The organism is Succiniclasticum ruminis DSM 9236, from assembly GCF_900112895.1.
GTDB classification, from domain to species: domain Bacteria; phylum Bacillota; class Negativicutes; order Acidaminococcales; family Acidaminococcaceae; genus Succiniclasticum; species Succiniclasticum ruminis.
The window spans coordinates 1-57,671 of sequence record NZ_FONL01000010.1 but is presented as its reverse complement, the minus strand read 5'-3'; the positions used below and the strand labels follow the sequence as shown (position 1 = coordinate 57,671).

At 51.3% G+C, this 57,671-nt stretch carries 55 protein-coding genes and 1 pseudogene (1 of these 56 running past the window's edge); 54 read left to right on the top strand and 2 right to left on the bottom strand.

Annotated elements, in window-relative coordinates; all coding sequences use genetic code 11:
• From BM159_RS07950 to BM159_RS07690, 53 genes and pseudogenes are all read left to right on the top strand, one after another.
• Positions 1–415: the end of a helix-turn-helix domain-containing protein gene (locus tag BM159_RS07950; RefSeq protein WP_093913717.1), read on the top strand. 1,469 nt of this gene lie to the left of the window's left edge; only the last 415 of its 1,884 coding nucleotides appear in the window; the start codon falls outside the window, past its left edge; the stop codon is at positions 413–415.
• 480 nt (positions 416–895) lie between these two features.
• Positions 896–1,381: a sigma-70 RNA polymerase sigma factor region 4 domain-containing protein gene (locus tag BM159_RS07945; protein WP_093913716.1), complete on the top strand. Its 486-nt coding sequence runs from the start codon at positions 896–898 to the stop codon at positions 1,379–1,381.
• 81 nt (positions 1,382–1,462) lie between these two features.
• Positions 1,463–1,657 carry a hypothetical protein gene (locus BM159_RS07940; RefSeq protein WP_093913715.1) on the top strand — a complete coding sequence of 65 codons (195 nt, stop codon included), beginning with the start codon at positions 1,463–1,465 and terminating at the stop codon, positions 1,655–1,657.
• Positions 1,647–1,925: a hypothetical protein gene (locus tag BM159_RS07935; RefSeq protein WP_093913714.1), complete on the top strand. Its 279-nt coding sequence runs from the start codon at positions 1,647–1,649 to the stop codon at positions 1,923–1,925. The genes BM159_RS07940 and BM159_RS07935 overlap by 11 nt, the downstream gene beginning before the upstream one ends.
• The gene (locus BM159_RS07930) at positions 1,922–3,052 is read left to right on the top strand and encodes a DUF2800 domain-containing protein (protein ID WP_093913713.1); all 1,131 of its coding nucleotides are present in this window, start codon (positions 1,922–1,924) and stop codon (positions 3,050–3,052) included. Before BM159_RS07935 ends, BM159_RS07930 begins: the two co-directional genes overlap by 4 nt.
• A complete protein-coding gene (locus tag BM159_RS07925) occupies positions 3,053–3,592 on the top strand; it encodes a DUF2815 family protein (protein ID WP_093913712.1) in 540 nt (179 codons plus the stop codon). It abuts the gene before it with no gap.
• A 53-nt stretch (positions 3,593–3,645) separates the two neighbouring features.
• Positions 3,646–5,583, top strand: coding sequence for a DNA polymerase (locus tag BM159_RS07920; protein WP_093913711.1), 1,938 nt, complete (start codon positions 3,646–3,648; stop codon positions 5,581–5,583).
• A gap of 103 nt (positions 5,584–5,686) precedes the next feature.
• The gene (locus tag BM159_RS07915) at positions 5,687–7,927 is read left to right on the top strand and encodes a phage/plasmid primase, P4 family (protein ID WP_093913710.1); all 2,241 of its coding nucleotides are present in this window, start codon (positions 5,687–5,689) and stop codon (positions 7,925–7,927) included.
• Positions 7,908–8,192 (top strand): VRR-NUC domain-containing protein, encoded by a 285-nt coding sequence (locus BM159_RS07910; RefSeq protein ID WP_093913709.1) that lies wholly within the window; start codon positions 7,908–7,910, stop codon positions 8,190–8,192. The genes BM159_RS07915 and BM159_RS07910 overlap by 20 nt, the downstream gene beginning before the upstream one ends.
• A pseudogene (locus BM159_RS07905) lies at positions 8,192–9,544 on the top strand (SNF2-related protein). Before BM159_RS07910 ends, BM159_RS07905 begins: the two are co-directional and overlap by 1 nt.
• A 1-nt stretch (position 9,545) precedes the next feature.
• A complete protein-coding gene (locus BM159_RS07900) occupies positions 9,546–9,758 on the top strand; it encodes a hypothetical protein (RefSeq protein ID WP_093913708.1) in 213 nt (70 codons plus the stop codon).
• Positions 9,746–10,156 (top strand): DUF1492 domain-containing protein, encoded by a 411-nt coding sequence (locus BM159_RS07895; protein ID WP_093913707.1) that lies wholly within the window; start codon positions 9,746–9,748, stop codon positions 10,154–10,156. The genes BM159_RS07900 and BM159_RS07895 overlap by 13 nt, the downstream gene beginning before the upstream one ends.
• Before the next feature lie 97 nt (positions 10,157–10,253).
• Positions 10,254–10,520: a hypothetical protein gene (locus tag BM159_RS07890; RefSeq protein WP_093913706.1), complete on the top strand. Its 267-nt coding sequence runs from the start codon at positions 10,254–10,256 to the stop codon at positions 10,518–10,520.
• A 125-nt stretch (positions 10,521–10,645) separates the two neighbouring features.
• Positions 10,646–12,268, top strand: a complete 1,623-nt coding sequence (locus tag BM159_RS07885; RefSeq protein ID WP_093913705.1) for a competence protein CoiA family protein — start codon at positions 10,646–10,648, stop codon at positions 12,266–12,268.
• Positions 12,269–12,316: 48 nt separating this feature from the next.
• A complete protein-coding gene (locus BM159_RS07880) occupies positions 12,317–15,469 on the top strand; it encodes a hypothetical protein (RefSeq protein WP_093913704.1) in 3,153 nt (1,050 codons plus the stop codon).
• 13 nt (positions 15,470–15,482) lie between these two features.
• A complete protein-coding gene (locus BM159_RS07875; RefSeq protein ID WP_093913703.1) occupies positions 15,483–16,091 on the top strand; it encodes a hypothetical protein in 609 nt (202 codons plus the stop codon).
• 760 nt (positions 16,092–16,851) lie between these two features.
• Positions 16,852–17,232 (top strand): HNH endonuclease, encoded by a 381-nt coding sequence (locus tag BM159_RS07870; RefSeq protein WP_093913702.1) that lies wholly within the window; start codon positions 16,852–16,854, stop codon positions 17,230–17,232.
• A gap of 123 nt (positions 17,233–17,355) precedes the next feature.
• On the top strand, positions 17,356–17,913 hold the full coding sequence (locus tag BM159_RS07865) for a P27 family phage terminase small subunit (protein ID WP_093913701.1): 558 nt from the start codon (positions 17,356–17,358) through the stop codon (positions 17,911–17,913).
• A 157-nt stretch (positions 17,914–18,070) separates the two neighbouring features.
• Positions 18,071–18,964: a ParB N-terminal domain-containing protein gene (locus BM159_RS07855; protein WP_218149548.1), complete on the top strand. Its 894-nt coding sequence runs from the start codon at positions 18,071–18,073 to the stop codon at positions 18,962–18,964.
• 85 nt (positions 18,965–19,049) lie between these two features.
• On the top strand, positions 19,050–19,442 hold the full coding sequence (locus tag BM159_RS07850; RefSeq protein ID WP_093913699.1) for a DUF2493 domain-containing protein: 393 nt from the start codon (positions 19,050–19,052) through the stop codon (positions 19,440–19,442).
• Positions 19,443–19,478: 36 nt separating this feature from the next.
• Positions 19,479–20,738, top strand: coding sequence for a site-specific DNA-methyltransferase (locus tag BM159_RS07845; RefSeq protein WP_093913698.1), 1,260 nt, complete (start codon positions 19,479–19,481; stop codon positions 20,736–20,738).
• Positions 20,707–22,452, top strand: a complete 1,746-nt coding sequence (locus BM159_RS07840) for a DNA cytosine methyltransferase (RefSeq protein WP_093913697.1) — start codon at positions 20,707–20,709, stop codon at positions 22,450–22,452. The genes BM159_RS07845 and BM159_RS07840 overlap by 32 nt, the downstream gene beginning before the upstream one ends.
• A gap of 120 nt (positions 22,453–22,572) precedes the next feature.
• Entirely contained in the window at positions 22,573–22,821 is a 249-nt protein-coding gene (locus BM159_RS07835) for a GIY-YIG nuclease family protein (protein WP_245763677.1), read from the top strand.
• Positions 22,822–22,889: 68 nt separating this feature from the next.
• The gene (locus tag BM159_RS07830; RefSeq protein ID WP_177205968.1) at positions 22,890–23,183 is read left to right on the top strand and encodes an Nmad4 family putative nucleotide modification protein; all 294 of its coding nucleotides are present in this window, start codon (positions 22,890–22,892) and stop codon (positions 23,181–23,183) included.
• A 296-nt stretch (positions 23,184–23,479) separates the two neighbouring features.
• Positions 23,480–24,184: a hypothetical protein gene (locus BM159_RS07825; protein ID WP_093913695.1), complete on the top strand. Its 705-nt coding sequence runs from the start codon at positions 23,480–23,482 to the stop codon at positions 24,182–24,184.
• Position 24,185: 1 nt separating this feature from the next.
• On the top strand, positions 24,186–24,575 hold the full coding sequence (locus BM159_RS07820) for a DUF4314 domain-containing protein (protein WP_093913694.1): 390 nt from the start codon (positions 24,186–24,188) through the stop codon (positions 24,573–24,575).
• Entirely contained in the window at positions 24,565–24,960 is a 396-nt protein-coding gene (locus BM159_RS07815; protein WP_093913693.1) for a DUF5049 domain-containing protein, read from the top strand. The genes BM159_RS07820 and BM159_RS07815 overlap by 11 nt, the downstream gene beginning before the upstream one ends.
• Positions 24,961–25,017: 57 nt before the next feature.
• Entirely contained in the window at positions 25,018–26,619 is a 1,602-nt protein-coding gene (locus BM159_RS07810; RefSeq protein WP_093913740.1) for a terminase large subunit, read from the top strand.
• Between the two features lie 34 nt (positions 26,620–26,653).
• A complete protein-coding gene (locus BM159_RS07805) occupies positions 26,654–27,100 on the top strand; it encodes a phospholipase D-like domain-containing protein (protein ID WP_093913692.1) in 447 nt (148 codons plus the stop codon).
• A gap of 16 nt (positions 27,101–27,116) precedes the next feature.
• Positions 27,117–28,385 (top strand): phage portal protein, encoded by a 1,269-nt coding sequence (locus tag BM159_RS07800; protein WP_093913691.1) that lies wholly within the window; start codon positions 27,117–27,119, stop codon positions 28,383–28,385.
• The gene (locus tag BM159_RS07795; RefSeq protein WP_093913690.1) at positions 28,382–29,083 is read left to right on the top strand and encodes a head maturation protease, ClpP-related; all 702 of its coding nucleotides are present in this window, start codon (positions 28,382–28,384) and stop codon (positions 29,081–29,083) included. Before BM159_RS07800 ends, BM159_RS07795 begins: the two co-directional genes overlap by 4 nt.
• A 19-nt stretch (positions 29,084–29,102) precedes the next feature.
• The gene (locus BM159_RS07790) at positions 29,103–30,269 is read left to right on the top strand and encodes a phage major capsid protein (RefSeq protein WP_093913739.1); all 1,167 of its coding nucleotides are present in this window, start codon (positions 29,103–29,105) and stop codon (positions 30,267–30,269) included.
• Positions 30,270–30,286: 17 nt separating this feature from the next.
• Positions 30,287–30,565 carry a head-tail connector protein gene (locus tag BM159_RS07785; RefSeq protein WP_093913738.1) on the top strand — a complete coding sequence of 93 codons (279 nt, stop codon included), beginning with the start codon at positions 30,287–30,289 and terminating at the stop codon, positions 30,563–30,565.
• Positions 30,566–30,568: 3 nt separating this feature from the next.
• Positions 30,569–30,883, top strand: coding sequence for a phage head completion protein (locus tag BM159_RS07780; protein ID WP_093913689.1), 315 nt, complete (start codon positions 30,569–30,571; stop codon positions 30,881–30,883).
• Complete coding sequence (locus BM159_RS07775) at positions 30,880–31,332, top strand: HK97 gp10 family phage protein (protein WP_093913688.1); 453 nt, start codon at positions 30,880–30,882, stop codon at positions 31,330–31,332. Before BM159_RS07780 ends, BM159_RS07775 begins: the two co-directional genes overlap by 4 nt.
• Positions 31,329–31,742 (top strand): DUF3168 domain-containing protein, encoded by a 414-nt coding sequence (locus BM159_RS07770; RefSeq protein ID WP_093913687.1) that lies wholly within the window; start codon positions 31,329–31,331, stop codon positions 31,740–31,742. The genes BM159_RS07775 and BM159_RS07770 overlap by 4 nt, the downstream gene beginning before the upstream one ends.
• Positions 31,739–32,221, top strand: a complete 483-nt coding sequence (locus BM159_RS07765) for a phage tail tube protein (RefSeq protein WP_093913686.1) — start codon at positions 31,739–31,741, stop codon at positions 32,219–32,221. Before BM159_RS07770 ends, BM159_RS07765 begins: the two co-directional genes overlap by 4 nt.
• Positions 32,222–32,224: 3 nt before the next feature.
• The gene (locus BM159_RS07760) at positions 32,225–32,590 is read left to right on the top strand and encodes a hypothetical protein (RefSeq protein ID WP_093913685.1); all 366 of its coding nucleotides are present in this window, start codon (positions 32,225–32,227) and stop codon (positions 32,588–32,590) included.
• 23 nt (positions 32,591–32,613) lie between these two features.
• A complete protein-coding gene (locus tag BM159_RS07755) occupies positions 32,614–32,934 on the top strand; it encodes a hypothetical protein (RefSeq protein WP_093913684.1) in 321 nt (106 codons plus the stop codon).
• A gap of 1 nt (position 32,935) precedes the next feature.
• On the top strand, positions 32,936–35,848 hold the full coding sequence (locus tag BM159_RS07750; RefSeq protein ID WP_093913683.1) for a hypothetical protein: 2,913 nt from the start codon (positions 32,936–32,938) through the stop codon (positions 35,846–35,848).
• Complete coding sequence (locus tag BM159_RS07745) at positions 35,848–36,213, top strand: hypothetical protein (protein WP_093913682.1); 366 nt, start codon at positions 35,848–35,850, stop codon at positions 36,211–36,213. The genes BM159_RS07750 and BM159_RS07745 overlap by 1 nt, the downstream gene beginning before the upstream one ends.
• A 3-nt stretch (positions 36,214–36,216) precedes the next feature.
• Positions 36,217–36,816: a DUF1833 family protein gene (locus BM159_RS07740; protein WP_093913681.1), complete on the top strand. Its 600-nt coding sequence runs from the start codon at positions 36,217–36,219 to the stop codon at positions 36,814–36,816.
• Positions 36,813–37,238, top strand: coding sequence for a C40 family peptidase (locus BM159_RS07735; RefSeq protein ID WP_093913680.1), 426 nt, complete (start codon positions 36,813–36,815; stop codon positions 37,236–37,238). The genes BM159_RS07740 and BM159_RS07735 overlap by 4 nt, the downstream gene beginning before the upstream one ends.
• Positions 37,216–42,471 carry a host specificity factor TipJ family phage tail protein gene (locus tag BM159_RS07730; protein WP_177205967.1) on the top strand — a complete coding sequence of 1,752 codons (5,256 nt, stop codon included), beginning with the start codon at positions 37,216–37,218 and terminating at the stop codon, positions 42,469–42,471. Before BM159_RS07735 ends, BM159_RS07730 begins: the two co-directional genes overlap by 23 nt.
• A gap of 42 nt (positions 42,472–42,513) precedes the next feature.
• Complete coding sequence (locus BM159_RS07725) at positions 42,514–43,437, top strand: hypothetical protein (RefSeq protein ID WP_093913678.1); 924 nt, start codon at positions 42,514–42,516, stop codon at positions 43,435–43,437.
• Between the two features lie 11 nt (positions 43,438–43,448).
• Positions 43,449–44,774: a hypothetical protein gene (locus BM159_RS07720; protein ID WP_093913677.1), complete on the top strand. Its 1,326-nt coding sequence runs from the start codon at positions 43,449–43,451 to the stop codon at positions 44,772–44,774.
• Positions 44,722–45,891 carry a radical SAM protein gene (locus BM159_RS07715; RefSeq protein ID WP_177205966.1) on the top strand — a complete coding sequence of 390 codons (1,170 nt, stop codon included), beginning with the start codon at positions 44,722–44,724 and terminating at the stop codon, positions 45,889–45,891. The genes BM159_RS07720 and BM159_RS07715 overlap by 53 nt, the downstream gene beginning before the upstream one ends.
• A 1-nt stretch (position 45,892) precedes the next feature.
• Positions 45,893–46,393: a phage holin family protein gene (locus BM159_RS07710; RefSeq protein ID WP_093913675.1), complete on the top strand. Its 501-nt coding sequence runs from the start codon at positions 45,893–45,895 to the stop codon at positions 46,391–46,393.
• Positions 46,393–46,983 carry a GH25 family lysozyme gene (locus BM159_RS07705; RefSeq protein WP_218149547.1) on the top strand — a complete coding sequence of 197 codons (591 nt, stop codon included), beginning with the start codon at positions 46,393–46,395 and terminating at the stop codon, positions 46,981–46,983. Before BM159_RS07710 ends, BM159_RS07705 begins: the two co-directional genes overlap by 1 nt.
• Positions 46,984–47,181: 198 nt before the next feature.
• A complete protein-coding gene (locus BM159_RS11830; protein WP_177205965.1) occupies positions 47,182–47,433 on the top strand; it encodes a hypothetical protein in 252 nt (83 codons plus the stop codon).
• 203 nt (positions 47,434–47,636) lie between these two features.
• Positions 47,637–47,786 carry an SHOCT domain-containing protein gene (locus BM159_RS11975; protein ID WP_177205964.1) on the top strand — a complete coding sequence of 50 codons (150 nt, stop codon included), beginning with the start codon at positions 47,637–47,639 and terminating at the stop codon, positions 47,784–47,786.
• Between the two features lie 44 nt (positions 47,787–47,830).
• Entirely contained in the window at positions 47,831–49,129 is a 1,299-nt protein-coding gene (locus BM159_RS07695; RefSeq protein WP_177205963.1) for a recombinase family protein, read from the top strand.
• Positions 49,126–50,757: a recombinase family protein gene (locus tag BM159_RS07690; RefSeq protein WP_093913672.1), complete on the top strand. Its 1,632-nt coding sequence runs from the start codon at positions 49,126–49,128 to the stop codon at positions 50,755–50,757. Before BM159_RS07695 ends, BM159_RS07690 begins: the two co-directional genes overlap by 4 nt.
• A gap of 496 nt (positions 50,758–51,253) precedes the next feature.
• Here the strand turns inward: BM159_RS07690 and BM159_RS07685 are convergent, their stop codons facing one another.
• Both BM159_RS07685 and BM159_RS07680 read right to left on the bottom strand, forming a co-directional pair.
• Positions 51,254–56,260 carry an autotransporter outer membrane beta-barrel domain-containing protein gene (locus BM159_RS07685; RefSeq protein ID WP_093913671.1) on the bottom strand — a complete coding sequence of 1,669 codons (5,007 nt, stop codon included), beginning with the start codon at positions 56,258–56,260 and terminating at the stop codon, positions 51,254–51,256.
• 349 nt (positions 56,261–56,609) lie between these two features.
• Positions 56,610–56,939 carry a tetratricopeptide repeat protein gene (locus BM159_RS07680; RefSeq protein WP_093913670.1) on the bottom strand — a complete coding sequence of 110 codons (330 nt, stop codon included), beginning with the start codon at positions 56,937–56,939 and terminating at the stop codon, positions 56,610–56,612.
• Positions 56,940–57,361: 422 nt separating this feature from the next.
• On the opposite strand from BM159_RS07680, the gene BM159_RS07675 reads away from it, so the two are divergent.
• On the top strand, positions 57,362–57,622 hold the full coding sequence (locus BM159_RS07675; RefSeq protein WP_093913669.1) for a Nif11 family protein: 261 nt from the start codon (positions 57,362–57,364) through the stop codon (positions 57,620–57,622).
• Positions 57,623–57,671 lie beyond the last annotated feature (49 nt).

The window sequence follows — 57,671 nt, the reverse complement described above, 5'->3', positions numbered from 1 at the left end:
ACTGCAGTTTTCACCACCGGAACGTCAGAAGAAAATCCTGGAAGAGCAGGTGTATCGGTATGCCAATCTGTATAAATCTTTTTCAACTGATTATGTAGATTGCCTTCAGAAAGCATATAAGGACAGCGGGTTGAGTTATAAAGAGCTGGCAATAAATATTGGAATGCACCCTGACGTAGTCAGCCGCATTATCAACGGCAAAAACGACCCTGCGGTTGAATCCCTGGCGCTTATCTGTTTGGGAATGAAACTACCATATAAATTGAGTAGCCATATCTTTCAATATTCACCCTGTGAGCTGTTGTATAGAAATAAAGACCATATCTGGATAGACGTGGCATTGCAGACTATGTCAGGACAATCAATGGCTTCCATTAAAAAATTTCTCAATAACCATAATGTTTTTATAATTTAATATTGACCAATCCTACCCAGCGAGTCGGATTTTTTACCGTATCGAGGCTAAAAACCTCGGTACGGTTATTTTTTTGCCTGTTTTCAGCCGTTTTTGACCCGACTCCAAGAGTAGGATGGCAATACTAATTTATGTCGTATTCTATGAGTGAAGAAGGTTAATCCTTCGGATAAAGCATACCGCCCTGTGAAAGTTCCCGGGTTAAGCAGGACGGCAGATATTACTAAAGACCCAATGATTTAAGCTGAACAGCAAAACACATCCCTACGCAGGGAACCCGCTACAAGGTGCATCACCTGATCAACGATGGCTCACACCTGGTAGCGGTCACAAAAACATATCGTAACAGCGATTCGTTGAGCAGAAACGCTGCATTTCTGGAACGGGGGGTTCCCCGACAGGACTGCGGTTAGGTTACTAATGCCATTTATCGCTGTACAGACGAGAGTCCTCCGTTCCAAACGAACGGAGGACGTTTTAATGAGATTAAAAGTTGTGTACGAAAACAAGGCGCAGTATCTGGAAATCAACGAAGAAGAAATGGCGCAGCTGACGGTAAGTCTCGGTATTAGTGTAATCGGCGCGATGCAGGAAGAAAAGGAAAAGAAGGTGCAGGAAGCCTTCGACGTACAGTTCAACAGACCGGACTACAACAGCTGGCACAAGCACCATCGCCATTGGGGCAATCCGGAAACCAGGGACGATCCGGGGGAGAAGGATTACAACAACGGACTGGGCATCAACGACGGCTATGACCATTTCGCCGAGGAAGAAAAGCGCTGGGAAGAGGAAGAAGTCAGGGAGAAGGTAAGGACAATGCTTCCCCCGTTACAGGCGGATGCGGTGATTGCCGTCTACCTGGACGGTGTCAGCGTAACCGAATACGCAGCTGCCCAGGGCGTTACCAAGAGCGCAATCAGCCAGCGGTTGGAAACGGCAAAGAAAAAAATAAAAAATATTTTCTGAGAACCTAAACTTTTGACCCTTCTAAAGGCTACCTAGTAGGAGACTGAAACATAATGGTTTCCGGAAAGTGAGGTAGCCACGATGAATGGAAATTTGAAGATTACCATCGCCAAGACCCCGCCGGCAGACAGCATCATCAACATGAAGCCGGTCTGCCTGCGGGAGAAGGTACTCCGGTGGCTGTTCGGGGTAGAGCAGAAGATCCTGGTTCTGGCCCCAGCGGACGAGGTTGAACAGGTTGAGATTGTGAAAGGGGGAACGCAGGATGGAGGCTGATATGAAAGAACTGGCGGCAGAACTGGCCAGGTGCGGAAACGCACTGCTCGCCTTATCCAAAGCGGTATCCGGCGGAAAACCGGAAACGACGGTACCGGCTGAAGCGGTTCCGTTGGAAAAGGTTCGGGCGGTACTGGCAGACAAATCTCGTCTGGGGCACACGGCAGAGGTGAAAGCGCTGTTGCAGAAACATGGTGCGGCAAAGCTGTCAGAAGTTGACCCGACGGAATATGCGGCCCTGCTGGCGGAAGCCGAGGTGCTGAAATGAGCAGACACGCTTTATTGACGGCATCCGGATCCAAACGCTGGCTGTCATGTCCGCCGTCCGCACGGCTGGAAGCGACCTTTGCCGATAAGGAGACTACGGCAGCGGCAGAGGGAACGGCGGCGCATGCGTTGGCTGAATACAAGATCAAACGGGCGCTCCGGTACTTCTGCAAACGCCCTGTGTCCGAGTTTGAAGATGAGGTCATGAATCAGGCGACCGATGACTACGCCGCATTCATCCTGGAGCAGATGTCGGAGATGAGGAAAGCCGGGGCAGAGCCGACGGTGATGGTGGAGACCAGGCTGGACTTTTCCAACTGGGTGCCTGATGGCTTCGGCACCGGTGACTGCATCATCATCGGCGGCGACACCTTGCATATCATGGATCTGAAATATGGGGCAGGGGTGCTGGTGGAAGCCGAAGGAAATAGCCAGATGCGCCTCTACGCATTGGGTGCAATCCAGCAGTTCGGCTGTCTGTATGATGTAAAAACCGTCCATATGACAATCTTTCAGCCCAGGCGGGACAACGTTTCCACGGCGACCATGACGGTGGAGGAGCTTATGGCCTGGGCGGAGACGGAACTCCGGCCCAAAGCGGAATTGGCCTTTGCCGGGGAAGGCAAGTACCATCCCGGTTCCTGGTGCTTGTTCTGCAAAGCCGCAGACCGTTGCCGTGCCAGGGCGGAAGAGAACCTTAAGCTGGCACGTGAAGAGTTCGGCCTGCCTCCGCTGTTGACGGACGAGGAGATTGAAACCCTGCTGCCACGGCTGTCGGACTTGGTTAAGTGGGCGAACGACCTTCAGGCCTATGCTCTGGACGCGGCGGTCAACCACGGGAAACATTGGGACGGTTTTAAGCTGGTAGAAGGCAGGTCTATCCGAAGGTATGCGGACGAAGAAGCAGTGGCAAAGGCCGCTGAAGAAAACGGCTACCGCGACATCTATCGCAAGGCCCTGATCAATCTGGGCGAAATGGAACGCCTGATGGGCAAAAAGAAATTTAGTGAGATTCTGGGCGCATACATTGTAAAACCGCCCGGCAAACCGACGCTGGTACCGGTCGGGGACAAGCGTCCGGCGATTACTGTAAATAACGTTAAAGCTGATTTTAAGGAGGAAAAATAAATGGCAAATACTACCAAAGTTGTAACCGGTAAAGTTCGTTTAAGCTACGCACATGTGTGGGATTCTGTTTCCATCAATGATTCGAAACCGAAATACTCTGTCTCCCTGATTATCCCGAAGAGTGATAAGGAAACTGTTAAGAAAATCAATGCAGCTGTGGACGCAGCCATCGAGGAAGGCATCGCCAAGTTCGGCGGGAAGAAGCCCAACAAGGCCGCTCTGAAACTGCCCTTGCGTGACGGCGATACCGAACGAGATGACGAAGTGTACAAAAACGCTTACTTCGTCAACGCCAACAGCACAACCGCACCGCAAATCGTTGACCGTGCAGTGAACCCCATCCTGGACCGGGAAGAAGTTTATTCCGGTTGCTATGCCCGCGTCAGCATCAATTTCTACGCATACAACACGAACGGCAACAAGGGCATCGCCTGTGGGTTGGGCAATATCCAGAAGATTGCAGATGGTGAGCCGCTGGGCGGCCGTTCCAATGCGAAAGACGACTTCAGTTCCCTGGACGATGATGACTTCCTGAATTAACACATAAACGGGGCGGCGGCAATGGCCGTCGCCCTTTTGTATTCGGAGGAATGATGAAATCAATCAGTATTGATATTGAAACGTACAGCGGCACGGACCTTGCCGACTGTGGCGTTTACCGCTACACGGAGGACCCGGATTTCACCATCCTGCTCTTCGGCTATTCCGTGGATGGGGAAGAGCCGCAAGTGGTTGATCTGGCCACCGGTGAAACAATCCCAAAGGAAGTCATTACCGCCCTGTCAGACCCAGATGTCATCAAATGGGCGTTCAATGCTGCCTTTGAGCGTGTCTGCCTGTCCCGGTACCTGGGTATCTACCTGTCACCGGTAGGCTGGTGCTGCTCCATGGTGTGGGCGGCGACCCTAGGGCTGCCGCTGTCTTTGGAAGGTGTTGGTGCCGTACTGGGGCTGGAGAAGCAGAAACTGCAGGAAGGCAAGGAACTGATTAAATATTTCTGCAGGCCGTGCGCTCCGACACAGGCGAACGGTCTCCGTACCCGTAATCTCCCCATTAATGCACCTGATAAGTGGGAGAGGTTTAAGTCATATAATCTGCGCGATGTGGAGGTGGAACTCGCAATCAAGAAGCGGATGTCTGCTTTCCTGGTTTCTGCAGATGAATGGCGGAACTACTGGCTGGATCAGCGGATTAACGATACCGGCATCGAACTGGATATGGTGCTGGTTAAGAACGCTATCCTGTGCAACGAACAGTTCAAAAAATATGCCCTGCAGCGGGCACAGGCCATCACCGGCCTGGAAAACCCAAACTCGCCGATACAGATGAAGGAATGGCTGGCTTCGCAGGGCGTAGAGATGGAGTCGCTGGCCAAGGAAGAGGTAGCGGTAAAGATAAAGGAAACGGCCGGGGGTGTTCGTGAAGCTTTGTGCCTGCGGTTGGAACTGGCGCGGTCAAGCGTGAAGAAATATGAAGCTATGGAAAAAGTTGTCGGCAAGGATAACAGGGCAAGGGGGTTGATCCAGTTTTATGGGGCCAACCGGACAGGGCGGTTTGCAGGCCGGCTGATACAGGTGCAGAACCTGCCCCAGAACCATCTGTCAGATTTGGCGGAGGCAAGGGGACTGGTACGTACTGGTAATTTTGAGGCCCTGGAAGTTTTGTACGATTCACCGTCGGATGTGTTGAAACAGTTGATCCGTACCGCATTTGTACCTAAACCGGGATGCCGTTTCATTGTTGCTGACTTTTCCGCTATCGAGGCAAGGGTCATCGCCTGGCTGGCAGGGGAAACCTGGCGGCAGAAAGTGTTTGCCAATAATGGCGACATTTACTGCGCCAGCGCGTCTGCCATGTTCCATGTACCCGTGGAAAAGCACGGGGTCAACAGCCATCTCCGGCAGAAGGGAAAGATTGCCGAACTGGCGCTTGGCTATGGTGGGTCGGTCGGAGCCCTGACCAATATGGGGGCGCTGAACATGGGACTGACCGAAGAAGAACTGCCCGTCATCGTAGAAAAATGGCGGAAGGCCAGTCCCCACATCTACCGGTTCTGGTGGGAAGTAGACCGGGCGGTGAAACAGTGTGTCATCACCCGTGAACCACAACAGTGCGGCAGGGTGAAGATTACCTATGAGAAAGGGATACTCTTTATCCGGCTGCCGTCCGGCCGCAGGCTGGCATACGTGAAACCCCGTATCGGTGTAAACAAATTCGGTGGGGATTCCATCACCTATGAAGGCATCGGTGAACAAAGGAAATGGATGCGCCTGGAATCATATGGCCCGAAGTTCGTGGAGAACATCGTGCAGGCCACGGCACGCGATCTGCTGGTGGAAGCGATGCGGCGGCTGTCCCATAAAGGGTACAAGATTGTTATGCATATTCACGACGAGGTGGTGCTGGAAGTGCCGGACGAAGTTTCTTCCGTGGCAGAGGTCTGCGCCATTATGGCAGAGACGCCGGTATGGGCGGAAGGCCTGATTCTGAATGCTGACGGTTACGAATGCAACTTCTATAAAAAAGATTAGACACCCTTAATTATTAAGCCCTTTCGTGGTTGTTAAGTAGGGGATGATTTCATTCCCATCACAGCCACGAAACGGTTACCGGTTATATGAAACGGAGGAAGTTATGAAGTTAACGATTTATTCAGCGGACTGCACAGGCAGGGAGAAGAACTGCCTGTACCCGCACAGGCACGAAATCACGGATGCTGACGGTTTCCGGCAGGCCGTGCAGAAAGACCATGTCTGCGCCGCCTTTAAGAACAGCTACCGCAGCAACGACAATTTCCTGGTTGCGGACTGCCTCGTCATGGACTGCGATAACGACCATACCGAGGAACCCACGGAATGGGTGACGCCTGCCAAAGTGAAGAAGGCATTCCCGGATGTGCAGATGGCGTTCTTCTTTTCCAGGAACCATGGGAAACCGAAGGAAGGCAAATCAGCCCGGCCCAGGTTCCATGTGTATTTCCCGATAACGGAATGCACCGATCCGGAAGAGTATGTACGCATCAAGCAGGAGATACTGTTCCAGTACCCCTTCTTTGACGATAATGCCATGGATGCCGCACGGTTCATCTATGGTTCAGACCAGACGGAAGTGGTCTGGGTCGATGGGGAAAAGACCATCGACCAGCTGATGCAACCTGTGGAGTCAGGCATCCCGGAAGGCAGGCGTAATGCCACCATGTCACATTTTGCCGGACGCATCATCAAACGGCTGGGTGACACACCGGAGGCGTATCAGGCCTTTATGGAGCAGGCATCAAAATGCAACCCTCCGTTGGACGATGAGGAACTGAACAAGATATGGAAGAGCGCCGTGAAGTTCGGCAGGAAGGTGACAAGCCAGCCGGGGTACATCCCGCCGGAAGTGTTCAACGCGGAGTTCACGCTGAAACCCGCTGATTACTCCGATGTGGGGCAGGCGCGTGTGCTGGCAAGGGAGTTCCGGGATGAACTGCGATATTCCCCGGCGACCGGTTTCATCCGCTATAACGGTAAGAACTGGGACGAATCCAGGGAACTTGCATTGGGCGCCTGCCAGGAACTGACGGACAGGCAGATGAAGGAAGCGGAGGACATGATGGCAAAGGCGTGGACGGTCATCGCCGACCAGGGTGCCGCCACCATCCTCCTGACCAACAGCAAGACGAAGGCCATGCAGCTGATGGACGATAACCAGCGCAAGGCCTATGACGCATACAGGAATGCCGTCCAGTATCATCAGTTCGTCATCACCCGCAGGGACACGAAGTATCTCAAGTCCTGCCTGGTCGCCGCGACGCCGATGCTCACTATCAGTGAGAGAGAACTGGACAGGGACGGCTTCCTTCTGAATACACCGGAAGGCACCTATTATCTGCCGGACGGGCTGGACGGCATCCGGGAACACCAGGCGGGGGACTATATCACCAAGATTACCAATGTATCACCCGGTTATGATGGGATGGATACCTGGATGGAAGCCTTGGACATCTTCTTCCGTGGGGACCGGGAACTGGTAGATTACGTCCAGCGCATCGCAGGACTTGCGGCTATCGGAAAGGTGTATGTGGAGGCCTTCATCATCGCCTACGGCGACGGGAGGAACGGGAAGTCAACCTTTTGGAACACCATCGCCTATGTCCTTGGCACCTATGCCGGGAAGATGTCGGCGGATACGCTGACGGTCGGCTGCAAGCGGAACGTGAAACCGGAGCTTGCGGAGGCAAAGGGGAAGCGGTTGCTGATTGCAGCCGAGCTGGAAGAAGGGCAGAGGCTCAATACCAGCAACATCAAACAGCTTTGCAGTACCGATGACATCTACGCAGAGAAGAAATACAAGGATCCGTTTTACTTCACACCGACCCATACGCTGGTGCTGTACAGTAACTACCTTCCCAGGGTGGGTGCGAACGACCCCGGCACATGGCGGCGGCTTATAGTGATACCGTTCCTGGCAAAGATAGAGGGCAGGGATGACATCAAGAACTACGGGGACTACCTGGTTGAAAAGGCCGGTCCCGCCATCCTTGCATGGATCATCGAAGGCGCGCAGGCCATCATAAAGGACAAGTTCCACATAGCCCGACCCCGGATTGTTGAGGATGCTATCCACGAGTACCGCGACAGCAACAACTGGCTGGGACATTTCATTGAAGACTGCTGTGATGTGGACAAGAGGTACCAGGAACGGTCCGGTAACCTGTATACGCAGTACCGGAATTACTGTATGCGCATGGGTGAATACGCCCGAAGCACTTCCGATTTCTATGCGGCGCTGCAGAACGCCGGGTTCGAGAAGTACCGGAACATGAAAGGGCGGTTCATCCTGGGACTACGCCTGCGTGTGGAGGAGTTCCTTGATGGAAGAGAAGCGGATTGAACAGAAGTTAGTCAGAATGACGTCACGATTGGGAGGGGTGGCGCTGAAGTTCATCTCTCCCGGCTGTGCCGGTGTACCCGACCGCCTGGTACTGATGCCTGGGGGCAAGGCTGCGTTTGTGGAAGTAAAGGCGCCCGGAAGGAAGCCAAGGCCGCTGCAGATAAGGCGTATCAGCCAGCTCCGGCGGCTGGGTTTCCAGGTGTTTGTGGTGGACGGAACAGATCAGATAGAAGAAGTGTTACAGAAGATTGGAGGTGATGCCTGATGAAGTTCGTACCACATGGTTACCAGCAGTATGCGATTGATTATATTGTGAACCGCGCTATTGCGGCGGTATTTCTGGATATGGGCTTGGGTTGAGGCAAGACTGTTATCACCCTGACAGCCATTAAGGAACTTATATATGAACGTTTTGAAGTGGGCAGGGTTCTTGTCATAGCCCCGTTGCGTGTCGGCAGGGACACCTGGCCTGCGGAGATAGAGAAGTGGGATCATCTGGAAGGGCTGACGTATGCTGTGGCTATTGGTTCTAAGGATGAGAGGCTGGCCGCATTACGGGCAAAGGCTGATATTTACATCATCAACCGGGAGAACGTGCAGTGGCTGGTGGAGGAAAGCGGGATACCCTTTGACTTTGACATGGTTGTAATCGATGAACTGTCATCGTTCAAGAACCATCAGGCAAAACGCTTCCGCAGCCTTATGTCGGTAAGGAGCCTGGTGTCAAGGATTGTCGGCCTTACCGGTACCCCGTCTAGCAACGGCCTCATGGATTTGTTTGCAGAATTTAAGATACTGGACTACGGAGCCCGGCTGGGAAGATATATCAGCCGTTACCGTGACCGGTATTTTTTGCCGGATAAGCGGAATGCCCAGGTGGTGTTCACTTACAAACTCCGCCCGGGCGCAGAGGAACAGATCTATAACGCCATCTCGGACATCACCATCTCCATGAAAGCGGAGGATTACCTGGACCTCCCTGCCTGCATCCATAACGAGGTGAAGGTGAAACTGTCCGACAGGGAACGGGGGATGTATGAAGAGTTCCGCAAACAGATGGTGCTTTCCCTGGGCGATGAAGAGATTGATGCCATGAACGCAGCAGCGCTGACCAACAAGCTGCTGCAGATGGCAAACGGTGCAATCTATGACGCAGAGCATAATGAGCATCACATACATGACCGGAAACTGGATGCGTTGGAAGATCTGATAGAAGCCGCAAACGGAAAACCCATCCTGGTGTGTTACTGGTTCCGGCATGACCTGGCTCGGATCCGTAAGCGGTTCGATGTCCGTGAACTGAAGACCGCGCGGGATATTACTGACTGGAACGGAGGGAAGATTCCCGTGGCAGTCATCCATCCTGCATCTGCCGGGCATGGGTTGAACCTTCAGTATGGTGGCTGCACGCTTATCTGGTTTGGGCTGACCTGGAGCCTGGAACTCTACCAGCAGACCAACGCACGCCTGTGGCGGCAGGGGCAGAAGGAACCGGTGGTCATCCACCATATCCTGACGGAAGATACCATGGATGAACAAGTGATGGCTGCATTGAACCGGAAGGATGAGACGCAGGCCGCACTGATTGACGCCGTGAAAGCGGTGCTGGAGGTATGATATGTTAGACCCCTATGAAAGACTGGCGAATGCCATCATCATACAAGCTGTGCAGGATTACCGGAAGGAAACGGGGACGGCTAAAACAAACCCGGAAAAGGCAAAGATCATAGCCTGGATACTGTCCGGTGACTTTTCCGCCATCACAGACTTGAAGCCGGAGGTGTTGGCAGCGGCATTGCAGAAGGAGGATGAGAGAATATGGGAGCAGTAGAATTATTGAAGCAGGCCTATTACATAGATGTGCGCATTGATAACAAACTGGAACAGATGGAAGCCCTGAACGCATTGGCCACAAAGGCTACCACGACGTTCGGGAACGAGCCTGTCAGCGGTACCCGTGATGTCCATAAAAGGGAAGAAACCATCTGCAAAATAGTGGACCTGCAAAACGAGATCAATGCAGACATCGACAGCTTGGTCGATCTGAAGCGGGAATTGAGGAAAACGATAGAATCCATTCCTAATGTTGATTACCGCACAGTACTTGAACTACGGTACCTGAATTTCCGCAAATGGGAAGAAATCGCTGTCACCATGGGGTACAGGCTCCGGAACGTGCATTACATCCATGACAAGGCGATAGAGTATTTGGACGGGGAAAAGGAATAAAAGTATTGAGTCATGCCCGGGTTATTGCCCCGGGCATTTTTCTTTTTTGTGATAGCGTTTTTTGGTATAATAGCAATATAAGGACAGGAGATTCATCATGTTTCGTAAATTGCGTTATTGCAAGACAGGATTGGTTGCCGGCCTGATAGGCATGATAACAGGTATGGCGGGACAAGTGTATATCTACGAATTCTCGGACAGGAGCAATGTACTGATGCAGGCCGCCGTCGTGTTCAAGGAACTGGATGAGCTGGCATTCCTGGTGGCGATGGTGTCCATCATTGCGTTTTTGTATTTCTGCGTAATGTTGGAATACCGGCGTTGGAGCCGACGGAAGAAGAGAGATACAGCTGTTAAAGATTAGATAAATACTTGCGAATAGAAAAAGTCATGTTTAAGCAAAAATGTCGGAACCAATTTGATAAAATGTTATAACGCTTTATATTCAAATATAAGCATAAAGATAATCCAATACCGGAGGATCGGAACGTGAGATACGCAGTTGACAGGTATGCGATTGGGACAGAAATAGAGGTTTGTGCTGATGATTTTTATGGAAAGTACATTCCTAATAAATTGTCACGTTTTCGCTGTCCTGAATGCGGCGAGATTGTTTATTTTAGATCAAAAGGTGGTAACCAACCTAATCACTTTTATCATAAAGTCAAAACAGATCAAACGCCTGAATGTGACAAAAGGGTAGACGGTCATGCTAAATTAAGCCTGTACCAACGGGTTGGACTGTCGTTATATTTAACTGGTGTTGTCAGCGGTAACCTGCAATTAAATATAGGGTTCCCTGCCATAGGCAGACATCTTCTCATGCAAGCGGAAACGCAAAAGTTGATAGTTAATATTATTGGTGATAACAATACTAAAATCGCCAAAAGAATAGATTCGAGCAACTTTTTTGAAGACCGGCTCACACTGATACCTGTAAATTTTGTTCCTAAAAATACTAGAAACTATAGTATTGAAATTAGCGGTACTTCTTCAATGCGATTGTTTTCAAAACAATGGGCAGGTTTTGCGGATGGTTTTGGCGTTGGTGGCGCTATATTTTCTTTTGAAGAAACCGGCGGGAAAAAAATCCGCAGAGGGGACTGTATTTCGACACAACGCACCTACTATCTTGTGACAAAGATTGGCATTCCGCCTCATAAAGAAATAAAATGTACAGAGATAGGAAAACTGTACTTAAAAAATAACGCTTACAAGGTGTATGTATTTGAAATCAACGTAGATTTAGATAACAAAGCTCGTTTTTTGGCCGTTAGCGACTATTTTAACAGGTTTTTTGGGGTAGTGTTATTAGAAAAACAACCTGAGTTAATTCCGTTATGGCCACCGGTAGTGGTTCAAGAATTTTTTATTCCTGTTAAAAATAATTCTTCTGTTGTTTGTTCTGTTTCAAGCGGCAATAGCAGCCCAAATGTGTATCTGTATAAAGAATTTGCGACAGCACCTGTTGACTTGCATAGAAACCGTTCAGGTGGTTATACTACTGAGATTTATGTTGGGAAAACGCCATCAATTCTTTCTGTTGACAGGAAATATGTTGGAAGGGAAGCCGTTTTTCAGGATAGGTTTATTATTAGGCCAAACTTTTCATACGAAATACAAATTGAACGGCCAAATCATGTAATAACCCCATGGGATAAAGTAACAGAGGATATCTTTAAGTCCGATTTTTCAGTAATTGCGAACAGCAAAATGGAGTTATATATTGGGAGTTTAAACCGGACGTTTCGTTATGAACCGATTAGAAGTGCGTTAACCGCAATTCCTTACAAAACTAACACAAATGAGATGTATTTAATCATTGAATCGGGAATTGCTTTTCATATCAAAGCACACGTTAAGGGGCAAAGAATTGAAATTGAAGATAAAGAGTTAGCAAAGTCGTTAACGAATTGTATTTGTGGGCAGATGGTTCCTATTCCTATGTGGGCGTATTACGGCATAAGACTGTTAAAGAGGAACGGTTACCTTCAAACATATCATAAAATTATGGCTTTGATTAACAATCAAGAAATCAGTATTGCATTGTTAAAACAAATGCGAAAACCAGAATTCATGAGAATTACTAATTTAAATAAGTTGATAAAATGAGTTTTACTTTTTTTCTTTTCTAAAAATGAATCGAAAGGGGTTTAATAAATGATAGTACTTACTAGTTTAACAAAAGAGGAAATCAAATATTTATGCAAGCAAATAGATCTTTCTGAGATACGTAAATGTTTTGAACAAAACTCTAAAGAGTTTGCTCATATACGACCAGGATTCCGTGCTGCAAAGTTATCGGATAAGGATACGATTACACTAGTAATAAATAACATAGAAAAACCTTTCATCAATCGTTTTATGACAGAGGTGGTTCGGAAATGGTTAAGAGAGATTAATGTATATAGTAAAAAACTTGAAGATGAAGGGTTGTCAAAAAACGAAGCCCTTTTAAAAACAATTCCGATAAGTGTTTTTAACGAGAATGTAGATTTGTATTTTAAACTTACCAATGATACTAGGAGCAAGGATTATATTAAACTTTTTAAAGACGTGCTTTTGATACAGCCAAAAGTGAAGTTTTCGAATACAACTAACGCTATTAGTGAAATTAAGGAGGAATTAGTTAAGGCAAATAATAGAATAAATGAATTAGAAGAAGTCATTAGAGAAAAAGAACAAACCTTGACTGCTGTAGAAACAAAATATAATGCAACTAATGATGAGATTGTTCAATTACAAGCAGAATTAGAAAGTAAAGACAAAAACATTACAGCAATACAGTCCGAGTTAGACCACTATAGAGATTTGGCGAATTACGCTGACGATGAAGAAAATATTGTCGAAAACAAATTTCAGCATATATCTATTGGGCAGGTGAAACAAGACCATTTTGCTGAAAAAAGATGGATTAATCGCATTGCTGATATAGTTAATGGGGAAATCAGGATTTTTATGTTTGACCCTAATAAACCTAAATACTTCGAAAACCGTAAAAGCTTGTTCTGGAAGAACGGTCCAGATGTTGATTCTGCGATTGGGGTTTGGAACTGGAATGCGTTACCAAATATTTCTAACCAGGATACAGACTTCGTGGTCACGGATTACAATAAGGATATTCATCTTACGGAAGTTGTTGAGTTTGAAAATTGTAAAAATCTGACTGAGGTTGCTGAAGTAATAAAAGAAAAATTTCCGCACACGTTTACGTGTGAGAAAATTTTATTTGTGTGCGCAGGAACAGATAGATTTAAGGCAAGATGTTATTCCATGAACTTTAAAGAGATGCTGTTTCAAGATCCTTTGGATCTATTTGAAGGCGAATACACAGATTTGAAGGTAATTACATTTTCGTTTGATTTTAACTTTGCAGCCAGATTGAGCAGTAAATTTAAAACTGTGGATATCGTGGTCGGTGCCGAATTTTTGAGTGAAAAGATTAATAAATCCCTTACAGAACAAATGGCATATATATTGGCGTCCGCTCATAACGTGAAACGACTGGCTTGTAATAATCAGGAATTTGCGAAACGTGTTATCGAAGGCGAGGTAAACATTAAATGTCCTAAATTTCTGTGTGACCACAGGAAGATTTATTTATTGAAAGCAGATGATGGTCGCACCCGCGTTATTTTTCCTTCTGCTAATTTGTCCGGCTCGGCATGGAATGTGAACCATCATATTGAAGATTATCCGTTCTGTGACGATAACGAATTTTATGAGATGGTTTTACAGGATTTTAAGACAATACAGAGCTTATCTTCTTCTGTGGTTTTAGATGCCAACGTACAGGAAGATACTGCGGTTATGAATGAAAATGATCCAGTTTCTCTTAAAGAGAATCCCATTATTGAAGAGGCAACGAAATATGTGGATACTGCGATTGTTGTTCAAAAAGTTGATAATCCAGAAACAAAGTTAACTATTGTAAATTACAATAAGGATATGGAAGAGTTTGAACCGCTGTACAAGGAATGTTTAAAGAACACCAGGCTAAAGGAAAATAAAGACGGCTATGTAGTAATTACGGCTAAAACGATAAACAAAATTCTTGTAAATGAAGAAACGTGCCGTTTGAAAAAAGTTACAGTGGAACAGATATCTGAAGGTTATCCCCGAATGAATATAGATTACGGCGCTCATAAAGTTTTCATTGGTAATGAGGAATTAGACTTGTCCCCTTCTGATGACGAAGTGAAAACGGATATATCGCTTTTGCTGGGGGCATTTGAAAACTATAAGAGTTTTGTTCCGGTTAGAAATATCTTGCCGGCACAGCACAATCATTTTAAACTATTGAACGCCATGTTTTCTTCTGTTTTTAATGCCATATTCCGTTGCAGGGCTAAAGTCAAGAAAATTGAAGGATTATCAGCCCTTCCGCTGTACATGCTTTTAAATTCAAAAGCTGACGGCGGGAAAACATTTATGGTAAGACTGGGATTAAAGATGATGACGGGAAAAGAAGTTAACGGATATAAATATGAGCAATTGGGTACTAAAACGGTATCAAAAGGAGACCATTTAGCTGCTTACCAGGAGTCTCATCAATGTATTCCTATTTTTGTTGACGAAGTAGATAAATATTTTGTCAGTTCATTTGGTAAAATGATTAAGTCCCCGCAAAGTTGCGAAGAACATATGCGCGAAAACCAGCCGTTGGTTATCTTTGCCAGTAATGATAATCCGTCTCCTAAAAAAGAACTCCGTAAACGGATGATTTTCCTGACTTATAATATTAAGTTCCCCAGTAAACAGATTCGCAGGGAATATGAGACATTAGGCGGTCATATCATTCATAGGATGGGAAACGCGTTTTATCGGAAATATCTGTCTATGATGCTTCCTTATGTGATTGACGAACTAGATAAGATTGACACAAGCAAAGATTTGTCTGATACATATTCTCCGGAACTGATGAAACGGTCTTCGGAAATTATTTTGGATATTATTCGTCAGTATGGGTATGAAGTTCCAAAATATATGAAGGTGTTATCATGGGATGAGGATTATGGTGATAATTCGCGTCCTACTTATGAAGAGGCATTGGACGAAATAAAGGATCTTTATCGGTCTAATAGAAAGATGTTTAAGGTTGAGGAAAAATTTGTTATAATTTGTCTGGATAAAAACATAGGTGAAAAACTGTGCACGAAGTGGGCAAATTCCCTTCCCAACGAGCTTTGTGCGACCATAATACCGGATACGAATTGTGCAAAGATACGGTTTGACCGTATGGAACTGGAGTATTTTTTAGGCTTTAAGTTTGATACGGGCTTGCGTGCCAAAATCAAGAACCTGCTTTCATAAAGGTGGTGATTTGATGAACAGGATAGGAAATATATATCTTTACGCGAAACAGGAAGACAGGATAGAAGAACTGCAGTATGTGTTGCAGAGCATAGGCGTGTTTTATAAGCATCGCGAGATTTATATCAGTCGTGAGCCACGGCGGAGTTTTGCAGAGTTGGAAAAGTTGAAGGACATGCTGCAGGAAGATGATGTGTGCATCATAACCAATCCCGCGTCGTTAGGTCTGAATGAAGCCGAGGTTGTCACGCAGTTGGATTGGTTTATAAAGAAGCCCCGTATCCTGCTCATATATGATTTTAAGACGACATACATATGGGGTGTATCAGAACCGTTAAATCAGGCAATCCTGCAGACGATACAGCAATCGATCCTGGCGCAGGCTGGGAAACGGATTGTGAAGATGCCTGAAAACAGGAAATCAAACGCGGGGAGAAGCCGCATAGAGTTCCCCGAAAACTGGGCAGAGTTATATGAACAGTGGGAAAATGGAAAGATAGCATCCAAGGATTTCTTGGAAAAAACAGGACTGAAACGGGCTACCTTCTATAATTTGATAACCGAATACAGGCAGATGATGGAAGAAAACAATAAATTTTTTGATACATTTAAAAGCGTGTAAGGAGAATCAAAATGTTGGACAGGATTTTCCATAATTTGTGGATGTTGTGTAAGATTTTGTTGGTGATTTGCCTGAGAGTTTGGTGTTTAATGTTCCTTTCTAGTGTGGGGAGTCTTTTCTTAAATACATTCAAACCTTTGCGGTTAAATATGACCTTCTTATTCAGGTGATATAACACAAGAGTAATTCACAAAGAAAGCCGCGAGGAAAGCGAAAAAATAATAGGTGACAAGATGCCCGCTCCGGAAACGAGGCGGGCGTTTTTTGTTGCTACAAGAAACAGGCAGGCTAAAACACTATATTTAAGTATGACAGCATAGACTGTCATAATATGTCGCACGAATCAATTTATGAAACTGTGTCAAAGCCAGTAACCATCTAGGGTTTGGCACTACTTATGTCACTGTCTGACACTCTTATATATAACTTTTATAGGGGAAAAATAAAAAATCCCTATAGTAAAAGTTAAGGATAGCACTGTCAAAGTATGACATAAGCCCGTGGTTACTGGGTTTGAAGCACTTTTGCTTCTGACAGTTCCTGGCACAGTTGGTGATGGGAAACAGACCATGTTTCGCAGTGTGCAAAAAGGTGCAAAATGGTGATGAGTTTTAGAAAAAAATGAAACCTTTCACCTTTTTGCAGAGATTTGCACACAGGGTTTGTGATATAATTATAATGACAAAAGTATGAGAATATGGAGCGGCCCGCGGGAGAGCGAATCTTCCGTGGGCTTTTTCTATGCCCGGAGGTGATGGGGATGCCGAGGAAGCCGAAGCACCCGTGCCGGTACCCAGGCTGCCCGCGACTGACGGATGAACGGTACTGCGAGGAGCACAGGAAGCTGGAGAGCAGGCGCTACGAGAAGTATGGCCGTGACCCTGTGGCGAAGAGGAGGTACGGCAGCGCATGGCAGAAGATCCGTGCCAGGTTCCTTGCCGCACACCCTCTGTGTGAGCAGTGCAGGAAGGAAGGCAGGCTGACCGTGGCGACGGAGGTCCACCACATCCTTCCCCTGGGTCACGGTGGTACGAACGACGAGGAGAACCTTATGGCGCTGTGCAAACCCTGCCACTCCAGGATAAGCGTGGAGATGGGAGACAGGTTCCGTAAGTACCGGGGCAAATGCTCGGGCATTTAAACGCACCCCAGGGGGGTTCCTGACCTCAAGGGAGGCTGGAAATCAGACCGGGCGGGGGGTCGCGTAAACAAAAACGCAGAATCAAACAGGGTAATAGGTCCCAGGAACAGGAGTTGATGAAATTTGGCGAAGGACGGAACGAACCGTGGAGGTGCCAGGCCAGGTGCCGGGGCGAAGAAAAAGCCGCTGGCGGACAAGATTATGGAAGGCAACCCTGGTAAACGCACCATCACGGTCATAAATTTTGATAACGCAGCCGAGCTGGAAGGGCAGGAGATGCCGAAGCCTTCCGAAATGTTGTCGGCGGTACAAAAAGACGGAAAACCGCTGCAGGCGGATGAAATATATAAAGAAGCGTGGGAGTGGCTCCATGAAAGGGGTTGCTCCTCTTTAATTTCAAAGCAGCTTTTAGAAATGTATTCCATGAGTTATGCCCGGTGGATGCAGTGTGAGGCAGCGGTGACGGAATTTGGTCACCTTGCGAAGCATCCCACAACGGGCAAGGCGCAGAGAAGCCCGTTCGTGGCCATGGGGGAGGACTACAAATCCCAGGCGAACCGGATTTGGATGGAGATATTCCAAATCGTGAAAGAGAACTGCGCCAGCGAGTATGGCGGGGAAAGTCCACAGGACGATTTGATGGAAAAACTGCTGATGGCCAGGAAGGGGCGTATGGGATGAACGTGTATGAGTTTATGCATCAGCTGAAGCTGTGCAAAAAATATCTGACGCCACAACAGTACAGAACTTTGAAAGGGCAGGCCGTCAAAGGCAATGTGGCTGAAGCGGAAAAAGGGCTGCAGCGGCTGCTTCGAAAAGAACAAAGAGAGGTACACACATGGCACAGCAGATGCAACAGGTGCCAATAGGGACGATATATCCGTATGGGAACAATCCCAGGGACAACACCAAATCGGTGGATAAGGTGGCGGAGAGTATCCGGGAGTTCGGTTTCCTCCAGCCTATCGTCTGTGACGACCACGGCATCATCCTTGCCGGCCACACCCGTTATCGGGCGGCAAAGAAGCTGGGGCTTCCGACAGTCCCGGTCATCTACGCAAGGAACCTGACGCCGGAACAGGCGAAGGCGTATCGGCTGGCAGACAACAAAGCCGGGGAAGATTCCCTGTGGCTGAACGACCTGTTGGCGGCAGAACTGGATGACATCAGTCTTGATATGAGCCAATTCGGCTTCGAAAATCCAAATGAATACACGAAACGGGAAAGCTGGAAAGTTTCCGCAAAGCTGTGCGACATGAAACAGCACATAGTGACGCGGGAAAAGGCCGGCTTTTTTTATACCACGTTTTTCGCGACGGGGAAGAAAGGCAGGCCGCTGGAAGAGATCAAGGCTGACCCGAGTGCGGTACGGCCGTTCGCCTTCAACCTTGCGGACTACCTGGAACGCAGCCTGGGTGACAACCTTGCCCGAAATCGCTGGTGTTTATGTACAACCCCACGGAGACGGCACCAGACGGGTTTCCACTTCGCTACCGAGATATGCAAGTTGGCGGAAGAGGAACTGGGCATCCAGTTTTATGAGGATGTGGTACTGACAAAGAACCGGAGCCGCATCGAGCCGGAGTTCATCCTGAACCGCGACCCCGTGGAACCGAACGTCATCCTGTTTGATGACATCATCACGACAGGCATCACCATCCGGGAGACGCGGCAGCTTTTGCTCGAGAAAGGCCACACGGTGCTTGTTGTGGTAGCCATACGGAACCAGTGACACAGAAAGTATACTTGAAAACTGACTTGCTATTTACCGGATAGTACGGGAATATGTGTCTGACCCGGAAAAGGAGGGCATACACATGACTACTACATTATTTGGTAAACAGGTCAGGATCATCGTGGCGGGAGGACGGGATTTCACAGACTATGCACTCCTGTCGCAAACCCTGGACGCGGTTCTGGAAAAATACACATTTTCCGAAGTGCAAATCGTATCGGGATGCTGCCGTGGGGCGGATGCCCTGGGCGAACATTACGCAACGGAGCATGGGATTCCGGTGAAACGGTTTCCGGCTGACTGGTTGGCATACGGGAAGGCCGCGGGGCCTATCCGCAACCGGAAGATGGCGGAATATGCCACAGAACGTGACGGGATGCTCGTTGCATTCTGGGACGGGAAAAGCCGGGGAACGGCATCGATGGTTCGGCTTGCGGAAAAGTACGGATTGCGAATTAAAACTATTACATATTAGTCGGCGGGTGACCACTCCTGCCGAGAAGGAGGCAGGATGGAAATCATCACAAAAAAGCTGGACGAGCTTATCCCGGCGGACTATAACCCAAGGAAGGACTTGCAGCCGGGTGACCCGGAGTATGAAAAGCTGAAACGCAGTATTCAGGAATTCGGTTACGTGGAGCCGGTGATTTGGAACAAACAGACAGGGAACATCGTTGGAGGCCACCAACGCTGGAAAGTGCTGCGCGACTTGGGCATTACTGAATTGGACTGTGTAGTAGTGGACTTCCCACCGGAAAAGGAAAAGGCGCTCAACGTAGCGTTGAACAAAATCAGCGGCGATTGGGACAAAGGAAAGTTGCAGGCACTGATTTACGATTTGCAGGCAGCGGACTTTGATGTGTCGCTTACCGGCTTTGAGGCAGCGGAATTGGATGATCTGTTTAAAGACGATATAAAAAATGGCGTCAAGGATGATGATTTTGATGTTGACGCAGAACTGAAGAAACCCTGCATGACCCGGCGTGGCGACCTGTGGAAATTAGGCCGGCACCGGCTGTACTGCGGGGACAGCACGGACGAGAAATCTTATGACGCATTGATGTGTGGTCACAGGGCGAACCTGGTGGTGACCGACCCTCCGTACAACGTCAACTACGAAGGCACCGCCGGAAAAATCAAGAACGACAACATGAACAACGATGACTTTTATCAGTTCCTGTTGGCGGCCTTTACAAATATGGAACAGGTGATGACGGACAATGCCAGCATCTATGTGTTCCACGCAGATACAGAGGGACTCAACTTCCGCAAAGCTTTTAGCGATGCGGGTTTTTATTTGTCCGGAACCTGCATCTGGGTCAAGCAAAGCCTCGTTTTGGGCAGGTCTCCGTATCAGTGGAAGCACGAACCCATCCTGTTCGGCTGGAAGAAAACCGGCAAACATGAATGGTACACAGGACGAAAAGAATCAACAATTTGGGAGTTTGACAAACCGAAGAAGAATGCGGATCATCCGACCATGAAGCCGGTGCCGCTGTTGGCGTATCCGATCCTGAATTCCAGCATGTCCAACTTTAATGTCTTGGATCCGTTCGGTGGCAGCGGTTCTACGCTCATTGCCTGTGAGCAGACCGACCGGATTTGCTACACCATAGAGCTGGACGAAAAATTCTGCGATGTGATAGTGAAACGGTACATCGAGCAGGTGGGCAGTTCCGAAAATGTAGAAGTCGTCCGGGATGGCTTGACCTACCGGTATGACGAATTGGAGGTTAAGGATGGGAACACTGACGCTGGGGAGTCTGTTTGACGGGAGCGGAGGCTTTCCGCTGGGTGGAATCCTGGCGGGAATCAAGCCCGTGTGGCAAAGTGAAATTGAACCTTTCCCGATACGGGTTACAACCAAACGCCTGCCGTTCGTCAAGCACTATGGCGATGTAAATACATTGGATGGCGGTGAACTGGAACCGGTGGACATCATCACCTTCGGCAGCCCTTGCACCGACCTTTCTATCGCCGGAAAACGGGCAGGACTGGAAGGCAGTCAGTCCGGCCTGTTCCATCAGGCCATTCGTATCATTAAGGAAATGAGGGAGAAGACCAATGGAATATATCCAAGGTTCATTGTTTGGGAAAATGTACCCGGAGCCTTTTCCAGCCACGGAGGGGACGACTTCCAGAAAGTCCTCGAGGAAATCTGCGGCATCTGCGGCGGTTCGGTTTCAGTACCTGGATCTGCGAAATGGGAGCCGGCAGGGTGCATCCTGGGTGATGGGTTCTCCGTTGCCTGGCGCGTCCTCGACGCAGACGCTTGGGGCGTGCCCCAGCGCAGAAAACGCATCTATCTTGTCGGACATCTTACTGGCCACTGTGCCGGAAAAATATTATTTGAGTCGGAAGGCTTGTCTGGGTATTCTGCAGAGGGCTTCCGCGCGTGGCAAAGAACTACCTGCCGTGTTGAAGGCAGCGCTGGAGAGACAGGCGGAACTATCTGCCTGAACGACCAGGGCGGTGTGGTCATGAGCGTGACGGAGGACGTCACCTGCACACTCCGCGCTGAAGCACATCACCCGCCGGTTGTGATGTCGGCGGGATTCTGTACGGAACACTCTGCGAAAGCCGGGAACATCGGCTATGAGGCTGAAACGGCTCCTACGCTCCGTGCCGGGGTGGTTCCTGCCGCTGTGTACGAGAACCACAGCCAGGATACCCGATATACCGGACCTGTGGAAACAGCGCCTACCGTGCTGTCCACTTACGGAACTGGAGGGAACAACCAGCCTTTTGTGGTGGAGCATGACACTTTCGGTATCTGTTCCAAGGACAGTAACTCCATGAAATCGGACAACCCAAAATCCGGGTTTTATGACGCGGAAACTTCCCGGACGCTGGATGCCAACGGTGGCAATCCGACCTGCAACCAGGGTGGAATTGCTGTAGTGGAGACCGTGAAGACCTTTGACGTGCGCCAATCATCAGACGGGACGCAGAACATGCGGAACCATGCCTATGAAAGCGACACCTGCCGGACCGTTGACAGAGGCGGGAACATGCCGGGGAGCAACCAGGGCGGTATAGCAGTAGTCGCTATCCAGGGCTCCTCGGAAAAGGTGACTTACTGTTCCACGAAGGCATCGTTCTTCACAAATGCAGCAAAGGAGAAGGTGGGGTCGCTGGTGGCTACCGATTACAAGGATCCCCCATTGATAAACTTCAGGTATGCAGTCCGCAGACTGACGCCGACGGAATGCGCCAGGCTCCAGGGATTTCCGGACTGGTGGTGTGCTAATTTGGAAACACCGGAGCCGACCGATGAGGAAATCCGCTTCTGGATGGATGTGTTCGAGACGCATAGGCGAGTGATGGGAACTGCCAAGAAGGCACGTACCCGGAACCAGGTCATCAAATGGTTGAAGAACCCGCATACCGATTCGGCGGAATACAAGATGTGGGGTAACGGAGTGGCGCTGCCATGCGTGTTCTTCGTGCTGGCGGGCATTGCGTATTATTGCGGAGAGACTTAACGGGAAATAAGGAAACTGTGTAAAAGGGCAGTTCAGGCTGCCCTTTTACTTATTCCAGCCGGGTGGTATAATATCACCAAAACAGAACAGGGGAACTGTGCAATGGCTTTTTACGTATATATGTTAGAGTGTGCGGATAAATCTTTATATACGGGTTTCACTGATGATCTGGAAAAACGGCTGGCGTCCCATAACGCAGGGGAGGGGGCGAAGTACACGCGTTCCCGGGGGCCCTGCCGATTGGTTTATGCGGAAGCCTTTGATACTAAACATGAAGCCTTGAGCCGGGAGTGGCATATTAAGCACACTATGAGCCGGAATGAAAAACTGAAGATGATTGACGATAGTAATAATATTTTGAAGAAATGACTTGACTTTCTGTGCCTTCAGAGTGATATATACACTAACCAAAGAAAACGCACAGGGAGGTAAGGAACATGAACGAATACAAAGAAAACAAGGCGGCCCACTACCGCCTGCCGAAAACCACCACGCTGGAAGACCTTGGCATGAAGGTCAGCGCCCTGGTTGGTGCGGTGTTGAAGATGGGTGACAGGGTTTTGGTCACCGACCGGGGATGGAAAGGATTTATCGCAGGCGTTTACGAGTTCGTTGATACTCCGGAAGAGACCGGGCTGGACGAAATCGAATGCCGTCTGAACCTGGTCGCCATGAGCCAGGAGGTTTTCGAGGATGGCGGACATGCGATTGCATGGGCGATGAACGCATAAGCAGAACAGAAAACACAGAGGAGCCGAAAGGCTCCTTTTTTAGTGCAATTATTTTTTAAGAAATCTAAAAATACAACTTGACTATTTCTGGAATCAGAGATACGGATTCCCGTCAAAAATCAGCGTAGATCCTTAAAAAATGAGTTGACTTTTACAAAATTCTGAGATACAAATCACTCCTATTATTTATCTCAAATAACATTAAAAATATATCTAATAATCACAAAATATAACTTGACTTTATGTGCGTTTAGAGTGATATATACAGTAACCTAAAAAGAAGGAGGTTCACAGAGATGAACGCAAAGACAAACGCACAGGGCAAGGACAGAAAGAACTTGGTAAAGGCCATCGCCGGGGTTACCGGGCAGGCTGCGAAGTACAACGGCGCACCGGCCTTCACCTACACGGTGGGGAATTACGCGGTGGAACGCGACGGCAGCATCACAACGGAAGACGAAGCCGGGATGAAGACCCTGGCGGCAGCCCTCTGGGAACAGGGATTCGAAATCGAGATGCCGGAGCCGGCGGAAGAAAAAGAAAGCGAAGCAGAGGAAGAGATGACCACGGATTCCTGGACGCTGACGATGCCGAGGGAAGACTTCACGGAAACGCAGGTCGACAACCTCGAAAAGATTATCGCCAGCAAGGCAGGCCTGATCAGGAAGGCGCTGGATTGCGAAGACCCCATCGTGGTTCTCACGGAAGACAGGGTGGTGTTCCCCTGGTTCAAGCGAATGCTTGGGAGCGGGGAGAGCTTGGCGGTCATGCACTTCATCACGGCGCTCTGCCGGATGGCAAAAAACGCAAAACGGATAACGGCAAAAGAGAAGGAAGTACCGAATGAGAAATACGCATTCCGGTGCTTCCTTCTTCGTTTGGGATTCATCGGAGCGGAATACAAGGAGACCCGCAAACGGCTTTTAGAGAGGCTGGAAGGTTCCTCCGCATTCCGCACGCCGGAAGAAGAAAAGGCCGAAACGGCAGAACAGGAGGCTTAAGATGATGTTCCCGAGCAGAGAGACAGTAAAGCAGATCAGAAACGAATTTCCGAAAGGGACGCGGGTCGAGCTGGTCAGCATGGATGACCGGCAGGCCCCGCCTCCGGGCACCAAAGGCACGGTCATCGGGGTTGACGATACGGGCAGCCTGCTGATGCGGTGGGACAACGGTTCCGGCCTCAACGTAGTGTACGGTGAGGATGTGGTGCAGAAGCTGAAGACGGTCAAGACCATCTGCTACGGTGAGGAGAAGATCTGGGACAGCCGGAAAGCCGCGATGGATTTTTTCTTCGACGCGATGATAGGGAGCGACGGCAGCGAGAAACAGCGGTACACTAACGTGTACATGAAACTTCTGATGGGCTGGGAGGTGTGCAGCGATGACAGATAAGGTACGGGAGCAGATTCTGAAGGTCCGGGATACGGGCAAGACAAATATGTTCGACACCTGTATGGTGCAGCGCATCGGGCTGAAGATGGGATTCTACGAGATGGTGATCTTCATCGAAGAGAACAAGGGCGAATATGTGAACTTCATCCTGCACGGGGATGAGAAGTCCAGGCGGGAAGCCGCGAAGACCCGGTTTGAAAAGGACTACGCCATCGTGATGGAAGGCGAGGACGATGTGGAAAGCATCATCCTCCGCCGGAAGGCGGAAATCACCAGCCTGCAGCGGGAAGGACGTCAGTGCCGGAACGGATTCCGGATGAAATGCATTCAACAGGAGCTGGAACGGTTAGAACACGAATTGGAAATTCTGATAGATTTGCTGTAAAAAATAAAAATGAGGACTTCCGGAAGGAGGTCCTTTTTTAGTTGGGAGTTGGGGATGATGCGGAAGCTGAGGGGATACAAACCGACAAAGTTCATGGCGAAGGGGTCGAAGTACAGCAAGGCCCACGCGGATTATGCGGTGCAGTTCATACAGTGCCTGAAACACACCAAGGGCACATGGGCCGGCAAGCCGTTTGAACTCATCGACTGGCAGGAACGCATCATCCGCGACATCTTTGGTATTCTGAAACAGGACGGCTACCGCCAGTTCACGACTGCCTATATTGAGATACCCAAGAAACAGGGCAAGAGCGAACTGGCTGCAGCGGTCGCACTGCTGTTATGCTGCGGTGATGGGGAAGAACGGGCAGAGGTCTACGGCTGCGCGGCTGACCGCCAGCAGGCCTCCATCGTGTTTGAGGTCGCCGCCGATATGGTACGGATGTGTCCGTCATTGAACAAACGGGTGAAGATACTGGCATCGCAGAAGCGGCTGATTTATCTTCCTACTAACAGTTTTTATCAGGTCCTGTCGGCAGATGCTTATTCCAAGCATGGGTTCAACGTGAGCGGGGTCATCTTCGATGAGCTGCATACCCAGCCGAACCGGAAACTGTTTGACGTTATGACGAAGGGCTCCGGCGATGCCCGGATGCAGCCTTTGTACTTTTTGATTACCACGGCCGGCACTGACACACACAGCATCTGTTACGAGACGCACCAAAAAGCGAAGGACATATTGGAAGGCCGGAAGATAGACCAGACCTTCTATCCTGTCATCTATGGTGCGGATGAAAGCGAGGACTGGTCAGACCCGAAGGTGTGGAAGAAAGCGAACCCGTCTCTGGGCATCACGGTGTCCATCGACAAGGTGAAGGATGCGTTCAACTCCGCAAGGCAGAACCCCGGAGAGGAGAACGCATTCCGCCAGCTCCGGCTGAACCAATGGGTGAAGCAGAGCATCCGCTGGATGCCTATGGACAAGTGGGATGCCTGCTCGTTCCCGGTGGATGCGGATGAGCTGGAGGGGCGCATCTGTTACGGCGGCTTGGACCTGTCCAGTACCACGGACATCACGGCCTTCGTGCTGGTATTTCCGCCATTGGACGAAGATGACAAATTCCAGGTTCTTTCCTTCTTCTGGATACCGGAAGAGAACCTGGAACTTCGGGTGCGCCGTGACCATGTTCCCTACGATGTGTGGGAACGGCAGGGATTCCTGAAGACCACGGAAGGTAATGTGGTGCATTACGGCTATATAGAAAAATTCATAGAAAGCCTGGGTGAGAGGTATCACATACGGGAAATCGCATTTGACCGCTGGGGCGCTGTGCAGATGGTGCAGAACCTGGAGGGAATGGGCTTCACCGTGGTTCCTTTCGGGCAGGGTTTTAAGGATATGAGCCCGCCGACCAAGGAACTGATGAAGCTGACGCTGGAGCAGAGAATCGCCCATGGCGGGCAACCAGTTCTGCGGTGGATGATGGACAACATCTTCATCAAGACGGACCCGGCCGGGAACATCAAGCCGGACAAGGAAAAATCTACGGAAAAGATTGACGGGGTGGTGGCCACGGTCATGGCTTTGGACCGGGCGATCCGTTGCGGAAATGAAAGCGGCGAGAGTGTGTATGATGGCAGGGGGATACTGATGTTGTAAACAATACAGTTTATTGGATAAGAGGAGGATGAAAATGCCCTTTAAAACAGATGGCGGTGGACTAGCTGTCAGGCTGAATGATGCAAAGTTGTATGTTTCCGAATCTGCATCGACTTGGAATACAAGACTCAGCCAAATTGGTAACATATCCGGCAAAGTAATCATTTGCACATACACTTTGCCTGACATTGATTATATCCAAAAGATACTGGACAAGCGTTCCGAAAATGTAACCATTATCGCTCATGAAAAATTTAGAAAGAAAGCGATGCAACTTAAAGCGATATATCCGTCATTGAAAATTTACTTAAAACCGGATGTACACGCAAAAATTGTATTGATTGAACCTCAGACCGTTTGGCTGTCATCGGCTAATTTTGGAAGTAGCGGATGGTTTGAACAGACTATTGGGGTTCACAGTAGGACAGCATATGATTTTTATCTGAACGCCTTAAGTAAATATCTTAAGGTTGCTTTGTAAGGGTTAAGGAGGAATCATGAAAATACTCCGCTTTTTTGAAAAGTTTATCCATTCCCGTGATAAACCTAAAAACGAATTATCCGGCACCCTGCAGTACTACTTTGGACGGAGCGCGGCAGGGCAGACGGTGAACCAGCGAACCGCCATGCAAGTCACGGCGGTGTATGCCTGTGTCCGCATCCTGGCGGAATCCATCGCGGGGCTGCCACTGCATGTGTACCGCTACAAAGACAAAGGAAAAGAGATGGTCGCCGACCATCCATTATACCCGCTGCTCCATGACGAGCCGAACCCAGAGATGACCAGCTTCATCTTCCGGGAGACCCTCATGGGGCATTTGCTTTTATACGGCAATGCCTATGCCCAGATCATCCGGGACGGATATGGCAGGGTGAAATGGCTGTATCCGCTGATGCCCGACCGGATGGACGTCCAGCGGGACGAGGGAGAACAGCTTGTCTACACCTACACCCGCTACCTGGACGAGTTCGGTGGCAAGCAGCGGTATGAGGAAGTGAAGCTCCGGCCAGACCAGGTGCTGCATATTCCCGGCCTGGGATATGACGGCCTTATAGGCTATTCCCCTATCGCTATGGCAAAGAACGCCATCGGCGTTTCCATGGCGGCGGAGGAGTTCGGGTCCACGTTCTTCGCCAACGGGGCGACGCCCAGCGGGTTGTTGGAACATCCCGGTGTGGTGAAAGACCCGGAAAAGTTACGGCAAAGCTGGCACGCACAATTTAGCGGAAAGAACAGCCACAACGTGGCGGTGCTGGAAGAGGGCATGACCTACAAACCCATGTCGGTTCCGCCCAACGACGCGCAGTTCCTGGAGACACGGAAATTCCAGATCGATGAGATTGCCCGAATCTTCCGGGTGCCTCCTCACATGGTGGGCGATTTGGACAAATCCAGCTTCTCCAACATCGAGCAGCAGTCCCTGGAATTTGTGAAGTACACGCTGAACCCCTGGGTCATCCGCTGGGAACAGGCGATGCACAAAGCGTTACTGCTCCCCGGTGAAAAGCAGCATTACTTTATCAAGTTTAATGTGGACGGCCTCTTGCGCGGTGATTACCAGAGCCGGATGAACGGTTATGCGATAGGCCGGCAGAACGGCTGGCTTTCCGCCAACGACATCCGGGAAATGGAAAATTTGAACCCGATATCCGAGGAGGAAGGCGGAAACCTGTACCTAATCAATGGCAACATGACCAAGCTGAAAGACGCGGGGCTGTTTGCCAATAAACAGCAAGCGATACAGAACGGAGGTAACAACGATTGAAAAAGAAATTCTGGAACTGGGTGAGGAACGAGGATACCGGCAGCCGCACCCTTGTACTGAACGGGCAGATTTCCGATGAGACCTGGTTTGGCGATGAAGTCACACCGGGTCTTTTTCGTGAGGAGTTGCAAAGCTGCGAAGGGGACATCACGGTATGGATCAATTCGCCGGGCGGGGATGTGTTCGCCGCAGCGCAAATTTATAATATGCTGATGGAGTATCCCGGCAATGTGGATGTCCGTATCGACGGCATCGCGGCTTCTGCCGCATCGGTCATCGCCATGGCAGGGAACAAGGTTTCCATGTCCCCGGTGGCCATGATGATGATCCACAACCCCATTACCGTTGCCATGGGCGACAAGAAGGTCATGCAGCAGGCCATAGATATGCTGGATGAGATCAAGGAAAGCATCATCAATGCCTACGAGCTGAAGACGGGCCAGCCCCGGACGAAGATTGCCCACATGATGGATGCAGAAACCTGGTTCAATGCCAAAAAGGCGGTGGAATTAGGATTTGCGGACGACATCCTGTACACGGACGGGGAAGGGAAACAGGAGGCGCCGGCTGCGGTGCTGTTTTCCAAGATCATGGTGATGAATTCATTTCTGTGCAAGTTTAACAAACCTGAATCGGAACCCGATACGCGGGTTTCCGTGGAACCGCTGAAGAAGCGGCTTTTTTTATTGAGTCATTAAGGAGGAAGAAACAATGGCTATGAATGTTACTGAACTGATGGAAAAACGTGCGAAACTGTGGGAAGCTACGAAGAAGTTTTTGGAAGACCACACCGATAAGGACGGCAAAATGACTGCCGCTGACGCGGAGACCTATGAAAAGATGGAGGCCGACATCGCCGAGATGGGCAAGACCATCGACCGTCTGGAAAAGCAGGGCGAGATGGAAAAGAAGCTGGCCATGCCTTCCGGCAAACCCTTGGTAGGAAATCCGGGACAGCCTGCAAAGACCGGCACGGCTTCCGATGAATATCGCAAGGCGATGTTTACGGCAATCCGTACCAAGTTCCGCGAAGTATCAAACGTACTGCAGGAGGGCATCGATGAAGCGGGCGGCTACCTGGTGCCTGACGAATATGACAAGCGCTTGGTGGATGTGCTGGATGAGGAAAATGTCCTGCGCGGGCTGGCGACAACCATCCGTACCAGCGGGGAGCGCAAGATTAACATCGCGGCAACCAAGCCAGCAGCATTATGGGTCGAAGAGGGTGGCGCGCTGACCTTCGGCGATGCGACCTTCGACCAGAAACTGCTTGACGCCCACAAGTTGCATGTGGCCATCAAGATTACAGAGGAACTGTTGGCGGACAATGCTTTCCAGTTGGAAGACTATATCATCGCGCAGTTTGGCAAGGCAATTGCCAACGCGGAGGAAGATGCCTTCCTGAACGGGGATGGCGATGGCAAACCGACCGGTCTCTTTGCGGATGCCCAGGTCGGCGTGACCATCGACACGGTGGAAATCGAAGCCGATGATGTCATCGACCTGATTTACAAGCTGAAACGCCCGTACCGCAAAAAAGCATCCTTCATCACCAACGACAGCACCCTGGCAGTGCTTCGCAAGCTGAAGGACGAGAATGGGAACTACCTGTGGCAGCCTTCCCTTCAGGGCGGGGAGCCGGACCGTATCCTTGGGTATGCCATCCGTACCTCCCAGTACGCACCGAAGCTGGCGGCGGGTAATGTGGCGCTGGCATTCGGTGATTTCAGCTACTACAACATCGGTGACCGTGGCCAGCGCAGCCTGCAGGTGTTGAAGGAACTGTTCGCCGGTAACGGCATGGTCGGCTATGTGATGAAGGAACGTGTGGACGGCCTGTTGATCCTTCCGGAAGCTGTACAGGTATTGAAGGTCCAGGCCTGATGGAAAGGGTGATGGTCATGCTTCTGGAACTGGAAGAAGCGAAGAACTACCTGCGGGTAGATACTGACGAGGAGGACGGCCTGATTACAGGCCTGTCCCAGTCGGCAGAAAAACTGTGCATGGATGTGGCCCGGATAGAAGATGCAGAAGATTTTGCGTCTCTTGGGGATACGGCGAAGACCGCAGTTCTGTATGCGACAGCTTATCTGTACGAACACCGGGAGGAAGCGGACCATCACGCCCTGACCCTGACCCTCCGCTCCCTGTTGTTCGGAGTGCGGAAGGAGGGGTTTTAAGATATGGACATTTCCAAATTCCGGCACCGGGTCACGGTGCTGAAAAAGACCCTCGGCACGGATATCGGGCTGGGCGCGCCGGTTACCTTCACGGATGACGGAAAGGTATGGGCGGAGTTCCTGCAGCAACGTGTCTCCACCGGGGTGGTGGCGGACGACGGGGCGGCGGTGCTGGTCACCCAGGGCATCCGCATCCGTCCCCGTGCGGTTGAAAAAGGCTGGAGGGTTCAGGATGGAGACCATACCTATGAGGTCATCGATGTAGATCGTGGGAACCCTTCCGTCTATGTGCTTACCACACAGGAGGTCAGGCCATGAGCGGGATGTTCACGATCAAGGTCAACATGGGTTCGGTCATCTCCACTGCCATCCGTGACATCGATAAATATGATGCCGAAAAGCAGAAGAAGATCCGCAAGGTCATCGCCGATGGAACAAAAGCCGTCAGGGACAGGGCGGTGCAGGCCGCCCCGAAAGGTCCTACGGGGAAACTGCGTAAGGGCATCAAAAGTTCGGTGGTGGGGGATGGCCGGGAAGGTCTTGTCACCTCCACGGCTCCCCATTCCGCCCTGGTGGAATATGGCACGGACAACAGGCTGACCTACTCCCGGAAAGGGAAGGTGCTGAAGTTCACCTGGAAAGGGAAGGTACGGTATTACCGTGGCGTCCTGAAGTCAGGGAAGATGAAACCGAAGCCGTTTTTAAAGAAAGCGGCGGACAATGAATGGCCGAACATCGTAAGGAACATGGAGGATGCATTGAAATGATACGGATAAAAGACATACCGCAGGTCGCCCTGCGGACAGCCCTGTTCGCCCTGCTGAAAGACGGCCAGACCTGTGATGTTTATGGGGATGTGCCGGAAAGGGCGGCACTTCCGTATATCACCCTTGGCGCGATGACCTTCCGGCCGGTGGGAAACAAGACTGCAGTCATCTGGCAGGCGACCGCCGGGATTGAAGTCTGGGCGGACGGGAACCAGAAACAGGAGATGAACGATATCCTGAACGACATCTGCGTCCTGTTTTCTTACTACGGGGCAGATTTGGAAATCGGGGGATACCACATAATCGGGACGGAACTGGAATCCGTGGAGACCTGGCCGGAATCCGTGACGGGCTACCACGGGACGGTGACTGTCATTTTTACATTACAGAAAGGTAAGGTGCAGCAATGAGCAGATTAACGGCACAAGAGTTACAGAACCTGCCGGAGAATCCCGATACCAATATCGCAGAAGCCGGCAAGGATGTGTTGTTGTATATCGGAAAGAGCGGCTCGGGAACGACAGAGGCGTTCGCCCTGGTGGGCGGCCAGCGGAACTCTACCATCGAGATGAGCGCCAATTCCCTGGACGCATCCCATAAGGGCTCCGGCGGATGGACAGCCAACAAGCCGGGACTCAAGAGCTGGAAGTCCAGCTTTGACGGCCTGCAGATCATGAGTGACGAAGGGGCGCAGGTTATGGAACACTGTTTCCGTGAAGGAAAGCAGGTACACGCCAAGTTCGTGTATCCGGATGCCTCGTACCAGATTGGCTGGGCATATATCACGGAGTTCACCCGCGACAATCCCCATGACGGCATCGCCACCATTAAGGCGACCATGGAGGGCGTCGGTGAGATTTCCGAGATCACGGCGGCAGGAGGCAACTAACACATGAAGGAATCAATCAAGTTCAACAACGGCGCCCGTGAGTGTGAGTTCCTGTTCAACATCCGCAGCCTGAAGGAGATGGAACAGGAACTGGGGTTCTCGCTGAACCTTCTTTTCACACCGAACGTGGCGCTGGGGCTCCGGCTGATGACCATCCACTTTACACAGCTTGGCGTGAAGTACGGCCTGCAGGATAAGCAGCCGGAGGACAAGGACCCCTACGGGTTCATCGAGAGGTACTGCGACAGCGGCGGGACGCTGGACACGCTGAACGCGCATATCCTGGCGGCGATCGATGCGACCAACCTTTTTACGGAGGGGCCGGCGGCAAAAAGGGAAGAGATCCGGAAGGTACTGGAAAAGGCCTGACGAGTTTTGCGGAATGGGCGCGGATGGCAGAGCCGGTGGCTTACGCCATCGGACTGAAACCGCGTGAGTTCGAGGAGATGCAGCCCGGGGAATTCCTGCTCATGCTGGAAGCCGTGAACCGGCAGCGGCGTGAGGAGGATTACCGGACTGCATATTTTTTGTCGTTTGTGATTGCCCCGTATCTGAAAAGGGATTCAAAACTTACGCTGGAAGATATCGTGGACCCGTTGTGGATGACGGAAGAAGAACTGAAAGCAAAGAAAGAGGAGAAGGCCCGGCAGGAAAAGGAACATGACCGGGCGGTGTTGGAACAGGAATTCGCCTGGGCATTAAGGAGAGAATGACATGTCAGTATTGACCGCATTGATGGTGAAGATCGGGGCGGACAGCTCCGGTCTCCGCAAGGAACTGAAAACCGCGAAAAGGGATATCGACCGTACCTTTTCCAGGGACCCGGTATCCGGGTTTGAAGAGGCGCTTACCGGTACGGCCTCCAAGGTCAGTTCTCTTATCACAAAATTCAATACGGCGGCGGTGCTGGCCGGGGGTGGTTTCGGCCTGACCGCCCTTATCTCAAGTGCGGTTTCTGCTGGTGACAGTATAAAAGACCTGTCGGAGAAATTGCGGATATCTACAGCCGAGGCAGAGATGTTCTCCCGGACGGTGAAGCTGGCCGGAGGGGATGTGGACACGGCTTCCGGCGCCATGATGCGTCTGGACAGCACCATCACCGGGAGCGGGGAGAAGGCAGAGAAGACCCGTGCCATTCTGGATTCCCTCGGGGTGTCGCTGACCGACCAGAACGGAAAACTCCTTCCCCTGAACGAACAGCTGAAGAACCTGGCACAGGGATACCAGGCGGCATCGGAAGCCGGGTACGGGCAGGAGTTCATCATGAACACCCTGGGTGTCCGTGGCATGGCGCTGACAGAGACCCTGATGAAATACAACGAGGCGGCGGAGGATGCAGCGAAGATAAAGGGTATCGGGCTTGACCCGGAGCAGATGTCGGACATCAACCGGCAGTTGAAGCTGACCGAAGCACAGTTGGAACAACTGACCATGGCAGGCGGTGCACTTCTTGCCCCGATCGTTGGGGAGTATCTTCCGGCCATCACACAGGGGCTGGCGGATACCGCCGGCCTTATCGCCGGGAACAGGGAAGAAATCGTTTCCCTTGGGACGAGCCTTGCACAGCTTGCCGTGACCTACAAGGTGCTTCAGGCCATAGCAAAAGCCGGAGGACTGACCGGTTTGGCGGCGACCGCTGCGGCAGAGGTAGAGGCACTCTCCAGGGCACAGGAGGCTGCCATCACCCGGCGGCTTAATATGTTAAAGGCTGCACAGAAAAAGGAAGAGCAGCTGATGGCCAAGGAAGTGGCTGCCCGTAAGATCACGGAAGCGGAGAAGGAAAAAGCCATCACCGAGTCCTGTATGCGAATCCAGATGAAGTACGCGGAGACCTCTGCGAGGATCGAGGCGGAGATGCGGGCCGCGTACCGGAAGATGAACGCCGAGGCAAAGATGTCGGCGGCAGGACAGGTGCAGGCCATCGCCACGACCGGGGCGGCGGCAAAGGCTGCCGGGGTACAGATGGTGACGGCATCGGCTGCAGCCAAAGGGGCGGTCGGTTCACTGACCAAAAGCGTGTGGGCCCTGGTAGGAGGATGGTATGCCGTGGCGGCTGCCATCGCGTTCGCCTTTGAGAAGCTGGTGGCGTTCAAGCAGCAGCAGGCACAGGAACAGGGGCTCACGGGCGGTGACATCTATTCCATCGACGGCCAGCAGTACCGCCGTGCCGACGACGGGAAGTTTTACCGGCGGGACATCAACATGGATGCCGAGGACGCCTTCGATACCTATACGGAAACGCAGGTGCTGGAAGATGACGAGATATCCATGCTGCAGGCCGCCTATGAACGGAAACACCCGGCGACCCCGAAACCGGAATCAAATAAAACAGATACCGACAAATTCAAGGACATGTTTGCCAATACCGGCGGTGGCGGAGGCGGTGGTGGAAGCAAGGGGTCGTCCGGAAAAGCAGAAGATTCGGAGAAAGAGGAACTGAAACGCAGGCAGAAACTGCAGAACAGCCTGGAACACGAGTTCTCCATGCGGAAGACGATAAACGAGGCCGTGAGGGAAAGCAACTCCCTGCAGACGGCCTACATGACTTCTGCGGAAAAGGCTGTGTACGGGATGCAGAAAGAACATGAGAAAGCGGTCGAGGAGATACGGAAACGGTGGTTCCAGTTCGAGACGGAATACATCGGGATGTCCGATGAGGAACGCGCCCGGTTCATCAAGAACCTGGAGGAGACCGGTGCTGCCTATGAGATCACCGCAGACGGCAGACTCTCTTTGGCGAAGCAGACTGCCATGGATATTGCGGCGGCAGAGAAACAGTATGAAGATGAAATCGTACAGTACCATGCGCAGTGCAAGGACATCCTGGCGGAGATCGATGATGCGTTCAAGGCCAATTCCATGGAAAGGTTGCAGGAGTCATTGTCGGAAGAGAACACGGCAGTGCTGAACGCATACAACACCCGGCAGGGCATCATGAAACGGTATTATGACAACTGGCTGCAGACCCACAAAACCACGAAGGAACTCATGGCGGATATCGTGCTGGATACGCAAAGCAGTTTCGAGAGTTTCTTTAAGAACGTGCTGACAGGCCAGAAATCCTTCGGTGATGCGTTCATGGACCTGTTGAACGGCCTCCTGGATTCCATCGTGAAGAGCATCGCGGAGACCATGGCGGCGCAGGTGGTGAACCAGTTCCTTAGCTGGATACTCCCGATGGGCGGCGGGAATATGGTCAATACCCCGATAGGGGGACATAACGTGATGTTCCCAAGGGTACCCGGAAAAGCAGAGGGCGGTTTCATCACCGGCCCCGGCACAGCGACAAGCGATAGCATTCCGGCAATGCTCTCCAACGGGGAGTTTGTCATCAATGCGGACGCGGTACGGAGAATCGGTGTTCCCACGCTGAACGCAATCAATACCGGCGCGGTATCACGCTTTGCCCAGGGGGGATATGTTTCCCCGGGAACTGCCGGAGGGACTGCTGTGGGTGGTATCCCGAATGTCATCGTCAATCTTTACAACGAGAGCGGGATGCAGATGGATGCACAGCAGACCGAGACCAATTTTGACGGAGAGAATTACATTGTAAGCGTCGTGATGAATGCCTTTGCAACGAACAAGATGGGCATCCGGACGACGATGAAAGGGGCGATGAGCTGATGGCAGTTAATTTTCCGGCATCCATAGACCCACCGGCCTGGCCGTTTGAATGCGAATATGAGAACAATTCCATCATCAGCAAGTTCGAGGACGGTTCCCAGCAGTCCAGACGGAAATTCACGAAGAGCCGGCGGAAGTGGACGCTGAAATGGCACCATATTCCCAGGGAACAGTATATAACCCTGATGAATTTTATATCACAGACCGTGTCGTTCTCGGCACGGTCTTTTAATTGGACGAACACGGATTCCGTGGATGACCAGGGCGGCGCGGAAGTGGTGGAGGTGCGTATCACGAACGTGGGCAAGTGGACGAACGAGGCGCTGCACTACTGGTCCGGGTCGATTGAACTGACGGAGGTGTGAGACATGCTTTCCATCTCTGCGATTTCAAAGGCAGAAAAAAATAAACTGTCGACTGACAGTTGTTTCCTTATCCTGTTGGAGATCCGGCTGCAGAACACTGTGTATATCTGCTACAACAACGAGGACGTGACCTGGAAGGGTCAGCTGTACCAGGCATTTCCGTTCAACATCGGGGAAACATCCGAAGACAGTGACGGATCCGACCCGAACGTCACCCTCAAGATCGACAACGTGGCCCAGGGGCTGCAGTGGTATGTGGAGGCCAGCGGCGGCGGTGTCGGTACGCTCGTGATACTCCGCGTGGTCAATTCCAAGAACCTGAACGGCAACGCTGACTTGGAGGAGTACTATACGGTGCTGTCCTGCAAGGTCAACGAGCAGTGGATCGAGTTCACGCTGGGCAACGATTATTCCGCACGCACCCGTCGTCCATTGGACCGGTATATGAAGAACAACTGTCCGTTCGCCTACAAGGGAATCCGGTGTGGGTATAACGGCAGCAAGAGTTCCTGCAAGCATACGCTGGCGGATTGCCGGTCGCATGGCAACAGTACACGCTTCGGAGGTTTTCCGGGCATCGACCAGAAAGGGGTATATGCATGATGGATTTTACGGACCTTATCGGGACACCCTTTGCCAACCACGGACGGGATGTAAAACAAGGGCTGGACTGCTACGGCGTCGTCCGGGAAGTGTACCGGCGCTACGGATACGACGTGCCGGAATACGATGCGGATTACAAAGATATGGAAAAGATAGACCAACTCATAACAGGAAATACCCGGGGCTATCCGTGGAAAGAAATCAAGGAACCGGCAGCGCCCTGCCTGGTAGCCATCCGGTTCGGCAGCCCGGACGGGGTCGTCAACCATACGGCTGTCTATATCGGCGGGGGGATGTTCATCCACGCAAGGGAACGGATAGGTGTCTGCATAGACAGGATATCATCCCCGGCCTGGCGCAGGGTGATTGTCGGGTTTTATCAATATACAGGTGATGCACATGGTAACTCTGGTACTCGTTAAAAATCCTTTCTCGCCGCAGGACGGAAGGGAAATCCGGCATATCGAAGCTGGCGGCACGTTGGCGGATTTGCTGGCAGAAAACAGAATAGAGGGCGTTGACCTGCAGGCCACGGTGAACGGGTACAGTGTGGATGAAAACACAGTTATCAAGGATGAAGATTTCGTGGTGATATATCCGGTCATCGAAAAAGGCGGAAAGGGTGGCAAGTCCATCCTCGGCATCGTGGCAGCCATCGCCCTGTCCGTGGTGTCCTTCGGCATCGCCAGCGGTGGCTGGCTTGCCGGATTAGGCAAGGCGTTTGCTGCAGGTGCCTGGGGTGCATACGCAGCCGCTACGGCTGTCATGTTTTTGGGTTCTGCCCTTATCGGCAGGCTTTCCGGTCAGAAGACAGACCTGGGCGGGTATGAATCCGAGAACAGCAAGGCTACATATTCCTGGGCTGGCGTCCAGACCATGGAAGGCCAGAACAACCCGATTGCCCTGACCTACGGCAAGGTGAAAAGCGGCGGACAGACCATCGCCAAGTTTGTCGATATCGACGACAACGATGAATGCCTGAACTGGCTTGTGGCCTGTGGGGAAGGGGAACTTGTCATCACGGACATCAAGCTGAACGATAATGATATCGAGAATTTTGATGACGCGGACTTTGAACTTCGCAAGGGAACGAATGACCAGAGCGTCATCACCAATTTCAACAACACATATTTTACCAAGAATGTTTCTTACAAGCTGGACAATACCTGGGTGACTGACACGGCAAACGGGACAGACACAAGGGGATTGCGGTTTGAGATAGAATTCCCGAACGGCTTATGCCACATTTCGGACAGCGGTAAAGTGGAAAATGCTACAGTGAACTTGGACATCGAATACCGGAAAGTTACCACGGATGCAAACGACAATGTTACCTATGGCGCATGGACTAACCTGTTCAAGGAACTGGCCAGCAACAGCTATGGAGTGACGCTGGCGAAGAATGTGGCCGCCGGTTCATATACTATGAAGATACAATGCCTGTGGGATGACGATGAGGACGGGTACCGCAGCTGGTTTTATAACGTTAGGATCAGCATAGGTTCCTATTCCGGCACGATACGGAAAAAGGATATCGGTTCCAAAGTAGTGACCGTGGGGGCGTTCCGTGTTGACACGGACAAATGGAGTGACAGCCTGGTCAGCAGCGTTAAGAACGGCAACGATAAGACGGCGACTCTGACCGTAAGCAACGGCAGCGGCAACGGTATTATCACGGCTGCCCGGAATTCTGCCCTTCGGAAACAGTTCACGGTCAACCATATTCCCAGCGGAGAATATGAAGTGCGTGTAAAGGTTTCCTACCGGCAGTATGCGGAAACGAATACGCAGGCGTCTTCTACCTGCTACCTTACAGCCATCACTTCCATTATCTACGATGATTTTACCTATCCTTGCACAGCGCTTCTGGGCATCTCTGCGGTGGCGACCGACCAGCTGAACGGGAGCCCGTCACTGTCGTTCCTCAAGGAACGCACCTATGTGTATGTGTGGAACGGGAGCAGTTATGTCAAGAAACGGGCTGACAACCCGGCATGGGCCTCTTACGACCTGTTGCATCAGGCAAGGCGGCTGAAGAACATCAACACCGGGAACTGGGAATATGAGGTGCGGGGCGCTCCGGCAGACCGCATCCGCTATTCGGATTTTGCTGCCTGGGCGAACTGGTGCAATGAAAAGGATCTGACGGTCAATATTGAAATCAATACCAGCGGTGAGGTGCTGGAGGTCATCAACCAGCGGATAGCGCCGATCGGGCGCGGCATGGTGGTGCGGTTCGGGACACGCTACGGCTGTATCTATGACCATGTGCAGCAACCGGTGCAGATGTTCAACATGGGCAACATCCTCGCCGGTTCTTTCAGTGAGGAGTTCCTGAAGGTGGCCGACCGGGCGAACTGCGTGGAGGTCACGTTCACCAACGCCGACGCTGATTACCAAAGGGATGTGCTGACCATCTACGGAAGCACGTTTGACAGCGACGGGTATGCCAAGACTGCCCAGTTGACCATGGACGGCATAACAGACTATAAGCAGGCATACCGGGAAGGCAAGTATCATCTTATGTGTAACCGCTACCAGCTCCGGACGGTATCGTTCGAGGCCGGTATCGATGCCATCGCCTGTACGGTGGGGGACGTCATCCTTGTGTCGCACGACGTACCGAAGTGGGCGAACAGCGGACGCATCGAAAGCGTGGATGACCTGACCATGGTCCTGCCGGTTTATATCAGTGATACGACCAAAAGCTACCGCATCCAGTTCAGGACGGTAAAGGACAACCTGTACACGATTCCGTGTACCATCATCGAGACGAGTTCAAATGGGTGGACTACCATCGGTCTGGAATCGGACTATTCAGAGAGCGACCCGCCCCAGGCAGGGGATGTTTTCGATTTGGCTATTGCCAACATCGGTTCAAAGCCGTTCGTTGTGAAATCGATTACCCGTGCGCAGGACTTCACGCGGAGGATCACCTGCATCGAGTATGCGGAGGCCCTGTTCGAGGAGAACTACGAGATACCGCCCATCCAGTATGCAACAAAGGCTGTGGGGAATGCGAAAAATGTTACCGGGCTGTCAGCAAAGCAGTTCCAGTATACCGACGAGAACCGCGTCCGGCACGGCATGATGAGCGTTTCCTGGAAACGCGCCAGCGGCGGAGGCAGGTACACGGTACTTATTTCTACGGACAAGAAAAAATGGACCAACGCTACGGAGACATCCAACACGTTTGCCGAATTCAATGTAAAGGCAAAGACAGATTACTATGTCAAGGTGGTCACGATTCTTGGGGTATCCCAAAGCACGGGTGTTACCACCGGCCTTATTTCCTGCGGACAGGACGTCCCGCCAAAGGCCGTGACGGGATTGTCATACAAGGTTGACCCGGCAGACCGTACCAAGGCGGAGGTGACCTGGAACGAGAATACGGACATCGACTTCCGCAACTATAAAGTTTCTGTTGCCGGTGGCAAGACCTATACCACGGCAAGCAATATCATCACGATTGTATCCAATACAGCAAATCCCACGGTGACGGTGTTTGCCGTAGACAATGCAGGCAACCAGTCAGCTGGGGCAAGCTGCCAGATTCCCATCTATCCGTATCCGTCGAACGTGACAGGCTTTGCGGTCACACAGCAGACCACGGACCGGAGCGTACTGGAATTCACCTGGGATGCCGTAACGGACAGTGACCTTTCCCAGTATGAACTGCGGGCGGGAAACTCGTGGGCGGCAGGCACACAGTTCGCAAGGACCAAGACCCGGAAGACCACCTACCAGGTAGCATCGAGCGGAACCTATAAATTCTGGATTTCCGCCATCAATAATGCTGACGTCTATTCACAGGCCCCAACGGGACTGACCAAGGTAGTGAACCTGATACCGGATGCCGTGACGGATCTGACGGTAACCCAGAGTACCAAGGACCGGAGCAAGGCTGTCATCAAGTTCACCCGTTCCCCCGGCAAGGATATCGACCACTATTCGATACGGTATGGCAATACCTGGGCGAATGGGACGGAGATAGTGGATATCAAGGATAATCGTTTTGAGTGGCAGGTGCCGGCCTCCGGTACATACAATGTCATGGTCAAGGCTGTCACGGTGGCGGGGTTTGAATCCGCCGTAACCAACACGAGCATTACCATCACGATAGAACCGATGGACGTTACCAATTTCCGGGCGGCGCAAAGCACGGTGAACAAGACCACGGTACTGCTGTCCTGGGATGCGGTGAACCAGACCGATGTTGCTTATTATATCATCAAGCAGGGCACAAGCTGGAACACGGCGAGTATGGTCGCCCCGCGCGTCAGCGGTACGACTTTTGAAGTGATGATTGAAGAGGAACATCAGTATTCGTGGATGATTAAGGCGGTGACGATTGCGGGCAACGAGTCACAGTACCCGGCGGAGGTGTCTGCCATCTTCGGCCTTGAGCCCACGCCCGTATCTGTCATCCAGCTGCGGCAGAACCCGAAGGATAGAAGCCAGCTGAACATTCAATGGAACGCCGTCCCGGACGGTGACCTTGTGGGTTACCAGGTGAAGGTCGGGGATAACTGGGACAGCGCCGAGGAGATCCCGCTGACCAACGAACTGTATGCGACCTACACCCTGACAGAGACGGAGAGCGTCCATGTCATGATCCGGACGCTGAACAGCGCGGGGTTCTATTCGGATGAGACGTCGGCCAGCCTGCGGTGTACGGTGGAACCCACGAACTGCACGAATTTTGTGGCGTACCAGGACGGCGAGATGGTTGAACTGTACTGGACGGTCAGCACGGACATCGATGTGACCGGGTACGAGATACGGGAAGGTTCCAGTTTTGATACCGGCGCCTTGGTGGCGACCGGGGTGACGAACAACTTCTTTACCGTCCCGGTGGATATTGAAAGGCTTTATCAGTACCATATCGTGGCCATCAACAAGGCCGGTTTCAAAAGTTCTGCCGCACGGACCTCGCGGGTCAACGTGGAGAACCTGCCGCCGAAGAACGTCATTCAGACCTTTGACGAACTTGCCCGGCAGAGCGGTACGCACAGCAACACGGAGTTCGGCGAATCAAGTATCAACTTCCAGACTGTGGGAGGCCGGTTCAGTGACTATACCACGACCAAGTTTGCCGACCTGGGCGGGTCACAGGTACTGAAACTGAAACTGAACACTTCGACCGGGAAGTATCCGGCAAGCGGCACCTACACGCTGGCAAAGATCAATGTCGGAAGCATCATTACCGCGAAGATTTCCGTGTACTTTGTTTCGACTGTTATGTATGCGGGGGATGTGTCTGCGGTTTTGGAGTTCCGTACATCCCTTGACAACAGCATTTGGATGGACTGGACGGAGTTCAAACCGGTGCAGCGGCGTTTTAGGTACGTTCAGTTCCGGGTGAAACTGGCTACGAAAAATACCAATAAGACACCGGAGGTCAACCACCTGCTCATCAGCATCGATGTGCCGGACACGGATATCGCCATCACTGCTTCGATAGCGGCGGCTGGCACTACCGTTCCGTACGGGCATACTTTCTATGCCGTCCCAAATGTGACGGCCAATGCCATCGGTGAAACGGTTCACGCCAGGGTGATAAGCAGGACGAAGACCGAGTGCGTTATCAAGGTGTTCAACACAAGCAATACCGCAGTGGCGGGAACGGTAGACATAAAAATAAAGGGGTATTAAGGGGCGTTTTATGGCGTCCCTTTTTTATTTGGAGGGATAACAATGGCATACGATTCCACATTTCCGGCAGATGACGAGTATTTGTCGGAGTTTCCTGCGAAACAGCGGGAACAGCTACGCGCGGTCATCGAGGACCAAATCGTGAATGCCCTGAAGCTGTGCGGTCTGTCACCGGGAAATGCCAGCGGCAACATACCGAAATCCAATGGGACAAAGTGCGTTAACCTGAACGCAGATAAGCTGGATGGGCATGACTCCACATATTTTTCCATCGACGGGCATGTACATGATGCCGCGACCACCAGCAGCAACGGATTCATGAGCAACACGGATAAGACGAAGCTGAATGGTATTGCGACAGGGGCGGAGGTGAACCAGAACACCTTTGCTAATGTCACGGTGGGGAGTACGACCATTCAGGCAGATGCGAAACAGGACACGCTTACGTTTGCAGCCGGCAATGCGATTACGCTGACACCGGATGCAACCAACGACAAGGTTACCATCGCAGTGACCGGGAGCACCTATATGCCCCTGGCCGGCGGTACATTCAGCGGTGCGGTAACGACGGCATCCAACTTCACATTAAATGTGAGCGGGACAGCGAGTACACAGGGAACCGGCATCAATCTTCCGTTCCGGTATCAGTTAAAGGCAACGGATGCAGACGCAACGGTGCATACGACGAACCCGTTTTTTGTGTTCCCTTCAAGCTCCACCACGAACAATGGGACCGGATTCGGCATCCAGAGCAGTGGTGCGGTTGTGATAGGCGCCGGTGAATCCCCGAAGAGCCTGGTGTCAGCAATTACCTTAAATGGCGATACGGAAAATCTGCACTTGACGGCAGACAGCACGGTCTACATTCATACAAACGCCGGAACGATTGCGAACCGTAAAAGTTTTGTTTTTACAACGGACGGCAAAATTCAGTTCCCCGACGGGAGCAAGATATGGATTGTCTGAGGTGATGGATTATGAGCAAATCATCACACACCCTGAAAGTCACAAAGGGAAGCACCACATACACCTGTGATTTGTATACGACCACGGCGGAAGCGAAAGTATACAATTCTGCATATCTGCCGGTGACCGTAGATGGAACGAACCTGTATGCTGCTTTATATCCGACAACCTATTCCCAAGTGTTTTATGACGATTACGGGACCCCGGTTCATATAGAAAAAGGCGGAACGGAATATGTGCTGGCGACAAAATCCCTCATCCGGCTTGGCATTACTGCTGTTTCCAACGAGACAATCACGGTCACGGCGGGTGGGGCGTCCTGGACGAGCGGCAACAAGTATTTTCCTTACGGTACTACCTGGACGGCAACGGTGGCTGGGGCTACCGGGTATAACGCCGGTTCATTGACACCCAGCAGCAGTGGTACGCTGACTAATGCAAACGTGACAGTTACCGCAGGTGCAGCAAGCCTGAAGACCTACACGCTGAAACTGAATGCGACAACCCACCAGACCATCACGCTGAAATACAAGAACCGGAACGCCGCCAACACCGGATTTGAGGCAGAGGTCACAAAGACTTCCACATCTTCCGCACAGTCCTTTACAGTCCGGCATGGGACCACATGGACGGCTACGATAGCCGGCGCGACGGGGTGGACGGCAGGCGCGTTAACCCCCGGGTCTTCCGGTACCGTGACAGCGGCTACAACGGTATCTGCAGGTTCTGCCACATACAAGACGTTTACGCTGAAACTGAATGCCACTTCCCATCAGACCATAACGCTGAAGTACAAAAACAAAAAGTCCGACGGCACGTTTGCTTCGGAAGTTACGAAGACGTCTACCTCTTCGGCACAGAGTTTTACTGTCGGATACGGCACGACCTGGACAGCAAGCCTGGCGGCTGCGACGGGATATACAAAGGGTACATTGTCCGGCTCCAGCGGAACGGTGACTGCAGCCACGACTGTCAGCGCAACGGCGGCTACGGCTATCACACCGAAGATTACGTTCACATGGACGGCTGACGGGTGGACACCGACAGCGACCATTACATATACCAACACATCCGGTTCTTCTGCAACAGCGACCAAGCCGTCTTCCGTGACCATCAAGTACAACACCACAATAAAGATTACGGATACCAAGAACAGTTACAGATACTATTTGAAAATCACGCAGGGAAGCACATATAAAACGGCTATCCATAGTAAAGAGTCTTGGACTTCAGGCGCATTGACGGCCAATACCACATTCAAGATTGTCGGGTATTATGATGAGTATGAAGGCTCAAGCGGTGAAGGTTCCGGAGGTGAAGGCAGTGGCGGTGAATAAACCTTGGACTGGGGAAACAGAATATCTGCACGGTTTGTCTGCGGTCTTTTTGTTGTTAGGCCCTGCCTGCAATATGACATGCCGGCACTGTTCCCAGACGCCCATAAAAAACACGTTCTGCCAGCAGCCGGATTCCGAACTGCCGGAGAAGGTGATACTGTTCCTGAAGAAATGGCTGTCTGTGAAAAACGGCTTCTTTTCCCGGATTTACTTCTGGGGCGGGGAGCCGCTCTTGTATTGGGAGACGATTAAGCGATACATATTGATGTTTGAGTCCCGTGGTATATTTCCACGCCAGTACCGAATCTTTTCGAACGGGCTGCTTCTGACAAAGGAGATTGCAGATTTCTGCAACAGGCACAGGGTACTGTTCACGATGTCCTACGATGCGCCAAATCCGGTGGCGGTACGGAACGCAGTCCCATCAAAAGAAAACATTGAGGCCTTGTTGGAATGCAAGAAGCGTTCCGTGAATTTTGTGTTCAACGCCCTGAACGATGATCCGGTCAGGGCGTTTGCCATGCTCGAAGAACTGTTTCCGGAGACCATCGTGGATATGGGGCTTATCAATGTGCTGTCCGATATCCCAAAAGACATCTATACCTTCCGGGAAGGGCAGATAGAACGGGCGATTGATGCCCTGGCGGACGACATCATCGCAGGAAACGACCCGTATGGGAACCGGTACAACTTTTTCGTGGAAAAGTTTATCAGCGATGACCTGTTCAGGCGGGAACATTTTACAACATCCCCGTTTCCGCCCTGTGCGCCCGGGGTTATATCACTGTCATTCAAATTCGACGGGAGCATCGTCCGGTGCCATAACGACAGCAGGGTCATTTCCTCTATTGATGATTCCTGCGAGGAGATGTTGGAGAAGCACCGAATGGTGTGGGAAGATCTGATACCACGGAAATGCTTCAGCTGTCCTGTGGTATCCATCTGCAGGAACCGCTGCCCGATAGGGCTGTTTACGGAAGATGGGACGGAATATGTGCATTGTGAAGTTCTCCGCCGGATTTACGGATCCGTCTTACGGAACCGGAAGAAACTGACGGAGTGCGAGATACCGGAATACAGGGATTTAAGGGCAGAAGCCCGGAAAGGAGAAGGATAGTATGGATAAGGAAATCGTCCACGCTGTGTTGGATAAGATGGGGGATATGCTAAACATCAAGGTGATTGCCGGAGCGGTGCTGGGTCTGGTGACGCACAAATATTCCATCCTTATGATCGGGTTCGGGGTACTGCTGTACCTGGACATTCTGACAAAATGGATAGCGATCAGTTACGCATACCTGGTGGAGCAGGGGAATGAGGCCCCTGCTTTTTTTGATGCCGTGAAGGGCATCAACAGCGCCCGGAAGGCACGGAAGATAAACAGCACGGAGATGCGCACACGCGGTGTCAGCAAGCTGTTCGTTTACTGTATCTGCTTCCTGATGGCTGCCATCTTTGATCTGATGAGCATGGCCGCTGGGGGTTCGTCCCAGATCGTCCAGATTGTTTGCGGCTACCTTGCTATGAACGAGGCGCTGTCCATCATCGAGAACCTGGGAGATGCCGGGGTGAAGAGCATGGCCCGGCTGTATGAGTTATTACAACGGAGGGGAAAATAATGATAAAAGGAATTGATGTATCGGAAAACAACGGCTGGATCGACTGGAAGGCCGTGAAGGAGAACGGGATAGAGTTTGCCATCATCCGGCTTGGTTACGGGCGCGGGCATCTGGATACCCTGTTCTACAAGAATGTCAATGAGGCGCTGGAGGCGGGGCTGAAGATTGGCGTCTACTATTACAGTTATGCGCTGAACAGGGTGGGCGCCTGGGAGGAGGCATCTTACATGATGCATATCCTGGAATCCAGCGGCCTGACACCGGGCCGGCTGGAGATGGGCGTGTGGTTTGATATGGAAGACGGTGACGGATACAAGGAGCGCAATGGAATGCCATCGGCACAGACCATCACCGCCATGTGCAACGAGTTCATCACCGAATGCAACCGCCACGGATATAACAGCGGTCTCTACGCAAGTCTGGACTGGTTGGAGAACCGCATCTACACGAACCTGCTGCCGGAGTACGCTCCCATCTGGTGCGCGCAATGGGCGCATTCCTGTGACTGGCCCGGTGCCAAGATGTGGCAGTTCACCGACAGGCTGAAGGTCGGAAACCGGTGGTTCGACGGCAATTGGTTGCTTGAGTGAGGGAGGGCGGTGAAATGAATGTTCAGGATTGTAAGGGTATTGTGTTGCACATTATTGGTTGCCTGCTTATCTTTTATTCCGGCTTTATGTTCGGCAGAGCAACTGTACCAGATCACGGAAACGGAGCTGGAGAGGTTAGACAGGAACTTGACCGAGTTGAGGAATATCAACGACAGGCAGAGGACAGAGTCCGCGACATTGAGAAAACAACTGGAGGCGTCGCTGACGCAATTGACGGAAGCCGGAAAGCAGTCACAGATGCTCAAGGCGCAGCTGGGCGCATTGAAGCTGACGCTGGAAGGGCAGGAGCAGTCATTGCAGAATGCCAACAGATTATTGCAGCAGTACGAAGCCGAGGAACGGTCAAGGCTCCGGCACAGTAGGTGGCAGCGCAATATTGCATATGTGATAGCTGCTGCCGCTGTATATTTTGCGGTAAGGAAAACATAATATTCTGTACTACACATCCCGCGGGAATGCCTGCGGGATTTTTTTATTTTGGGACTCCTCAAAAAAATATGGGCTGGCACTAAAAAAACTGGCTGTATGTGGGCATAGGAATACAGAACGGAATTATTTCCGACATAACCTTAACTTTTGGCCTGTTTCCCGGCTATTAAGTGAGGGGTATTTTTCTGAAGGAGGACGGACATATGGAACGTGAGACCTTTCACAGCCAGATGATGTACAGCGTCACCATGGCCATAGTCAGGAAATCGCTGAAAGAAGGCGTCATCACCCAGGAGGAGTACGATGCGGCGGACAGGCTGATGCGCGAGAAGTATACTCCGGTAATGACTTGACTATATGCGGCTTCAGAGTGATAGATACCATGGGAGGTGAAATCATGAACGGGGCTGAAATAATCCCAGCCACCAAGCCGCTGGAGGCACAAATACAGAAAAAGAAGGTGGCTGCCTATGCCAGGGTATCTACCGATAAGAAAGACCAGGAATCCAGCTATGAGGCCCAGGCAGCTCATTTTGAAAAACTCATTATGAACAACCCGGAATGGGAGTTGGCAGGAATCTACACCGACAACGGGATTTCCGGGACGAGTTTAAAACATCGGAAGCAGTTCCTGCAGATGATGGAAGACTGCCGGGCAAAGAAGATCGATATCATCCTTACGAAATCCATCAGCCGGTTCGCACGGAACACGGTTGACCTGCTCAACAGCGTCCGGGAACTGAAAGGGCTCGGCATTGAGGTACGGTTCGAAAAGGAAAATATCAACACTTCGGGAATGGGCGGTGAGTTCCTGCTGACCGTCACCGCCGCCGTTGCCGAGCAGGAGAGCGTGTCCATTTCGAATAATGTCAAGTGGGCCATCCGGAGAAAATATCAGCGCGGTGAAACCAGCGGCGGCACGTTCGTATACGGATACCGCTGGGTTGACAGACAGTATGTCATTGAGCCGGAAGAGGCAGAGGTGATACGTCAAATGTATGCAGGCCTTCTTCGTGGGGAATCCGTTTATGCCATTGCAAAACGGTTGCGGGAAGAGGGCCGGCTGACGGTGCGTGGGAAACAGTTCAGCACTGTCACGGTCCGCCGGATTCTTTCCAACCCCCTTTATGCCGGCGACCTGCTTCTTCAGAAAGTGTTTGTAAGAGATTGCATCAGCAAGAAGGTTATCAATAATATCGGCCAGAGGGATCGGTATTATGTCAAACACCATCATGCCGGGATTGTTGACCGGGAAACCTACGATAAAGTACAGGAGGTTCTGGCGTACCGGACGAAGATGGGCTTCATGTTACGGAAGGGCATGACCTGCTTCACCCATAAGATTCAATGCGGCAGCTGTGGCAAGTGGTACAGCCGGTTCAGCAAGGACGGTTATGTCGACTGGATATGCAGCACCCGGAGGAAGGGAGGGAAATGTCCCAGTAAGTACCTGCCGGAAAGGAAGCTGAAGGCGGTCTGCTGCAGGGTGCTGGGACTGGAAGAATTTGATGAGGCGGTGTTTACGGTTAAGGTTGAGAAGATAGTCATTCCGGAGCAGCACCGGCTGGTGTTCCATATGAAGGATGGGACGATAATAGATGAAACCTGGGAACCGGTCTGCCGAAAGGATTGGTGGACACCGGAACGCAGGGCGGAAAGAAGCAGGCAATATAAGGGAAGGAGGTTCGGCGCATGAATCCTGTTGTGCAAACGATACCGGCGACGATAAATCCTTTCACGGCGACAGCGGACGGAAAGAAAATCGCCAGGAAGGTGGCGGCGTATGCGCGTGTCTCCACGGATTTGGAGGAACAGCAGACCAGCTATGAGATGCAGGTAAAGTATTATACGGAACACATCAAAGGGAATCCGGACTGGGAATTCGTGGGGGTTTATTCCGACGAGGGCATCAGTGGTACAAGCACAGCGCACCGTGAGGGATTCAAGCAGATGATAGCCGATGCCATGGACGGCAAAATCGACCTGATCCTCACAAAATCCATCAGCCGGTTCGCTCGGAACACGGTGGACTGCCTGACAACGATTCGCAAGCTGAAAGAAAAAGGCGTCGAGGTGGAGTTTGAGAAAGAGGGCATCAAAACATTGGACGCCTCGGGGGAACTCCTCATCACCATTATGTCCTCCTTGGCCCAGGAAGAGAGCCGGTCCATATCCGAGAACACCAAGTGGGGCAGGCGGAAACGCATGGCCGAGGGGAAGTTCAACATGCCTTACAAGATTTTTCTGGGTTATGACCCCGGGCCTGACTACAAGCCGGTCATCAACGAGGAGCAGGCGGAGACTGTCCGGTTGATTTACCAATGGTATCTGGATGGGCTGACCTTCGCCCAGATATGCCACAGGTTGGAAGGGATGGGGGTGAAGAGTCCGGCAGGCGGTCCCCGCTGGCATACCGGAACGGTTCGCAGCATCCTGACCAACGAGAAATACAAGGGCTCCGCGCTTCTGCAGAAACGGTATGTGCCGGACTTCCTGACGAAGAAGCAGAAGGTGAACAAAGGCGAACTGCCCAAGTATTATATTGAAAACAGCCACCCGGCCATCGTCAGTAAGGAGATGTTCGACGCAGTGCAGGCGGAACGCCAGAAACGTAAAGGATCAAAGCTTATGTGGCGTGGGAAGGACGCATATTCCTGCAAGGTGAAGTGCGGATGCTGCGGTGACTGGTTTGCAGAGGCAACCTGGCATTCCAATGACAAATACAGAAAAGTAATCTTCCGGTGCCGTAACAAATACCACAAAAAGACATACTGCGAGACCGGATGGTTCACGAAGGAGGAGCTCCAGAGATTCTTCCTGACCGCGCTGAACGAACGGCTGCGTGGGAAAAACGAGTTGGCCGATAACCTGATGGCCATCAATGAAGAACTGTTCGCCGTTAAGGAACTGGAAGCCAAGATGAATAAGTATGATGATAAGCGTAAGGCCTTGCAGGAAGTACGGCTTGAAGGCGCGCTGATATATTCCCCAGAGCAAAAGGCAGAATATGAAGCCAAGCGGAAAGTCTTGGAGGACGAGTATGATGATGCGTTAAAGAAATATGAGGAATGCAAGATTGAGTTAGAGAAACGACAAACAAAGAGGTTGTATTTCGAATCCGTCAAAGCTACCATCGACCATCTCGGAGATGCCGTCACCGAATTTGACGAACGTCTCTGGTGCAACCTTCTGGACCATATGGTCGTGAATGATGAGGAGAGGGTGACGGTTATCTTCCGGGATGGCATGGAAATCGAGGTTCCGCTGGGTGATCTGGTCAAATCCCGCACAAGAACGGCATCCCGGAAAAAAACGACCTCATAAAACGGGCTGTGGCACGTTTTCAGAGGCCAGGGCGAGTATTTATATGCGTAAAAATGAAACCCCTGTCTATCGCTAAAATAAGTTGATTAGCGGTGGGCAGGGGGTTATTTTGTCCTTTTAATATGCTATAATAGTATTACATATATAATTTTGGCATATTTGAATTTTTTTGCTGAAAGAGAGGGATATTAAAATGGCATATGAAACCCCGTTAACGATTGCTGAAGTAATGAATGATATCTCTAAAAACAAATATGTTTTGCCTTCGATACAAAGAGATTATGTTTAGCCATGAACAGTTCATCAGAGTCCTTTTGATGGAACTGAGGGATTCCGCTTTTCAAAACGCCGACATGACTGAAAAGATGCTGGATATACCAGACAGGAAATAAACGCTGGCAACTTGAAGCTGCCAGCGTTTCAAAATAGTATTGTATTGTCTTCGTGACATGGTACGGTTTATCGTTATTCCGCCAAGCCGGTTGCAGTTTTTTCCTTAGAACTTCCAGCTTGCGCTGAGGACGCCGCCGATACCCCTCCTCTTCCCTGTCCAGAGATTCAGACCGAAATCCAGGGTCATCGGGCTCTTGGCGCCCGGTTTCATCCTATATCCCAATTCCAGAAGACCGCTGCCTCCTTTGATGCTCGGGCTGGGCGTGTTCATACCCAGATAGGTGGCCGTAGCGCTGCCCTTGAACTCGTATTCGTAAGCGAGGCCTGCGTACATACTCCCCGTCTTGCTGACCTGATGCGTGTATTTGCCTCCAACGCGCCAACGGACTGAGTTAACAGAGCCAAAGTCAAAATGCTCTCCCGTGGACAAATCCGCTCCGGCGCTGCCCTGATAAGCGTAGAAAAGTTTCGTGTAAATGTCTAAGCTTCCTTTTTCGCTAACCTTGTTCACTTTACCGATACCCATGTGGGCAGCGAAATAGTTGTTGCTGGTATCGTAAGTCACATCTAAGCGGTTCAGGTTGCCCCGGTAATCGCTCTTCATATGGCCCCCCCGGAGGCTCCCTTCGTACCAGAGACCGTTTGTATTGTTCTGCCGCAGGAATACACCGGCTCCGAAGAATTTTGTATCGCCATCGCCCCGGGTGCCATCGTCCAGATGGGAAGTATAGTTACCCCACCCATATTCCACGATGGGGCCGAAAGTCATAGTGCCGTTCTTGTTCTTCAGGGCACGTGCGAAGCCCACATTGATATTCCATCCCTGTGTATCAACGTAGGAGCCGGATTTAGCCCGCATGTCAGATCCGCCCATGGCCGCGAAAGGAGCGAAGATGCCGCCCCGTACCACTTGCGCCTTACCGGCAGCGCCGTTTCCACTTTCCGCGTTGCTGCCATCAGATGAGGCGCCGCCTGAGTGTGTGCCTGCCGATGCGTCCGCGTCATTGCCAAAGGCCTCATGTACCGCTGCATCGACCGCATTGGTGATACCGGCGGAGGCGAAGAAATCCGCACCGGAATTCAGCAAGGTTGCGGCGGCAGCCCGAGTCTCCGTCAGCGACTTGGACTGCTCGGTGAGGGAGCGGTCTGTACCAATAAAATCGATGCTCTTCCCGTCAGCGCTCAACCTTGCAGCGCCCTTGTATTCTATTACCGCGCCCTGTGTCGGGTTTGTAATAACTGTAGCCGCATCGGTCTTGATGGTCGCATCGTTAGCGAGAAGATGTACCACATCCCCAATGGCGAATTCCGAATCTTTATGAATCGTGGTATTAATCTGGGTCCCGGACAGGTCCGTCTGTTGCCCGCCGTTTAATGTCAGAAGAGTCTTATCCTTTATATTACCGGGAGATGTATAGAAGTTCACCGTGTTGAATGCCGCGATATTTTTCGCTGTAAGCCCAGTACCTCTCACGTTCAGCGTGTTTCCTTTGCCGACACTTAGCGCCCCGGCATTATTGATCAGGCCGCCGTAGAGCACGCCAAGCACGTTGCCGGCGTTGAAGTTCACGGTGTTGTTATCCGTGCTGAGGGTCATCATACCCGCAAGCGTTATATTGGATGAAAGCAGAACGTTGCCGCCATAAACGTCTTTAGCGCAGTCGCCGTCGATGTTCACTTCGTTGCCGCTGGCGCTCATCGTGAGATTTGTGGCGGTGAGCGGGGCATCCGTCTCGATAGCCGCCTGGCCACCGTAGACATCCACTGTGGATCGGTTCGTGGTAACGGTGTTATTATCGGCGGTCAATTTGGCAGAGGAAAGCGCAAGGGCCCTGGTGTCAGTGCCAAGATCCGAAATCTTAATTGCAGAGCGTCCACCGTAAAGGCCCGTGATACCAGTAGCTTTTGACACACTGGCTCCATCGCTGGCCGTATCCTGAACCGTCAGTGTATTACCGCTGGCATTCAGTACCGGCGAAGCGGTAAAGGAAAGACCCTGAGGCTTGGAAGCCGGCGTTTTTGTCTCGGATCCCGAGCTGTCCTTGGAACTTGATTCAGCAGAGCCGTTTGTAACGGTCATCTCAGCCGCGCCGCCATAAGCCCGGGCGAGCCCCGTAAAGGTGCTGCTCGCTGCCGTGTTGCTCAGGGTGACCTGGGCCGTGTTGCCCGTCACATCTGCCCGTGGGCTGACATCAAACGTGGTGTTATTTCCATAATTGACGATATCGAGGTTCGCCTTGCCGCCGCTGATGACGCCGACCGTAGTCCCGTCTCCGGCCGTACTGGCGGAGGCGTCAAAGGTACTGGAGAGGGTCAGTGTGTTGCCGCTGACGGTCATCGTTGGGGCATACTTTATTGTGTTGTCTGTCGTATAGGTGACTGCCGTTTCGCCTGATACCGGAGCCTTGCCGCTGGTGATGCTGGAAGCTGCCGTACCGCCGGAGTAGGTGCTCCCTTCGATGGACGCGACGTCGCCATTGCTGGTATCCGTGCTTGTGACCGTAGCCGTATTACCGGTAACCTCAATAGTGGGTATGAGGCTGACCGTGGATTTGGCGCTTACGTCGTCCAAATAGGTGAAGGATGCATTGCCGCCTTCGATGGTATCCACGGTTGTAGAACCAGCCGTCTCCCCAGATGCCGAACCCGCCGTGCCCGTGATGGTCTCCGTTACATTGATGGTATTGCTGCTGGCGGTGATGGTGAGCGCAGCGCTGTCGATATTGAAGGGTTGGGGAGTAACTGGCAGCGTTTTCTTCGAATCCGCCGGATCCGTCAGCACCGGCGCTGTATTGTTGATTCCGAAAGAGGCCGCGCCGCCGGTCAGTGTATAGCTCGTATCCAGTTGGCCCTTCGGCGCGCCGGTAATGTTTATGCTATTATTGATGGTGATTGCGTTGCCAGTACTCTCCAGGCGCAGATTTCCCAACGTCACATTGGCGTTGGTATTCATATTGCCCAGGCTGCCGCTGGCATTGCCGCCCATCGCTGTAAAGGTGGGAAGGGCAGCCTTTGGCAGGGCGCCCGATCCAGCCGCTGTATAGGTATATGCGGTGGTCAGATCCACATTGTTGTTATTGGCTGTAATCGCGCCGTTTTGCCAGGAAGCCGTATCCCGGCTTATGTATGTATTCGTCGTGGCGCCGACGAAACTCAGACCTGCCGTGGCCGAGCCGCCGTTAGCGGTGATAGTCGTAGCAGCAGACTGGTTGTTACCACTGCTGTCGACATTCCCCACCACTTTGATAGTATTGTGGCTGGCATCGGCATTCATGTTTTCCACGGTCATCGTCAATCCGTTGTCCGTGTCGGCATTGTTGTTGAAATTGTTTTGAGCCGCTACGGAGACGTCAGCCACACCACCGCTGACGACGCAGCCCAATCCCATATTCACCGGCGCGTAGAGGCCCATCTGTGCCGTGTTTCCGGAAGCCGAGGCCGTGTTGGAAGCGACAGTCGCCTCCATGGCGCCCTTGCCCTCCATGAGCAAGATATCCGAAGTAGCCGCGCCACCGGTCAGGGAGCTTTCCGTCACGTTGGAACTGATGTCTTCCAGCGTGATCGTGTTGCTGTTCGCCGCAGCGGAGCTCCTGACATTCTTCCAATTTACGTTGCTCGTACCATTTTGCGTCATCTCTGTCCGGGCATTGCCGCCATGCAGCATCATGGTCACAGTGGAGGCCTGGACGACAGTTCCTTGTTCATCCTGCTTGGTACTCTGCTCGATATTCTGTTCCACCTTCCTGACGGTCAGGGTGTTGCCATTGGCCTGGGCGCTATTATCAAGACCGTCCAGCTTCGAGTCCTTGTCATTCAGGAAGACAATAGCTTCCGCATGACCGGCCCTTACTTCCAACTCTCCCTCGGCCTCAATGTCAGTAGCTGCCTGGCCTTGGTCGTCAGTATTGAGTTTGCCACCAAGAATGATAGCGTCCAGCGTTTCCGTATTGTTGTCTGCGGTAGCCGTATTGATGATATTGCTGTATGTAGTATTCTGGTAACTCTCGGTGATTATGCTCACCTTACCATTCTTCTGGGGATCTTCGCTTTTCAGCTTCTCCATGGAAGAGGGAGACTGATATCGGGCCAGCGCGTCGCCGCCGCTCAGCGTGGTGGTCTGCTCCAGCTCGGCACTAACAGATTGGACAGTTTCTTCCAGATTCAGCGTGCCGACGGTGAATGTATTACCATCGGCGGAGGCAATGTTTGTATCGCTGTGGTCCACATAACTGCCCCTGGCGTTATTCAGGGCCATAGCCTGGCCACCGCCCGCCGTCACCATACTGCGGTACTCAATAGCCTGCCCCTGAGAGCCGTCCTGCCCCGTGACCTCAACTACCGGCTGCAGGTTCAGCGTGGAAAACGTTACCGTATTGTTATCGGCTATGGCCGACGCACGAACGGACTGCGCATTCCGTTTCCCCGCTGCGCCCTCGGTGCTCATCACCGAAGTCGCGGCGTAACCGCCCATAAGAGCCGATTTAAGTTCCAGGCCGGCTTCTGGGGAAATGGTTCCCGGGCTGTACTCAGTAACTTCCGGGATGGTCACCTTGCTGAAATCGGTGACGAAACGGAATGTAGAGTCTGCACCCGTACCCGTGACGGTATTGCCTGACGCTTCTGCACGAAGCACGCCGTTGCTACCGACAGGAGCATTCGTCAGTCCGGCATAGGCAAAGCCGCCGAAAGCACCGTACAGATTATCGTCGTCGGCGGTAACCTGGATGGTGCCGTTCAATACGAGGCTGTTCTGCGCGGCCGCCGCAGCAGCAAGAGCGTCGCGGTGGGAATAGCCGCCGTAGCCGCTGTTATTCAGTACACCGTTCACCGTCAGGGTACTGTTGGTGACAGAAACCGCCATTTTGTCCGGATTGACAGCGGCGCCGCCGGCGGCCTCGGTGGTGACAGGCAGCCCTGGATTTACGGTATACATCCCGCCAGATACGTCTCCGGTAGCGCTGTATGTGCCGGTGGTGGAGGAATCAGGATGAGCCAGCGCGATGGACGGGTACTGTCCAATCCCCACAAAGAGCAGGCCGGAGGCCAGCCCCACCGCAATCTTGCGGGACAGCGCGGTATAGTATTCTCTTCGTTTCGATATGTGTTTCATAAAATTGACCTGCCTCTCTAAAATTTTCGCAAATTATTTCAAGAAAATTTTCTCGATTTTGCAAGCAGATTGACATACTGGCTGCAAGAAATCGCAAATCCTCCCAGCTTTGCCGGGATATTTTACTACAATAGTACCTTCCCTTTTTAAAAAACATGCTATAACTAGCAACAGGCAACTCGAGGGGCTAATGGGGCTATTTTGTTATAGCCCCTTATGTCTTTAAATATATATTACTATTATTATATCACAGGTTATTTAATTTGTCTCAAAATATTGCGGAAAGCGGGACGCAGAAATGAGAACCGATTGATTCCAAACGGGGAGCAGGTGACTGAGGCAGTTAACCTCAGTTCATTTTAAAAATTAATTGAGAGAAACACCCATAATTTAAGTTATGAGAAAGGCATGTTTTGGCAAAAATAAATAAAATTTCTCTTTGATTAAATCTCACTCCGTATCCATAATCATAACATTTACCCAGCATACATAGCGCCTCGGGATATTCTTGTAAAGCGGATTTGCGATACCAATTAAGCGCTGAAGCAATATCTTTTTCGACACCGTCACCTCTATAATAACAATCCCCAACCAGGAATTGCGCTTTTGCTTCACCCTTTATTGCACGCTTTAACAGTTTTTCAAACTCATTTCTAGGTTTATTAAAACTATATTCCATAGAAAATACCTTCCCCCGATGTTTATAGCACTGACGGCAGAGAAGGCTGAACTAAACTCTGTCGCCGGTGCCGAAAAGTGCGAGATACCGATGCGCCATCGCCGGTATTACTTCTTCTGCTTTGATAGAGCCGCACTTTTACACATATTGTCAAACAACAGACTTAATTATACTCTTTGTAAAGGGCATTATGACTGACTGAAAACGCAAATGTATAACACGTACAAATCGTGATTTGTGTGACTAAGATTAATGAATTATGTAGATTTTTATTAGTTATACGATACGACGAAAATGGAGTATCGTATAACTGACAAATTGTTGTTTATCTCAACAAATGTTGCTTGTTTTTCGTGTTTCGTTTATAATAAATAATATAAAATGGATACCCATTGAATTTTTATTAAAAAGGGGGATATAGTATGCCAATCAACAAAAACGAAATCACAAAAGAAATGATTGAAAAAGCCATGCAGTGCAAAACTGCCGATGAACTGATTGCGCTGGCAAAGACCGGCGGTTATGAGCTGACAAAAGAGGAAGCGGAAACGTATCTGGCGGAACTGGCCGACTATGAACTGGACAGCAGTGAAATAAAGAATATAGCCGGTGGTAAGTGTTATATGAGAACCGACCTGGATGATTGGTTTTGCCCAGATAGAAAAGGCTGCTCCATTTATTGATAAGAACGGGAATCCATATTTGGAAGTACATCATGTAATTTGGCTCTCA

Coding starts and splice junctions, on each gene's coding strand:
- BM159_RS07825 (WP_093913695.1), top strand. CDS start 23,480: ATGAACGCAAAGACAAACGCACAGGGCAAGGACAGAAAGAACTTGGTA.
- BM159_RS07845 (WP_093913698.1), top strand. CDS start 19,479: ATGGAAATCATCACAAAAAAGCTGGACGAGCTTATCCCGGCGGACTAT.
- BM159_RS07760 (WP_093913685.1), top strand. CDS start 32,225: ATGAAGGAATCAATCAAGTTCAACAACGGCGCCCGTGAGTGTGAGTTC.
- BM159_RS07870 (WP_093913702.1), top strand. CDS start 16,852: ATGCCGAGGAAGCCGAAGCACCCGTGCCGGTACCCAGGCTGCCCGCGA.
- BM159_RS07850 (WP_093913699.1), top strand. CDS start 19,050: ATGACTACTACATTATTTGGTAAACAGGTCAGGATCATCGTGGCGGGA.
- BM159_RS07855 (WP_218149548.1), top strand. CDS start 18,071: ATGGCACAGCAGATGCAACAGGTGCCAATAGGGACGATATATCCGTAT.
- BM159_RS07730 (WP_177205967.1), top strand. CDS start 37,216: ATGGTAACTCTGGTACTCGTTAAAAATCCTTTCTCGCCGCAGGACGGA.
- BM159_RS07835 (WP_245763677.1), top strand. CDS start 22,573: ATGTTAGAGTGTGCGGATAAATCTTTATATACGGGTTTCACTGATGAT.
- BM159_RS07945 (WP_093913716.1), top strand. CDS start 896: ATGAGATTAAAAGTTGTGTACGAAAACAAGGCGCAGTATCTGGAAATC.
- BM159_RS07735 (WP_093913680.1), top strand. CDS start 36,813: ATGATGGATTTTACGGACCTTATCGGGACACCCTTTGCCAACCACGGA.
- BM159_RS07770 (WP_093913687.1), top strand. CDS start 31,329: ATGATACGGATAAAAGACATACCGCAGGTCGCCCTGCGGACAGCCCTG.
- BM159_RS07685 (WP_093913671.1), bottom strand. CDS start 56,260: ATGAAACACATATCGAAACGAAGAGAATACTATACCGCGCTGTCCCGC.
- BM159_RS07900 (WP_093913708.1), top strand. CDS start 9,546: ATGTTAGACCCCTATGAAAGACTGGCGAATGCCATCATCATACAAGCT.
- BM159_RS07875 (WP_093913703.1), top strand. CDS start 15,483: ATGAACAGGATAGGAAATATATATCTTTACGCGAAACAGGAAGACAGG.
- BM159_RS07815 (WP_093913693.1), top strand. CDS start 24,565: ATGACAGATAAGGTACGGGAGCAGATTCTGAAGGTCCGGGATACGGGC.
- BM159_RS07780 (WP_093913689.1), top strand. CDS start 30,569: ATGGACATTTCCAAATTCCGGCACCGGGTCACGGTGCTGAAAAAGACC.
- BM159_RS07715 (WP_177205966.1), top strand. CDS start 44,722: ATGAAGGCTCAAGCGGTGAAGGTTCCGGAGGTGAAGGCAGTGGCGGTG.
- BM159_RS07910 (WP_093913709.1), top strand. CDS start 7,908: ATGGAAGAGAAGCGGATTGAACAGAAGTTAGTCAGAATGACGTCACGA.
- BM159_RS07690 (WP_093913672.1), top strand. CDS start 49,126: ATGAATCCTGTTGTGCAAACGATACCGGCGACGATAAATCCTTTCACG.
- BM159_RS07785 (WP_093913738.1), top strand. CDS start 30,287: ATGCTTCTGGAACTGGAAGAAGCGAAGAACTACCTGCGGGTAGATACT.
- BM159_RS07710 (WP_093913675.1), top strand. CDS start 45,893: ATGGATAAGGAAATCGTCCACGCTGTGTTGGATAAGATGGGGGATATG.
- BM159_RS07935 (WP_093913714.1), top strand. CDS start 1,647: ATGGAGGCTGATATGAAAGAACTGGCGGCAGAACTGGCCAGGTGCGGA.
- BM159_RS07805 (WP_093913692.1), top strand. CDS start 26,654: ATGCCCTTTAAAACAGATGGCGGTGGACTAGCTGTCAGGCTGAATGAT.
- BM159_RS07725 (WP_093913678.1), top strand. CDS start 42,514: ATGGCATACGATTCCACATTTCCGGCAGATGACGAGTATTTGTCGGAG.
- BM159_RS07890 (WP_093913706.1), top strand. CDS start 10,254: ATGTTTCGTAAATTGCGTTATTGCAAGACAGGATTGGTTGCCGGCCTG.
- BM159_RS07925 (WP_093913712.1), top strand. CDS start 3,053: ATGGCAAATACTACCAAAGTTGTAACCGGTAAAGTTCGTTTAAGCTAC.
- BM159_RS07745 (WP_093913682.1), top strand. CDS start 35,848: ATGGCAGTTAATTTTCCGGCATCCATAGACCCACCGGCCTGGCCGTTT.
- BM159_RS07940 (WP_093913715.1), top strand. CDS start 1,463: ATGAATGGAAATTTGAAGATTACCATCGCCAAGACCCCGCCGGCAGAC.
- BM159_RS07830 (WP_177205968.1), top strand. CDS start 22,890: ATGAACGAATACAAAGAAAACAAGGCGGCCCACTACCGCCTGCCGAAA.
- BM159_RS07705 (WP_218149547.1), top strand. CDS start 46,393: ATGATAAAAGGAATTGATGTATCGGAAAACAACGGCTGGATCGACTGG.
- BM159_RS07920 (WP_093913711.1), top strand. CDS start 3,646: ATGAAATCAATCAGTATTGATATTGAAACGTACAGCGGCACGGACCTT.
- BM159_RS11975 (WP_177205964.1), top strand. CDS start 47,637: ATGGAACGTGAGACCTTTCACAGCCAGATGATGTACAGCGTCACCATG.
- BM159_RS07915 (WP_093913710.1), top strand. CDS start 5,687: ATGAAGTTAACGATTTATTCAGCGGACTGCACAGGCAGGGAGAAGAAC.
- BM159_RS07680 (WP_093913670.1), bottom strand. CDS start 56,939: ATGGAATATAGTTTTAATAAACCTAGAAATGAGTTTGAAAAACTGTTA.
- BM159_RS07675 (WP_093913669.1), top strand. CDS start 57,362: ATGCCAATCAACAAAAACGAAATCACAAAAGAAATGATTGAAAAAGCC.
- BM159_RS07880 (WP_093913704.1), top strand. CDS start 12,317: ATGATAGTACTTACTAGTTTAACAAAAGAGGAAATCAAATATTTATGC.
- BM159_RS07775 (WP_093913688.1), top strand. CDS start 30,880: ATGAGCGGGATGTTCACGATCAAGGTCAACATGGGTTCGGTCATCTCC.
- BM159_RS07720 (WP_093913677.1), top strand. CDS start 43,449: ATGAGCAAATCATCACACACCCTGAAAGTCACAAAGGGAAGCACCACA.
- BM159_RS07755 (WP_093913684.1), top strand. CDS start 32,614: ATGGCAGAGCCGGTGGCTTACGCCATCGGACTGAAACCGCGTGAGTTC.
- BM159_RS07765 (WP_093913686.1), top strand. CDS start 31,739: ATGAGCAGATTAACGGCACAAGAGTTACAGAACCTGCCGGAGAATCCC.
- BM159_RS07740 (WP_093913681.1), top strand. CDS start 36,217: ATGCTTTCCATCTCTGCGATTTCAAAGGCAGAAAAAAATAAACTGTCG.
- BM159_RS07810 (WP_093913740.1), top strand. CDS start 25,018: ATGCGGAAGCTGAGGGGATACAAACCGACAAAGTTCATGGCGAAGGGG.
- BM159_RS07895 (WP_093913707.1), top strand. CDS start 9,746: ATGGGAGCAGTAGAATTATTGAAGCAGGCCTATTACATAGATGTGCGC.
- BM159_RS07930 (WP_093913713.1), top strand. CDS start 1,922: ATGAGCAGACACGCTTTATTGACGGCATCCGGATCCAAACGCTGGCTG.
- BM159_RS07750 (WP_093913683.1), top strand. CDS start 32,936: ATGTCAGTATTGACCGCATTGATGGTGAAGATCGGGGCGGACAGCTCC.
- BM159_RS07840 (WP_093913697.1), top strand. CDS start 20,707: ATGGGAACACTGACGCTGGGGAGTCTGTTTGACGGGAGCGGAGGCTTT.
- BM159_RS07790 (WP_093913739.1), top strand. CDS start 29,103: ATGAATGTTACTGAACTGATGGAAAAACGTGCGAAACTGTGGGAAGCT.
- BM159_RS07695 (WP_177205963.1), top strand. CDS start 47,831: ATGAACGGGGCTGAAATAATCCCAGCCACCAAGCCGCTGGAGGCACAA.
- BM159_RS07820 (WP_093913694.1), top strand. CDS start 24,186: ATGATGTTCCCGAGCAGAGAGACAGTAAAGCAGATCAGAAACGAATTT.
- BM159_RS07800 (WP_093913691.1), top strand. CDS start 27,117: ATGAAAATACTCCGCTTTTTTGAAAAGTTTATCCATTCCCGTGATAAA.